This window comes from Arthrobacter sp. BF1 (assembly GCF_056680215.1).
Genome location: NZ_CM155271.1, coordinates 1,703,064 through 1,760,734, shown reverse-complemented (window position 1 = coordinate 1,760,734; position 57,671 = coordinate 1,703,064). Strand labels below are relative to the sequence as shown.

At 65.1% G+C, this 57,671-nt stretch carries 48 protein-coding genes (2 of these 48 cut by a window edge); 19 read left to right on the top strand and 29 right to left on the bottom strand.

The window, feature by feature from the left end:
- The 4 genes in view from AC1MCD_RS08205 to AC1MCD_RS08190 are tightly spaced (at most 22 nt apart) and all read right to left on the bottom strand, a layout consistent with a single transcriptional unit that may run on beyond the window.
- Positions 1-520: the 5' portion of a GNAT family N-acetyltransferase gene (locus AC1MCD_RS08205; RefSeq protein ID WP_498677514.1), read on the bottom strand. 473 nt of this gene lie to the left of the window's left edge; 520 of the gene's 993 nt are visible here — the first part of the coding sequence; the start codon lies at positions 518-520; its stop codon lies beyond the left edge, outside the window.
- Between the two features lie 22 nt (positions 521-542).
- Entirely contained in the window at positions 543-4,127 is a 3,585-nt protein-coding gene (gene cydD / locus AC1MCD_RS08200) for a thiol reductant ABC exporter subunit CydD (protein ID WP_498677513.1), read from the bottom strand.
- A 6-nt stretch (positions 4,128-4,133) separates the two neighbouring features.
- A complete protein-coding gene (gene cydB, locus AC1MCD_RS08195; protein WP_498677511.1) occupies positions 4,134-5,183 on the bottom strand; it encodes a cytochrome d ubiquinol oxidase subunit II in 1,050 nt (349 codons plus the stop codon).
- A 21-nt stretch (positions 5,184-5,204) separates the two neighbouring features.
- The gene (locus AC1MCD_RS08190; RefSeq protein ID WP_498677510.1) at positions 5,205-6,803 is read right to left on the bottom strand and encodes a cytochrome ubiquinol oxidase subunit I; all 1,599 of its coding nucleotides are present in this window, start codon (positions 6,801-6,803) and stop codon (positions 5,205-5,207) included.
- A 260-nt stretch (positions 6,804-7,063) separates the two neighbouring features.
- Between AC1MCD_RS08190 and AC1MCD_RS08185 the strand changes: the two genes are divergently transcribed.
- On the top strand, positions 7,064-7,450 hold the full coding sequence (locus AC1MCD_RS08185; protein WP_498677509.1) for a BlaI/MecI/CopY family transcriptional regulator: 387 nt from the start codon (positions 7,064-7,066) through the stop codon (positions 7,448-7,450).
- A gap of 7 nt (positions 7,451-7,457) precedes the next feature.
- The gene (locus AC1MCD_RS08180) at positions 7,458-8,447 is read left to right on the top strand and encodes a M56 family metallopeptidase (protein WP_498677508.1); all 990 of its coding nucleotides are present in this window, start codon (positions 7,458-7,460) and stop codon (positions 8,445-8,447) included.
- Positions 8,448-8,470: 23 nt separating this feature from the next.
- On the opposite strand, the gene AC1MCD_RS08175 is transcribed toward AC1MCD_RS08180, so the two are convergent.
- The gene (locus AC1MCD_RS08175) at positions 8,471-10,579 is read right to left on the bottom strand and encodes a DNA gyrase/topoisomerase IV subunit B (RefSeq protein ID WP_498677506.1); all 2,109 of its coding nucleotides are present in this window, start codon (positions 10,577-10,579) and stop codon (positions 8,471-8,473) included.
- A gap of 256 nt (positions 10,580-10,835) precedes the next feature.
- Between AC1MCD_RS08175 and AC1MCD_RS08170 the strand changes: the two genes are divergently transcribed.
- Positions 10,836-11,057 (top strand): DUF7455 domain-containing protein, encoded by a 222-nt coding sequence (locus AC1MCD_RS08170; protein ID WP_275213604.1) that lies wholly within the window; start codon positions 10,836-10,838, stop codon positions 11,055-11,057.
- A gap of 137 nt (positions 11,058-11,194) precedes the next feature.
- On the opposite strand, the gene AC1MCD_RS08165 is transcribed toward AC1MCD_RS08170, so the two are convergent.
- The 4 genes from AC1MCD_RS08165 to AC1MCD_RS08150 form a co-directional block, all read right to left on the bottom strand.
- Positions 11,195-12,520 (bottom strand): RNA polymerase sigma factor, encoded by a 1,326-nt coding sequence (locus AC1MCD_RS08165; RefSeq protein WP_498677503.1) that lies wholly within the window; start codon positions 12,518-12,520, stop codon positions 11,195-11,197.
- Between the two features lie 241 nt (positions 12,521-12,761).
- A complete protein-coding gene (locus AC1MCD_RS08160) occupies positions 12,762-13,961 on the bottom strand; it encodes a DUF4192 domain-containing protein (protein ID WP_498677500.1) in 1,200 nt (399 codons plus the stop codon).
- A gap of 99 nt (positions 13,962-14,060) precedes the next feature.
- A complete protein-coding gene (locus AC1MCD_RS08155; protein WP_498677498.1) occupies positions 14,061-15,401 on the bottom strand; it encodes an MFS transporter in 1,341 nt (446 codons plus the stop codon).
- Between the two features lie 83 nt (positions 15,402-15,484).
- Positions 15,485-16,423 (bottom strand): proteasome assembly chaperone family protein, encoded by a 939-nt coding sequence (locus AC1MCD_RS08150; RefSeq protein ID WP_190988893.1) that lies wholly within the window; start codon positions 16,421-16,423, stop codon positions 15,485-15,487.
- Between the two features lie 261 nt (positions 16,424-16,684).
- Here AC1MCD_RS08150 and AC1MCD_RS08145 point away from each other — a divergent pair, with 261 nt between their 5' ends.
- The 5 genes from AC1MCD_RS08145 to AC1MCD_RS08125 all read left to right on the top strand — a co-directional run bounded on the left by AC1MCD_RS08145 (position 16,685) and on the right by AC1MCD_RS08125 (position 22,843).
- On the top strand, positions 16,685-18,208 hold the full coding sequence (locus tag AC1MCD_RS08145; protein WP_498677495.1) for a leucyl aminopeptidase: 1,524 nt from the start codon (positions 16,685-16,687) through the stop codon (positions 18,206-18,208).
- Positions 18,209-18,460: 252 nt separating this feature from the next.
- A complete protein-coding gene (gene lpdA, locus AC1MCD_RS08140) occupies positions 18,461-19,843 on the top strand; it encodes a dihydrolipoyl dehydrogenase (protein ID WP_498677494.1) in 1,383 nt (460 codons plus the stop codon).
- 122 nt (positions 19,844-19,965) lie between these two features.
- Positions 19,966-21,717: a 2-oxoglutarate dehydrogenase, E2 component, dihydrolipoamide succinyltransferase gene (gene sucB, locus AC1MCD_RS08135; RefSeq protein WP_498677492.1), complete on the top strand. Its 1,752-nt coding sequence runs from the start codon at positions 19,966-19,968 to the stop codon at positions 21,715-21,717.
- A 149-nt stretch (positions 21,718-21,866) separates the two neighbouring features.
- Positions 21,867-22,220 (top strand): hypothetical protein, encoded by a 354-nt coding sequence (locus AC1MCD_RS08130; protein ID WP_498677491.1) that lies wholly within the window; start codon positions 21,867-21,869, stop codon positions 22,218-22,220.
- A 194-nt stretch (positions 22,221-22,414) separates the two neighbouring features.
- Entirely contained in the window at positions 22,415-22,843 is a 429-nt protein-coding gene (locus AC1MCD_RS08125) for an OsmC family protein (RefSeq protein ID WP_498677490.1), read from the top strand.
- A gap of 101 nt (positions 22,844-22,944) precedes the next feature.
- Here the strand turns inward: AC1MCD_RS08125 and AC1MCD_RS08120 are convergent, their stop codons facing one another.
- A complete protein-coding gene (locus AC1MCD_RS08120; RefSeq protein WP_498677488.1) occupies positions 22,945-26,454 on the bottom strand; it encodes a S41 family peptidase in 3,510 nt (1,169 codons plus the stop codon).
- Between the two features lie 82 nt (positions 26,455-26,536).
- On the opposite strand from AC1MCD_RS08120, the gene AC1MCD_RS08115 reads away from it, so the two are divergent.
- Positions 26,537-27,427 carry a TIGR01777 family oxidoreductase gene (locus AC1MCD_RS08115; protein WP_498677486.1) on the top strand — a complete coding sequence of 297 codons (891 nt, stop codon included), beginning with the start codon at positions 26,537-26,539 and terminating at the stop codon, positions 27,425-27,427.
- A 3-nt stretch (positions 27,428-27,430) separates the two neighbouring features.
- Here AC1MCD_RS08115 and AC1MCD_RS08110 read toward each other — a convergent pair whose 3' ends face one another.
- Positions 27,431-29,353: a serine/threonine protein kinase gene (locus AC1MCD_RS08110; protein WP_498677484.1), complete on the bottom strand. Its 1,923-nt coding sequence runs from the start codon at positions 29,351-29,353 to the stop codon at positions 27,431-27,433.
- 138 nt (positions 29,354-29,491) lie between these two features.
- Between AC1MCD_RS08110 and lipB the strand changes: the two genes are divergently transcribed.
- The 4 genes from lipB (at position 29,492) to AC1MCD_RS08090 (ending at position 32,463) form a co-directional block, all read left to right on the top strand.
- Positions 29,492-30,160: a lipoyl(octanoyl) transferase LipB gene (lipB, locus tag AC1MCD_RS08105; RefSeq protein WP_498677482.1), complete on the top strand. Its 669-nt coding sequence runs from the start codon at positions 29,492-29,494 to the stop codon at positions 30,158-30,160.
- Complete coding sequence (gene lipA, locus AC1MCD_RS08100; RefSeq protein WP_498677480.1) at positions 30,157-31,164, top strand: lipoyl synthase; 1,008 nt, start codon at positions 30,157-30,159, stop codon at positions 31,162-31,164. Before lipB ends, lipA begins: the two co-directional genes overlap by 4 nt.
- A gap of 88 nt (positions 31,165-31,252) precedes the next feature.
- The gene (locus AC1MCD_RS08095) at positions 31,253-32,005 is read left to right on the top strand and encodes a DUF4191 domain-containing protein (RefSeq protein WP_498677478.1); all 753 of its coding nucleotides are present in this window, start codon (positions 31,253-31,255) and stop codon (positions 32,003-32,005) included.
- 101 nt (positions 32,006-32,106) lie between these two features.
- Positions 32,107-32,463, top strand: a complete 357-nt coding sequence (locus AC1MCD_RS08090; RefSeq protein ID WP_498677477.1) for a DUF3817 domain-containing protein — start codon at positions 32,107-32,109, stop codon at positions 32,461-32,463.
- A gap of 21 nt (positions 32,464-32,484) precedes the next feature.
- On the opposite strand, the gene AC1MCD_RS08085 is transcribed toward AC1MCD_RS08090, so the two are convergent.
- Positions 32,485-32,922 carry an RDD family protein gene (locus AC1MCD_RS08085; protein ID WP_498677475.1) on the bottom strand — a complete coding sequence of 146 codons (438 nt, stop codon included), beginning with the start codon at positions 32,920-32,922 and terminating at the stop codon, positions 32,485-32,487.
- A gap of 261 nt (positions 32,923-33,183) precedes the next feature.
- Here AC1MCD_RS08085 and glnA (AC1MCD_RS08080) point away from each other — a divergent pair, with 261 nt between their 5' ends.
- Positions 33,184-34,608: a type I glutamate--ammonia ligase gene (gene glnA / locus AC1MCD_RS08080; RefSeq protein WP_498677473.1), complete on the top strand. Its 1,425-nt coding sequence runs from the start codon at positions 33,184-33,186 to the stop codon at positions 34,606-34,608.
- Positions 34,609-34,874: 266 nt separating this feature from the next.
- On the opposite strand, the gene AC1MCD_RS08075 is transcribed toward glnA (AC1MCD_RS08080), so the two are convergent.
- The 5 genes from AC1MCD_RS08075 to glnA (AC1MCD_RS08055) all read right to left on the bottom strand — a co-directional run bounded on the left by AC1MCD_RS08075 (position 34,875) and on the right by glnA (AC1MCD_RS08055) (position 42,150).
- Positions 34,875-35,396, bottom strand: a complete 522-nt coding sequence (locus AC1MCD_RS08075; RefSeq protein WP_498677470.1) for a GNAT family N-acetyltransferase — start codon at positions 35,394-35,396, stop codon at positions 34,875-34,877.
- Between the two features lie 7 nt (positions 35,397-35,403).
- Positions 35,404-36,153 carry an amino acid ABC transporter ATP-binding protein gene (locus AC1MCD_RS08070; protein WP_498677468.1) on the bottom strand — a complete coding sequence of 250 codons (750 nt, stop codon included), beginning with the start codon at positions 36,151-36,153 and terminating at the stop codon, positions 35,404-35,406.
- Entirely contained in the window at positions 36,150-37,598 is a 1,449-nt protein-coding gene (locus AC1MCD_RS08065; RefSeq protein ID WP_498678237.1) for an amino acid ABC transporter substrate-binding protein/permease, read from the bottom strand. The genes AC1MCD_RS08070 and AC1MCD_RS08065 overlap by 4 nt, the downstream gene beginning before the upstream one ends.
- A 190-nt stretch (positions 37,599-37,788) precedes the next feature.
- A complete protein-coding gene (locus AC1MCD_RS08060) occupies positions 37,789-40,800 on the bottom strand; it encodes a bifunctional [glutamine synthetase] adenylyltransferase/[glutamine synthetase]-adenylyl-L-tyrosine phosphorylase (RefSeq protein ID WP_498677466.1) in 3,012 nt (1,003 codons plus the stop codon).
- 9 nt (positions 40,801-40,809) lie between these two features.
- Entirely contained in the window at positions 40,810-42,150 is a 1,341-nt protein-coding gene (gene glnA, locus AC1MCD_RS08055) for a type I glutamate--ammonia ligase (protein ID WP_498677464.1), read from the bottom strand.
- 263 nt (positions 42,151-42,413) lie between these two features.
- Here glnA (AC1MCD_RS08055) and panB point away from each other — a divergent pair, with 263 nt between their 5' ends.
- A complete protein-coding gene (gene panB, locus AC1MCD_RS08050; protein WP_498677462.1) occupies positions 42,414-43,319 on the top strand; it encodes a 3-methyl-2-oxobutanoate hydroxymethyltransferase in 906 nt (301 codons plus the stop codon).
- Between the two features lie 24 nt (positions 43,320-43,343).
- Here panB and AC1MCD_RS08045 read toward each other — a convergent pair whose 3' ends face one another.
- Complete coding sequence (locus tag AC1MCD_RS08045; RefSeq protein ID WP_498677460.1) at positions 43,344-43,934, bottom strand: YceI family protein; 591 nt, start codon at positions 43,932-43,934, stop codon at positions 43,344-43,346.
- 23 nt (positions 43,935-43,957) lie between these two features.
- Positions 43,958-44,122, bottom strand: a complete 165-nt coding sequence (locus AC1MCD_RS08040) for an SPOR domain-containing protein (RefSeq protein ID WP_190988912.1) — start codon at positions 44,120-44,122, stop codon at positions 43,958-43,960.
- 120 nt (positions 44,123-44,242) lie between these two features.
- On the opposite strand from AC1MCD_RS08040, the gene map reads away from it, so the two are divergent.
- From map to AC1MCD_RS08025, 3 genes are all read left to right on the top strand, one after another.
- Positions 44,243-45,121 carry a type I methionyl aminopeptidase gene (gene map / locus AC1MCD_RS08035; protein WP_498677458.1) on the top strand — a complete coding sequence of 293 codons (879 nt, stop codon included), beginning with the start codon at positions 44,243-44,245 and terminating at the stop codon, positions 45,119-45,121.
- Positions 45,122-45,180: 59 nt separating this feature from the next.
- Positions 45,181-45,984 carry a polyphosphate--glucose phosphotransferase gene (gene ppgK / locus AC1MCD_RS08030; RefSeq protein WP_498677456.1) on the top strand — a complete coding sequence of 268 codons (804 nt, stop codon included), beginning with the start codon at positions 45,181-45,183 and terminating at the stop codon, positions 45,982-45,984.
- Positions 45,985-46,198: 214 nt separating this feature from the next.
- Positions 46,199-47,191 (top strand): patatin-like phospholipase family protein, encoded by a 993-nt coding sequence (locus AC1MCD_RS08025; RefSeq protein ID WP_498677455.1) that lies wholly within the window; start codon positions 46,199-46,201, stop codon positions 47,189-47,191.
- A 29-nt stretch (positions 47,192-47,220) separates the two neighbouring features.
- Here the strand turns inward: AC1MCD_RS08025 and nrdR are convergent, their stop codons facing one another.
- The 3 genes from nrdR to AC1MCD_RS08010 all read right to left on the bottom strand — a co-directional run bounded on the left by nrdR (position 47,221) and on the right by AC1MCD_RS08010 (position 49,791).
- Complete coding sequence (gene nrdR / locus AC1MCD_RS08020; protein WP_498677454.1) at positions 47,221-47,727, bottom strand: transcriptional regulator NrdR; 507 nt, start codon at positions 47,725-47,727, stop codon at positions 47,221-47,223.
- A gap of 126 nt (positions 47,728-47,853) precedes the next feature.
- Positions 47,854-49,230 carry a histidinol dehydrogenase gene (hisD, locus tag AC1MCD_RS08015; protein ID WP_498677451.1) on the bottom strand — a complete coding sequence of 459 codons (1,377 nt, stop codon included), beginning with the start codon at positions 49,228-49,230 and terminating at the stop codon, positions 47,854-47,856.
- Positions 49,231-49,239: 9 nt separating this feature from the next.
- The gene (locus tag AC1MCD_RS08010; RefSeq protein WP_498677449.1) at positions 49,240-49,791 is read right to left on the bottom strand and encodes a hypothetical protein; all 552 of its coding nucleotides are present in this window, start codon (positions 49,789-49,791) and stop codon (positions 49,240-49,242) included.
- Positions 49,792-49,923: 132 nt separating this feature from the next.
- On the opposite strand from AC1MCD_RS08010, the gene AC1MCD_RS08005 reads away from it, so the two are divergent.
- The gene (locus tag AC1MCD_RS08005; RefSeq protein WP_190988919.1) at positions 49,924-50,421 is read left to right on the top strand and encodes a flavin reductase family protein; all 498 of its coding nucleotides are present in this window, start codon (positions 49,924-49,926) and stop codon (positions 50,419-50,421) included.
- A gap of 10 nt (positions 50,422-50,431) precedes the next feature.
- On the opposite strand, the gene dnaE is transcribed toward AC1MCD_RS08005, so the two are convergent.
- From dnaE to AC1MCD_RS07970, 7 genes are all read right to left on the bottom strand, one after another.
- The gene (dnaE, locus tag AC1MCD_RS08000) at positions 50,432-53,989 is read right to left on the bottom strand and encodes a DNA polymerase III subunit alpha (RefSeq protein ID WP_498677447.1); all 3,558 of its coding nucleotides are present in this window, start codon (positions 53,987-53,989) and stop codon (positions 50,432-50,434) included.
- Positions 53,990-54,039: 50 nt separating this feature from the next.
- Positions 54,040-54,966, bottom strand: coding sequence for an RluA family pseudouridine synthase (locus tag AC1MCD_RS07995; protein WP_498677444.1), 927 nt, complete (start codon positions 54,964-54,966; stop codon positions 54,040-54,042).
- Complete coding sequence (lspA, locus tag AC1MCD_RS07990; RefSeq protein ID WP_498677442.1) at positions 54,959-55,531, bottom strand: signal peptidase II; 573 nt, start codon at positions 55,529-55,531, stop codon at positions 54,959-54,961. The genes AC1MCD_RS07995 and lspA overlap by 8 nt, the downstream gene beginning before the upstream one ends.
- A 91-nt stretch (positions 55,532-55,622) precedes the next feature.
- Positions 55,623-56,318, bottom strand: coding sequence for a DivIVA domain-containing protein (locus tag AC1MCD_RS07985; protein WP_498677440.1), 696 nt, complete (start codon positions 56,316-56,318; stop codon positions 55,623-55,625).
- 178 nt (positions 56,319-56,496) lie between these two features.
- Positions 56,497-56,784: a YggT family protein gene (locus AC1MCD_RS07980; protein WP_190988924.1), complete on the bottom strand. Its 288-nt coding sequence runs from the start codon at positions 56,782-56,784 to the stop codon at positions 56,497-56,499.
- Between the two features lie 120 nt (positions 56,785-56,904).
- A complete protein-coding gene (locus AC1MCD_RS07975) occupies positions 56,905-57,435 on the bottom strand; it encodes a cell division protein SepF (RefSeq protein ID WP_190988925.1) in 531 nt (176 codons plus the stop codon).
- Positions 57,436-57,524: 89 nt separating this feature from the next.
- A protein-coding gene (locus AC1MCD_RS07970; protein ID WP_498677437.1) for a YggS family pyridoxal phosphate-dependent enzyme crosses the window boundary here: on the bottom strand, positions 57,525-57,671 show its end. It continues 594 nt past the right edge of the window; 147 of the gene's 741 nt are visible here — the last part of the coding sequence; its start codon lies off the right edge, out of view; it ends in the stop codon at positions 57,525-57,527.

Below are 57,671 nucleotides of genomic sequence, written 5' to 3'. Positions count from 1 at the left end.
CGTTTGTGGGCAACGGCTGCTCCAGTGACCGGTGCATCTCATTGAAGTAGCGGACCACCGTGTAGCCGGCTGCCTCCAGCATCCTGGCCTGGTGCGCGTGCTGCTGCTCGGTGCCGATCCGAAGGCGTGGCCGGACCGAGGTTTCGGTGCCCTCGGCGTCTGCGGCGAAGCGTTGCCGGGTCCGCTGCTCCAGCCAGCCAAGAAGTGCCGTTCCCACCCCGCGGCGCTGCCACTCCGGGTCGACGCAGCCAAATCCGTGGGCCTTGTCCGCTTCCGGGTTCTTCGAAATCCTGGCATAGGCCCGGATGACGCCGCCACCGTCCAGGCCCAGCACGGTATTGGCGGCCAGCGGGTTCTTCCCGGACGCCACCTGCTGCTCGAGGTCTGCCTCCCGTTCGTACCAGACGGGGTTCTCCGCGGCGGCCGTCCGTGCGATCAACGCGGCCCACGCCGGAATGTCGGAAGCCGCTGCCGGCCGCCAGTGAAGCTGCGGAAAGTAGACTCTTGGTTCCTGGTTCATGGCAACAGGCTATGACATCCGGCTAGCGAAGGCTCCCCTCCGGATACGGCACCCTGTGACTGCCCGCGGCGCCTGTCAGTGATGCCGCGGACAGGTTCAGAACGGTGTCAGCCGGGTGGATATCGGCTGGATTATGGGTCACCATAACCACTGTGCGGTCCTTGAGGCCGGCGCGGAGGTCGGCCAGCATTCCCCGTCCGGATTCAGCGTCCAGATGGGCTGTGGGCTCGTCCAGCAGGATTACCTCGGCGCCCGTCAGGATGGTCCGCGCCACGGCGAGCCGTTGCCGCTCGCCGCCGCTCAGGAACGAGCCGCCCGGGCCGATCCTGGTGTCCAGCCCGTCAGGCAGGCGCGACACCAGGGCATTAAGGCCGACGGCGGCCAGCGCCGCCGCGAGCTCCCGGTCACGGGCGGTGGAAGAGACCGTGCCGTAGCCCGACGAACCGTCGGGCCCGGCTTCGGGCCCGGCTCCGGCTCCGGTTGCGGGTACGGGTGTCGGTGCCGCTGTCGGTGCCGCTGTCGGTGCCGGCAGGCCCAGCAGCAGGTTGCCGCGCAGGGTCGAATCGAACAGGTGTGCCTCCTGCGGGCACCAGGCTGCCGTCCCGGTCACCGCGGCCCTGCCGGCCGCGGCCGGGAGGAAGCCCAGGAGTACCGCGAGGAGGGTGGACTTACCGGCACCGGAAGGCCCTGTGACGGCCAGCCAACTGCCCGGCCCGGCTGTTGCCGACACCCCTGAGAACACTGTGCTGCCGCCTGGCCATGCCGCCGCAAGGTTGGACAGTTCCACCCCGGGGGCGGCACCGGCGCGGGCCGGGACCTCGTGCCGCCCGTCGCCTTCTGCGGCCGTTGCGGTGGCGTCAAGCACACCGGACTCTGCAACCCGCCGCATGACTGAACGCAGGGCAGGGTACTGACGGACCGCCGTCGTCATGGCTGCATACGGTTCCACCAGCGCCAACTGCAGGAGAACTATCACTGCAGCCGTGGCGGGTTCCATGGCGCCGGCAATGACCTGGGGGGCTGTCAGCACGGCGGCGGCCAGTGCGGCTGTTCCGCAGGCAGCCACCGTGATCGCCTGGCCGAGGCCTTCCGCCCAGGCCGAGCGCTGGGATGCTTTGGTTGCCGTGCGGTCCTCGGACCGAAGCGCGTTCAGGACTGCTGCCGCGATGCCGTTGGCGTGCAGTTCAGCCCGTGCGTCCAGGGCCGCGGACGTGCGCCGCAGGACGCCGGCGCGCAGCCGCTGTTCCGCCGTGGCCGACTGCCTGTCACCGCGGACTGCAGCTGCCGGCGCCACAATCAGGCTCAGGGCTGCGGCAATGGCTACTGCGGGCAGCGCGGCCGGGGCCACCAGGGTGGTGGCCAGCAGCGCCGAACCGCCCACCGCAAGAGCGGTCATGGGTGGTAGCACAACGCGCGGCAGCAGGTCCCGGATGGTATCGACGTCGTCAATCACCGTTCCCAGGACGTTGCCGCCCTGCAGGAGCCGCCGCAGGGACAGGGCCTTGCGGCTCAGCGATTCCCAGAGCCGGCCGCGGAGCCGGGTGAGGGCACCGAAGACGGCGTCGTGCAGCAGGAGCCGTTCCCAGTAGCGCAGGACGGCCCGCCCGATTCCGAAGAACCGGACACCCACGATGGCGGTCAGCAGGTAGAGGATGGGCGGCTGCTCGCTCGCCCTGATGATGAGCCAGCCGGACAGTCCGGACAGCGCCACGGCGAAGATCGCGGCAAAGGTCCCCACCACGGCTGCGCCCGAGAACCGGCCGGCCACGGGCGCCAGGAGGCTGCCCAGCAGCCGCGTGGTGGGAGCCGTCTGGCCATTCCCCGCAGCGGGGACGGGCTCTCCCCGCCCGGGGGTTCCGGGAGCCTGCGGATCTTCACTGCCCCCTGTTGCGTTGCTCAGCCCTGCGGGATGCTCCGCTGTGTCCGGCATCGACGTGGTCTCCGACCGTGCCGTGATTCCGCGGACCGAGACGGGCACCAGGTGGTCTGCCAGTTCGCGGGTCTGCTGGTCGTGCGCCACCAGGATGACGGTGACCTGTCCGCGGAGGGCGCGGATGGACTCCTGCACCAGCCCCGCCGAAGCCGCGTCCAGGTGGGCTGTCGGTTCATCAAGCAAGAGCACGGTGGCACCAGCCCGGATGCGGGCCAGGCCGCGGGCCAACGCGACACGCCGCAGTTCCCCCGGGCTCAGCTCGGCCGGATGGTGGCCGGCAAGGTGACCGGCGGCAGCCGCGGCCAGGCACTCGCGGGCCGTCTGGTGCGCCTCGTCCGCAGATCCACTGTTGACGTAGAGCGTGACCTCTTCGAGGACCGAATCCGCCACCATGACCGGGTGCTGTGGAACCCAGGCGATGGCGCTGCGGTCAAAGCCGGACAGGTGCCCGGACACTTCGGTTCCGCCGCCGTCGCCCACCGTCCCGGCCAGCACGCCAAGCACCGTGCTTTTGCCCGCGCCGCTGGGGCCGTCCATGGCAGTGATCTGGCCCGGCGGGGCCGTGAAGGTGAGAGGCCCGACGGCGGCTCCCGCCCTGCCCGCATAGGTGACCGTGAGATCGGTGACCGTCACTCCCCCCGAGTCGGGCGCGGAAAGCCGGGTGCCGCCGTCGTCCGCGGGAAGGACCGGCACTCCGCGGGTGGCGCCGGCGGCGGTGCCCCCGATAGAAAGCGGCCGCGGCTCGGGTGCATCGGTGACCGTCCGGGTCGCGGCGAGCGCTGCCCGGCCATCATCGCTGGCGTGGTGTGCAGTGCCCAGTTCGCGAAGCGGCAGGTAGCAGTCCGGTGCCAGGATGAGCGCCAGGAGGCCTGCTTCGAGGGCCATGTCGCCGTGCACCAGGCGGACGCCGATGAAGACAGCCACCACGGCCACCGAAATGGTGGCTATGAGTTCCAGTGCCAGGGCGGAAAGGAACGCGGTGCGCAGCGTCCCCATCGTCTTCGCACGGTATTCCTCGGAGATCTCCTCCAGGGCCTTGCGCTGCGCGGTGGCACGGCCCAGGCCCACCAGCACGGGCAGCCCCTTGGCCAGCTCCAACATGTGGGCGGATAGCCGGGTGAGGGTTTCCTGCGCCTCGCGGACGTGGTCCTCGGTGTACCGGCCGATCAGCACCATAAACAGCGGGACCAGCGGAACCGTCAGGACAACCACAACAGCGCTGACCCAATCGGCGAAGAGGATGCGTGCGCCCAGCAGCAGCGGGATCGTGGCACAGTTCACCAGTGCGGGCAGGAACTGGGTGTAGTAGCTGTCCAGCGCGTCCAGGCCGCGCGTCGCCAGGACGGCCAGGCCGCCGTCGGCCGGACCGGTGCTGCGTGCGCCGTTCCGGAGGGCGCGGGCCAGCAGTTCCTGCCTTAGCTCCTCCTTGATCCCCAGCGCGGCCCGGCGGGCGGCGATGCCCTGCGCCCACACGGTGATGGACCTCAGGACCACGCCTGTCAGGCCCCAGGGCAGCTGGTCCTGCCAGGAATCATTCCCGGTGGCCAGCCCGGAGAGCATGGCTGCCACGGATTGTCCCATGAGGACCAGCGCGAGCGCTTTCAGCGCTGCCAGCAGGCCGAGCCAGTAGACGGCGGAACGGGTGGCCGGTCCGGCAGGAAAGTCTGGGCGCACGCGGGGTCAGTCCTTAGTGGTAAATGCCCTGACGGCCACTGCCGGCAGGAAACTGTGGGCCGCCGGGATGTGGTCGGCGCTGACCCGGCGGCGGAACACCCAGTAGGTCCACGCCTGGTAGACGATCACCAGGGGCAGGCCCACCGCTGCCACCACGCTCATGAGGCCGAGGGTGTAGTCAGAGGAGGAAGCGTTGGCGATGGTCAGGTCAAACGCCGGGTCGAGGGTTGAGGGCAACACCACCGGGAATACTGCGCCAAAGATCGATGCACTGCCCAGGAGCAGGAAAGCCCCCATCGCCATGAACGCGCGGCCTTCGGCTCCGCGCCGCGCCAGGACCCATGCCGCGACTGCCGCCACTACGGCGAGGAGCACCGCGGCCCAGGTCCACAGCTCGCCCTCCAGGAACTGGAGGGCCAGTGCCCAGCCGGCCATGGGAAGGAGCAGGACCGGCAGCAGCCGGACAAACCAGGCGCGGGCACGGTGCCGCACGTCGCCGTCGGTCTTCAGTGCCAGGAACGCCAGGGCGTGGAGCAGGGAGAACCCCACCACGGCCAGCCCGCCCAGGACGGCGTAGCCGCTGAACCAGGCCATGGCACCGCCTACACGGTCACCGTTCGCGTTCAGCGGCAGGCCGGTGGTGGTCAGCGCCAGGGCAGCGCCCACGCCGAACGCGGCGAAGACGGAGCCCAGGGCAATGGCCCAGTCCCAGCGTGCACGCCAACCGTCGTTATCCACCTTGCCGCGGTACTCGAACGCCACCGCACGGAAGATCAGGGCGACGAGGACCACCAGGAGGGGGAGGTAGAGGGCGGAGAACAGCGAGGCGTACCAGAGCGGGAACGCCGCGAAGGTGGCGGCGCCCGCCGTAATGAGCCAGACCTCGTTGCCGTCCCAGACCGGGCCCACCGTGTTCAGCAGCACCCTGCGCTCGGTGTTGTTCCGCGCGAACAGCTTCATCAGCATTCCGACGCCGAGGTCAAAGCCTTCAAGGAAGAGGTAGCCGGTCCAGAGCACCGCGATGATGATGAACCAGATAGTGGGCAGCAGTTCCATATCGAATATCCTCTGGTCTTCTTAGTAGGCGAATGCCAGGACGTCGTCGGCGGGTTTGGCGGTGCCGGTGCCGGGGCCCGGGGTGGCGTCCTCGTTCTCATCCACCGGGGCATTCGCCAGTTCCGGCATGGCGGAAACCACTCCGCCGCGGATGTACTTGACGAGGAGTTTGACCTCCACCACCAGCAGGGCGCCGTACACAGCGGACAGGACGATGAGTGACGTGAGCAGTTCGCCGGCCGACACTCCGGGCGAAACGGCCGCCGCGGTGAACATAAACACCTGGTCAATGCCGTTCAGGTCCGGGTTGGGCGCCACGACAAACGGCTGCCGGCCCATTTCGGTGAAAATCCAGCCGGCGGCGTTGGCGCCGAACGGGGCCAGGATGCCAAAGACTGCCAATCGCATCAGCCAGGGCGACGCCGGGACGGTGCCCTTCCTGGTCAGCCAGAGGGCAACGAGCGCTGCCAGCGCCGCCACCCCGCCGAAGCCGATCATCATCCGGAAGCCCCAGTACGTGACTTCCATGACGGGGACGTACTGGATTTCCTGGCCGGCCCGCTCGCCGTAGATCGGGTTGTCCGGCAGGTGCGTACCGTAGTCGGCCTTGTACTGGTCCAGGAGGCTGTTAACGCCCTTGACCTCCGTGGTGAAGTCGCCCTTGGCGAGGAAGGACAGGATGCCCGGCACTTCGATCACAGCCGTAATGTCGTCGCAGTTCTTGGAGCCGAGGTTTCCGACGCTGAGGACCGAAAATCCGGTGCCGTCGTGGCAGGCGGCTTCGGCGGCGGCCATCTTCATGGGCTGCTGCTCAAACATCAGCTTGCCCTGCAGGTCGCCGGTGAGTGCGGTGCCGGCGAACGAGATCATCGCGACGACGGCGCCGATCCGCAGGGAGCGGATCCAGACTTTGTAGTCGGTTTTGTCGCGGCCGGGAATGGCTGCTTCCCCGGGAACCACCTTGCCGTCAGGGCCGATGGTGTCGATACCGTCCTTGCGCCTGCGCCAGAGGTGGTACCAGGCGATGCCCAGGAGGAATCCGCCGGCCACAGCCAAGGCTCCCATCAGGGTGTGCGGGAATGCCACGAGTGCGGTGTTGTTGGTGAACACTGCCCAGGCGTCCGTCATGACCGGCCGGCCGTCGATGATTTCCGCGCCGACCGGGTGCTGCATCCAGCTGTTGGCCACAATGATGAAGTAGGCGGAAAAGACCGATCCCACCACGGCAATCCACAGGCAGGCGAGGTGGATGGATGGCTTCAGCTGCTTCCAGCCGAAGATCCATAGCCCCAGGAACGTGGACTCAACGAAGAACGCCAACAACGATTCCAGTGCGAGCGGAGCCCCGAAGACGTCACCCACGAACCGGCTGTATTCGCTCCAGGCCATGCCGAACTGGAACTCCTGAACGATGCCGGTGGCCACGCCCATGATGAAGTTGATCAGGAACAGCTTGCCCCAGAACTTGGTCATCCTGAGGTATTCAACCTTGCCGGTCCGATGCCAGATGGTCTGCATCACGGCCACCACCAGGCCCAGCCCGATGGTCAGGGGCACCATCATGAAGTGGTACACGGTGGTGATGCCGAATTGCCAGCGTGCGATTTCCAGAGCTTCCACAGCAGTCCCTCGGGGTCGGGGTTCAACTTCTACGATTCGTAGAACTGTAACTTCTACAGAGTGTAGAACAATGCGGCGAGCACTGTAAAAACAAGAGTTCCACCTCACCCCGCGCCCCACAAGGCTGCGAAACACGCTGTGTTCTACCGTACGTAGAAACTCAGACAAAAAACAGGTAAATTTGGTCATGTATCTGTAGCGAAGAATGTGCAGGCACCGCGGCGCTCAGCCACGGATGCGGGAACAAGAAGGATGTAGCAATGGCAAGTCTTGGGGAACTGGAACGGGCAGTGATGGATCTGCTCTGGGCGGGCCACGAAGCAGCCACCGCAAATACCCTGCGTGACAAACTGGCAACCAGCACGGAGGCCAAAGGGGATGCGGCCGGCCATGAGGGCAAGGAGCTTGCCGTCACCACCGTCCTGACTGTGCTCTCACGTCTGGAGAAGAAAGGCCTTGTGGAGCGGGAACGTGGCACCAGGCCGCACCGCTACCAGGCTGTTTCCAGCCGGGAAGAACACACAGCCGAACTGATGCACGAAGTGTTGGGCTCCGCCCCTGACCGTGAAGCCGTGCTGGCGCAGTTCATCGGGTCTGTTACCGCAAGCGAAGCCGAAACACTGCGCAAACTGCTCGGCCACGTCTAGCGGGCCCATGTTCTGGACCTCATACCTGCTGGCGGTCCTTGCGATAGTGCTGGCGTGGCCAGTGCCTATCTTTCTTTCCCGCGCCCGGTGGCCGGCCCGGTCGCCCTTCACCGCCATGCTCCTCTGGCAGGCAATCGCGCTGGCCGGCGGGCTCTCGATGATCGGCGCCATGCTGGTTTACGGCCTGGAACCGGTGGGCGACAACCTGATCGCCGGCCTGCGTGCCCTCGCGGGCATGGTCCTCTTTAATGCGCCCACCACAGCACTCGGCTTCTGGCATCTTTTTGCCCTCTCCGCCGCGGCCCTGCTGACCGCACACCTGGTTTTCACCCTGCTGCTCACGTACTACAAGATCGAGCGCCAGCGCCGGCGCCACCGTGAGCTGCTTGCCCTCCTGGCTTCGCCTTCGGCCGAGGGGGCGGGAACCGTGGTTATCAATCACGACTCCCCCGTGGCCTACTGCCTGCCCGGCGGGGCGCGCTCTGTCACTGTGCTCTCCGACGGCCTGATGGCAGCCCTCGAACCGGCCGAGCTGCGGGCAGTCCTGAGCCATGAAAACGCCCACCTCAACCAGCGCCACCACCTGCTCCTGTGGGCCTTCGCAGCGTGGCGCCAGGCGCTCCCCTGGCTTCCCACCACCAGGCTCGCCCAGGAGTCCGTGAACTCGCTGATCGAGATGCTGGCTGACGACGTTGCGCTGAAGACGGAGAGCCGGGCAACCCTCATCAAAGCCATTGCGATCGTGGCCAGCGGGTCGTCCGGCGGCGGCGGGGCTTTCCGGCCGGCCGCCCAGGCCGGCCTTGCCCTCGACGGGCTGGAGGCCGCAGCAGGCGTAACAGGCTCCGACGCCGCCCGCACCACCGCTTCACGGGTCAGCCGGCTGCTCTCACCACAGCCTGAACTCTCTGCCACGGCCCGCGCCACGGTGCAGGTCTGCTGCGTCCTGCTGCTTGCCCTGCCGACGGCCCTGCTGATCGTGCCGGGCCTGCTGGGCTAAGTGCGCCCTGCTGAGCCCGCCGGTCAGGCGTCGATCCGCTCCCGGTCCAGGCTGGATGCGCCCGCGATGATGAAGTCCTTCCGCGGCGCCACATCTGAGCCCATCAGCAGGTCGAAGGTGTCCTCGGCCTGCTTGGCGTTCTCGATGCCCACCTTGCGCAGCGTCCGGTGCCGGGGATCCATGGTGGTCTCCGCCAGCTGTTCGGCGTCCATCTCGCCGAGTCCCTTGTACCGCTGGATCGGCTCCTTGTAGCGCTTGCCTTCCTTCGCCAGCCGGGCGAGCAGCGCGTGGAGTTCCGCTTCAGAGTAGGTGTAGATCATCTCGTTGGCCTTCTGGCCCGCATTGATCACTTCGACGCGGTGCAGCGGCGGGACGGCGGCAAAAACGCGTCCCTCATCAATCATGGGCCGCATGTACCGGAAGAACAGGGTCAGCAGCAGCGTCCGGATGTGGGCGCCGTCCACGTCGGCGTCGGTCATGAGGATGACCTTGCCGTACCGGGCGGCGCTGATATCAAAGCTGCGGCCCGACCCCGCACCAACCACCTGGATCAGGGCAGCACATTCTGCGTTGGAGAGCATGTCCCCCACAGAAGCCTTCTGGACGTTGAGGATTTTGCCGCGGATGGGCAGCAGCGCCTGGAAGTCCGAGGACCGTGCCAGCTTTGCCGTTCCCAGCGCGGAGTCACCTTCGACGATGAACAGTTCGGAACGCACGACGTCGTCCGTCCGGCAGTCAGCGAGTTTGGTGGGCATGGACGACGTTTCCAGCGCGTTCTTGCGCCGCTGCGTCTCCTTGTGGACCCGCGCGGAAATACGGGACTTCATCTCGCTGACAATCTTCTCCAGCAGCAGCGCAGAGTGGGCTTTGTCGTTGCGGTTCGCAGAGTTCAGCCTTGCGGTGATCTCCTGCTCTACGACCTTGGCGACGATGGCGCGCACTGCCGAGGTGCCAAGGATCTCCTTGGTCTGGCCTTCGAACTGCGGCTCAGCCAGCCGGACCGTCAGGACCGCCGTCAGTCCGGCGAAGATGTCATCCTTTTCGATCTTGTCGTTGCCCGCCTTGAGTTTGCGGGCGTTGGCTTCCACTGCCTTCCGGAACGTCTTGACCAGGGCCTGCTCGAAGCCGGACTGGTGGGTTCCGCCCTTGGGCGTGGCGATGATGTTAACAAAGGTGCGGACCGTGCTGTCATAGCCGATCCCCCAGCGCAGCGCCACGTCCACTTCACAGTCACGCTCAACCTCGGCGAGCTGGCTGTGGCCGCGCTCATCGAGGACCGGCACGGTTTCCTTGAACTTGCCCGAGCCGTGGAGCCGCCAAATATCGGTCACGGCGGGGTCCGCCGCGAGGAAGTCGACAAACTCCGAGAGGCCGCCGTCGTGGTGGAAGACCTCCTCGTGGGGACCTGCTTCACCCGGAGTGCCAGCCAGCCTGCGTTCATCGCGGACTGTGAGCTTGAGCCCGGGAACCAGGAATGATGTCTGCCGCGCCCGGGCGGCCAGTTCGTCGTAGGAGAACTTTGCGTCCGGCGTGAAGATCTGGCGGTCAGCCCAGTAGCGGATCCGCGTTCCCGTGACGCCGCGTTTCGCCTTGCCAATAACGTCCAGCACCGAGCCGTCCACAAACGGCGCGAAAGTCGCGGCGGGATCGACTTTGCTGCCCTGGTCCTGGAAGCGTCCGGGTTCACCGCGGCGGAACGACATTTTGTACGTTTTGCTGCCACGGTCGACTTCCACATCCAGGCGGGCGGACAACGCATTCACCACGGAGGCGCCAACGCCGTGCAGGCCGCCGGAGGCGGTGTAGGAACCGCCGCCGAACTTGCCGCCGGCGTGCAGCTTCGTGAACACCACCTCGACGCCGGTGAGTCCCGTCTTGGGTTCGACGTCCACCGGGATGCCACGGCCGTCGTCGTGGATTTCCACCGAGTTGTCCGCATGGAGAATGATTTTGATGTCGTGCCCGAAGCCCGCCAGCGCTTCGTCCACGGAGTTGTCAATGATCTCCCACAGGCAGTGCATCAGGCCGCGCGAGTCAGTGGAGCCGATGTACATGCCGGGGCGTTTGCGGACGGCTTCGAGGCCTTCCAGGACGGAAAGGTGCCTGGCGGTGTAATCAGAACTTGGTGCCACGGGTGGTGAACTCCTTCAGTGACGGAACAGCTGGCGCTGCGGACGCTCGTTCAAGCCTAGTCGGCGCGGGCGCAGAGGGCCTGCTGCCACACTTCGCCCGGGCTGTGGCCGGGGCCACTCGTGATGTCTCCGTGACCCAAATCCGCGGCTTGAGACATTCTTGTGGCTACGCGGTCAGCGAACTTGACCCGTCCTTGCGACGGGATTGATACGAATGCTGGTTATATAGACATACAGATCTACTAAGGAGGCCGATATGACAACAGCAGTGGCAGACCGCACACTCAACGCACTGGACCGGTGCGATCGTTGCGGGGCTCAGGCATATGTCCGCGTTGTACTTGAGACCTCCGGCGGTGAGTTGCTCTTCTGCGGCCACCATGCCCGTGCAGTCGAGGCGACACTCAGGCCCTTGAGCTCTGACTGGCACGATGAAACCGGCAGGCTTCACGAGAAGGCTCCCGTAGCCGTCGACTGACCTGCAAGACATCCGGACAGGACCCCCTCCCATGGGAGGGGGTCCTGTTTTGTCTTAAGAAGAAACGCGGGGTCAGTTGCCGCCCGAAAATCCTTCGACTTCGGGAGGAAACTGACCCCGCGTTGCGTGGGTCTGATTTAGTCCAGGTAGTCCCGGAGCACCTGCGACCGCGAGGGGTGGCGGAGCTTGGACATGGTCTTGGACTCTATCTGGCGGATACGCTCGCGCGTGACGCCGTAGACCTTGCCGATTTCGTCTAAAGTCTTCGGCTGGCCATCGGTGAGGCCGAACCGCATGGCCACCACACCGGCTTCGCGTTCCGACAGCGTGTCCAGCACCGAGTGGAGCTGTTCCTGCAGCAGCGTGAAGCTCACGGCGTCGGCGGGAACCACCGCTTCGGAGTCCTCAATGAGGTCACCGAACTCGGAGTCGCCGTCCTCGCCAAGCGGGGTGTGGAGCGAGATGGGCTCGCGGCCGTACTTCTGGACCTCTACCACCTTCTCCGGCGTCATGTCCAGTTCGAGTGCCAGCTCTTCAGGCGTGGGTTCGCGGCCGAGGTCCTGAAGCATCTGGCGCTGGACGCGGGCCAGCTTGTTGATGACTTCCACCATGTGCACCGGGATGCGGATGGTGCGGGCCTGGTCAGCCATGGCGCGGGTGATGGCCTGGCGGATCCACCACGTGGCGTACGTGGAGAACTTGAAGCCCTTGGTGTAGTCGAACTTCTCCACTGCACGGATCAGGCCCAGGTTGCCTTCCTGGATGAGGTCCAGGAACAGCATGCCGCGGCCGGTGTAACGCTTGGCCAACGAAACCACCAGGCGGAGGTTGGCCTCAAGCAGGTGGTTCTTGGCACGCTTGCCGTCATGGATGACAAACTCAAGCTCACGCTTGAACTTGGCGTCCATGGAACCGTCGTCGGCGTTGATCTTCTCTTCGGCAAAGAGCCCGGCTTCGATCCGGAGCGCCAGGTCGACTTCCTGCTCGGCATTGAGCAGCGCAACCTTACCGATCTGCTTGAGGTAGTCCTTTACGGGGTCGGCCGTGGCACCGGCGGACATTACCTGCTGGACAGGGGCGTCGTCGTCGTCGGCGTCCGAGTAGACAAAGCCCTTGCCGGTGGCTGCCGATGCGGCCTTGGCTGCGTCAATCTCGGTGTCTTCGCCGGCATCGCCGCCCTCAATCGCGGCGTCGTCGAGGTCTTCGACGTCGTCGTCATCGGAATCCGATGCGCCACGTGCGGCTTTTCCGGCTGCTTCGGCAGCAGCTTTGGCACCGGGCTTGGGCCCGCGCTTCTTGGGCTCGGGCTTGCCGTCGACGGCGGTGTCACCGGCGGCGGCATCCTTGACGGCTTTGTTGGCTGCCCGCGTCGCTGCTCGCTTGGCGTTCGTTGCAGCCTGCTTCTCCTCAGGGGACAAGACGTCCTGGGTGGCGGGATCCTTCTTCGCGGAAGACGGGGTCACAGAAAACCTTTCTAGCGGCGGTCTGTGGAATCACCATACGGGCAACACCACTATGACCCTGTCAAGTCCGTGATCAACATCAGGTACAAACCACGGCCGCAGAGTCTACAAGTAGAACTGCCGGGGCGGCTGTAATGTTCCCGTCAGGGGCCAATACATGCACTTGATACACGGACCCAACCGGGTCTCGGCATCCATTGTCTCACGGTTTTCCCGTAGAAGGCTCAAGAAGCAGCAGGAGCTAGGCTGCGTCCGTTTCGAATCGACGCCAGGCAGCCTCCTTCCGAGCAGCCCAGCCGCACAGGGTTCCGCGCCGCACCAGTTCCAGCATGAGCTCGGCGAGCCGGTAGCCCGGTTCTTCGTCAAGGGCCCGGCCGAGATACGCGGCAGCGTACGATCCCCTCCCCCGGCACCATGCAATCCAGCCGCGGCCGGTCAGGGCAGCAGCGCCGGGCTGACCACCGCACGCCGAAAGCTTATCCAGGACGGCATCCAAACTGTTCAAGCAGTCCCAGGCAGGAACCTCGGGCTCCAGACCCAGCAGATCCTCGCCATAGCCTGGCAGACCGCCCCCACCCGCGTAGGCGCTTCCCGAGTCGCCCTTGCCCAGGCCTGCAGGACCAACCGGCGCAAGGTTGCAGCCGTCTTGGAAGATGCCAAACGCTTCGGCACCCGCGAGTGCGGCCGGCATGCCCGCCGCGGCCATAACGAAGACCGCATCACGCCAGGCGGGGACGCGCAGGGAGGCCCGCAGGAACGCGACGTCGTTCGCTGGCAACTCCTGGCCGGCGCCGGTAAGGACGGAGCCCCACTGGGCCAGGAGGCTGTTGAGTTGTTTCCTGCTCCCCCGGCGCGGGTCCAGTTGCGCTGCCCAGGCGTCCTCCGACGCCAGGACTGCGGCACGCTCCTCACCGGACACCGCGGCCGCCGGGAGGGTGCCGTTCTCGGGCGCCGGCCCCACGCTGCTGCCGCGATAGACCATTTCGGCGTTCAGCATGCTGTCCCTGATCACCTGCACGGGCATGCCCGGCAAGGGGCAGCACACCAGGTCAGTGCAGGTAGCGCTCCGCCAGTAGTCGTCTCCCACGTACCACGCGTCGCGTACGGTCATGCCCGCGGCGTCGAGGCGACTTTCCAAGGCGTCCAGGAGACCCCGGTAGGTGCCAGGCGGTTCCATCCAGCCGTGGTTCGTGAAGATAGCCAGCAGCGCGCCGTCGGCATTGCGGTCGGCCGAGAGGTAGTCGCGCACGGTCCGGGCGTAATCCCGCGGGTCTGCGAGCGTTTCCGGGCCGGGCAGGTCAAGCCGCAGGGTCGCTCCGAGCCGTTTTCCCTGCATGGTCATGGCCACCAGGCTGTCTGCGGGCCAGTACCCCAAGGAATGTGGAATGAACCCGAGGATATCTTCAGGGCCTCGGACGGTCAGGTGTTCTGGAGGTTTCATGACTCCAGCCTCGGGCCGGCGCCCCCAGCGTTGAAGCCCCCAGCTCCGCTATGTCAACAACCGCCTCTGGCAGGCCGATGTGGAGGACAAGTGCCAGTCCTATTCCGCACTGTCCTGTCGGCGGCGCTGGGCAAGGCTGGCCCGCCGCTGTGCCATGGCCTGCAGCAGCGGGGCCACCACCACACCTTGCGCCGCCATCTGGCGCCGCACCTTTCGGCGAGTCCGCAGCATCATGACGGCCCCGAACCCAAGCAGCAGGAAGTGCACGCTCAACGCGATCCGGAAGGGTTCAAGGCCGTAGAGTTCGCCGCCGGAATAGCCGCTGGCCAGGAGGACGTCCAGCACGAAGCCGATCAGGAAAATCGCCACCAGGGCCGCGATGAATCCCCCCACGTTGACGATCCCCGTGGCAGTACCGATCCGGTGTGCGGGATTGAACGTCCGGGCGAAATCAAAGCCGATCATGGACCCCGGCCCGCCAATCGCCAGCACCACCACCAGGATGGCGAGCAGCCACAGCGGAGAGCGGCCCGGCGTCAGTAGCACAGCGGCCCACGCTGCTGCCGTAGCGCCCGATATCAGCAGCACCATGGTGGACCGGCGGAGCGGGTGCCGGGCGACAAAGCTGCCGATGAAGGGACCGGCGGCGAGTCCGGCGGCAACGTACAGGGTCATCAGCCCTGCCACCGTTCCCGCTTCCAAACCCTGCCCGGAGATGAGGAACGGGTAGCCCCAGGTCATAGCAAACACGGTGCCGCTGAACTGGATGGTGAAGTGGCTCCACATCCCCAACCTGGTCCCGGGCTGGCGCCACGCACTGGCGAGTGAGACGCCGGTTGCCCGCAGGCCACGCTGGACTTCGGGGGTTACGGTTCCGGGCGGCTGGTCCTGCAGGAGGACCACCACCAGGACCACTGCCAGTCCGGACATCCCGGCGAGCATCAGGAAACCGGGGGTCCAGCCGAAGGAATGCAGCACAAAGGCGAACGGCAGCACGCTGAAAAGCTGTCCCAACTGGCCGGACATGCCCGTCAGCTGGGTGACCAGGGGAACCCGCGCCGGGGCGAACCACAAAGGGATCAGGCGGATCACGGAGATGAAGGTCATGGCGTCGCCGGCGCCCACCAGCACCCGCCCCGCCACGCCGCCGGGAATGCTCTCGGCAAAAGCGAGCTGGAGCTGGCCGAGGCCCATCAGGACGGCCCCGCCGGCGATCATGGCCCGTGAGCCGAACCTGTCCACAAGCACGCCAACCGGGATCTGAAGGCCCGCGTAGACGAGCAGTTGCAGCACCGTAAAGAAGGAGATCGCGGAGGCGCTGGCGTTAAACCGCTCTGTAGCTTCAAGCCCCACCACGCCGAAGGACGTCCGCTGCGAGACCGCCACCAGATACGCGAAGATACCGATGGTCCAGATCAGCCAGGCTCGGGGGGAAGTCACTCCCTCATTATGCCCGGGCCGCGCCGCGCACCATGGCAACCGTCTGCCATGCGGACACGTGCCCGCCCGGGCAGCCGGACAGGCTAGAGGCCGGGGTTCTCGCGGGCAAGGTACGCCTCGACGGCCGCGCCCAGTTCGTCCCCGTTCGGCAGTTCGTCATTCTCATCCGCCAGCAGCGACCGCCGCACGGTGCCGTCGGCCTTCTCGTCGTACCGTTCCTCAAGCCGGGAAACCACTTGCCGGACGTCTTCGGAGGCTTCCACCTGCTCGCCGATCTGGCGGGCCACTTCCCGGCCTGCTTCGCGCAGCCTGTCAGTGGGGAGCATCAGGGACGTGGCCGCACCCAGGAATTCGAGCCCGGCAACTGCGGCGGTGGGGTACTCCGCTTCTGCGAGGTAGTGCGGGACATGGATCACGTACCCTGCAACGTTGCGTCCGGCGTCCACGAGCCGCAGTTCCAAAATGTGGCCCACAGCCGCCGGGACATCCACCGTGGGCTTCCAGACGGAGATGCCCTCAATGAGTTCGGGGCGGTTGCCATGGACAGTGACGCCCACCGGCCGGGTGTGCGGCACCGGCATGGGGATGGAGTGGATCCAGGTCACGAGATTCACGTCGAGCTTCTCCACAATGCCGACAACCGCGCGTGCGAACCGCTCCCACTGCAGGTCGGGTTCGAACCCTGCCAGCAGCAGGAACGCGTTGCCGAGCCCATCCTTTAGTTTGTACAGAGCCAGCTTCGGCGCCTGGTAGTCCTGCAGATGGTCTTCAACGAAGGAGATGTGGGGCCGCCGCGACCGGTAATCGATGAGCTGGTCGGCGTCGAAGACTGCCACCGTTTCAGCATCGAGGGTGTCCAGCAGCTCGGCGTTGATTTGCTTAACCACGTGGCCGGCGTCGGCAAAGCCGGTGAAACCCATCACCAGGTTCAGCCCGCGGAGCGCCGGGCTGTGGAACAGCTCGATGTTGCTCGCGTAGAGCGCATCGGGGTCCAGCAGGGAGCCGGAAATCCGTTCAAGCACAGCGTCTTCCTTTCCAGGATTCGGGTGGATACGTTGTACAACGCTGCCGGGGGTCCCGGCATTCCGTCAGCGGGTGTGGCGCAAGTCTCAGGAGATTCCGCTCCCGCGCCTACCAACGGCTACGATCGACAAGTGGCCTGCCGGACGGGCTAGCCGGCACCCCGGCTACGTCGCGACCGGACGGCCGCAGGACTTCCGTGGCCAGCGCCAGACATCCATTCCTGCGCGAACAGCCTTTTCGAGAATTGAGGACTTTACCCCGTGGTCAAGAATACTGAAATCAACCTTAGTACCCTCGCCAAGGACCTGAAGAGGGCCAGCAGTGACGCCGTTGTCATCGGCGTGGGACAGGGCCCCGACGGCCCCGTGCTGCTTGAGAACCCGCTGACCGCGAAGTCAGCCGAGGCGCTGACTGATTCCCTTAAGGTCCTGGGGATCACGGGGGCCGCCGATCAGGCGGTCAGGCTTCCCGGCCTGCCTGAAACCGGCGCCGGCGTGCTTGTCCTGGCAGGCGTGGGCAAGGTCGCCGCCGGCCAGCCGCTGTCCGAAGAGGCACTCAGGCGCGCTGCCGGTTCCGCCGTCCGCCAGCTGGCTGGCCTGCCCACCGTTGTTCTGGCATTCCCGACGACGGGAGTCGCCGACGTCGCGGCAGTCGCCGAGGGTGCCGCTCTGGGCGCTTACGCCTTCACCGAGCACAGGTCCACCAGCGACGGACTGAAGGATCCGGTCCGCAACGCGGTGATCTATACGGACGTGGCGTCAAGCGACGAACTGAGCGCCGCGCTGAAGCGCGCGGGCCTGATCGGCCAGGCAGTTAATGCCACGCGATCGCTGGTCAACCAGCCGCCCAGCCATCTCTACCCCGAATCATTCGCCGAGGCCGCGAAGGAACTGGCCAAGGGCCTGCCCATCAAAGTGACGGTCTGGGATGAGAAGCGTCTGGAGAAGGAAGGCTTCGGCGGCATCATGGGCGTCGGCAAGGGCTCCACCCGCCAGCCGCGCCTGGTGAAAGTGGAGTACTCCCCCGCCAAGGCGACCAAGAAGATCGCACTCGTCGGGAAGGGAATCACCTTCGACACCGGCGGCATTTCCTTGAAACCGGCCCTCGGCATGGGTGACATGAAGAGCGACATGGCGGGCGCCGCCGTCGTCCTTAACACTGTGCTGGCAATTGCGCGTCTTGGCCTGCCCGTCAAGGCCACCGCCTGGCTGTGCATCGCCGAAAACATGCCCGGCGGCGCGGCATCACGCCCCGCGGACGTCCTCACCATGTTCGGCGGCAAGACCGTTGAGGTGCTGAACACCGACGCCGAAGGCCGCCTGGTCATGGCGGACGGCATCGTCGCAGCCAGCCGCGAATACCCGGATGCCATCATCGACGTCGCCACGCTCACCGGTGCGCAGCTTATTGCCCTCGGCAACCGCACAGCGGGGGTTATGGGCTCGGACAGCGTCACCGCCCCGCTCAAGGCGGCCGCCGACCGCGCCGGCGAACTGGTATGGCCCATGCCCCTGCCCGAGGAGCTGCGCCCCAGCATCGACTCCCAGGTGGCGGACCTGGCTAACATCGGCGAACGGCACGGCGGCATGATGACCGCTGCGGTCTTCCTGCGCGAGTTTGTGGGCAAGGGCAAAGACGGGGAACAGATCCCCTGGGCCCACATCGACATTGCCGGCCCGTCCTTTAACAACGGCAGCCCGTACGGCTACACGCACAAGCAGGCCACCGGCTGCACTGTAAGGACCCTGGTGGCCTACGTGGAGGATGTCCTCGCGGCAGCCTGACCCCGTTCCGTCTGTGACGCGCGGCTTTGTGGAACCGGCGTGATCCGTCGGGCACAAAGCCGCGTGACACTGGACACAAGCGCTCCACAAACGCAGCTGCGAGGTGGAGCATGGATAAGTGGTTCGCTAAGGTAAACCACGGTAGTGACAAATGAAAGAGAACCTGCCTGCTGGCATAATCACGGCAGTACAAGTTCCAAAGACCAGATGATGCGCAAGCTCGCGTCATCGTTCACGCGAGGGAGCGTCTAAGTGGCCGATCAGGCAACTGCGCAAGAATTCGACATCCTGGTACTCGGTGGCGGAAGCGGCGGCTACGCCACCGCCCTGCGGGCCGTTCAGCTTGGCTTCACCGTTGGTCTCGTCGAAAAAGGCAAGCTCGGTGGTACGTGCCTGCACAACGGCTGTATCCCCACCAAGGCCCTGCTGCACTCAGCCGAGCTGGCCGACCACGCCCGCGACTCCGCAAAGTACGGCGTGAATGTCACCCTGGACAGCATCGACATCACGGCTGTCAACGCTTACAAAGACGGCATCATTGCCGGCAAGTTCAAGGGCCTTCAGGGCCTGATCAAGTCCAAGGGCATCACTGTCATCGAAGGCGAAGGCAAGCTGACCGCCCCGGACACCGTCACCGTCAACGGCACGGCCTACAAGGGCAAGAACATTGTGCTCGCCACCGGCTCGTACTCGCGCACCCTGCCGGGCCTGGAAATCGGCGGCAAGGTCATCACCTCCGACGAAGCCCTCACCATGGATTACATCCCGAAGAGCGCCATCATCCTGGGCGGCGGCGTGATCGGCGTCGAGTTCGCCTCGGTGTGGAAGTCCTTTGGCGTCGACGTCACCATCGTGGAGGGCCTGCCCTCGCTGGTCCCGAACGAGGACGCGACAATCGTGAAGAACTTCGAGCGTGCCTTCAAGAAGCGCGGCATCAAGTTCTCCACCGGCGTGTTCTTCCAGGGCGTTGAGCAGAATAACGACGGCGTCAAGGTCACCCTGGTGGACGGCAAGACGTTCGAGGCGGACCTGCTCCTCGTGGCAGTTGGCCGTGGCCCCGTGACGGCCAACCTGGGCTATGAGGAAGCCGGCGTCACCATCGACCGCGGCTTCGTCATCACCAACGAGCGCCTGCACACCGGTGTTGGCAACGTCTATGCCGTGGGCGACATCGTCCCCGGCGTCCAGCTTGCGCACCGCGGCTACCAGCAGGGAATCTTCGTGGCCGAGGAAATCGCAGGCCTGAAGCCCGTCGTCGTCGAGGACGTCAACATCCCCAAGGTCACGTACTCCGAGCCGGAAATCGCCACGGTTGGTTACACCGAGAAGGGCGCAAAGGAGAAGTTCGGCGAGGACCAGGTGGAAACGCAGGAGTACAACCTCGCCGGAAACGGCAAGAGCTCCATCCTGGGCACCAGCGGCATCGTCAAGCTGGTCCGCCAAAAGGACGGCCCCGTTGTGGGCGTCCACATGATCGGTGCCCGCATGGGCGAGCAGATCGGTGAAGCACAGCTGATCGTGAACTGGGAAGCCTACCCGGAGGACGTGGCCGCACTGGTCCACGCCCACCCGACCCAGAACGAGGCCCTGGGCGAGGCCCACCTCGCTCTCGCGGGCAAGGCACTGCACGGCTAACAGCCCCCGTTTCACCGCAAGACATCAGGGTTTGGTGCACCCGGCTCATTCTGCCGGGTGCACTAAGCTCGAACAGGCAGCAATCATCCGCACAAAAGATCAATAAGGAGAACGGGGACGACATGTCTGAATCCGTTAACTTGCCCGCCCTCGGTGAGAGTGTCACCGAAGGAACCGTCACCCGCTGGCTCAAGCAGGTAGGTGACCGGGTAGAGGTGGACGAACCGCTGCTCGAGGTTTCCACCGACAAAGTAGACACTGAAATCCCCTCTCCAGTAGCAGGCATTATCGAGGAAATCCTCGTAGCCGAAGACGAGACCGCCGAAGTGGGCGCTCCCCTGGTCCGCATCGGTGACGGTTCCGGCGGCGGGGCAGCCCCCGCAGCGGAAGAAGCTCCTGCGGCGCAGGCAGAGGAAGCACCGGCAGAGGAAGCTCCCGCCGCACAGGCTGAAGAAGCTCCCGCCGCAGCGCCTAAAGAAGCTCCCGCTGCAGAGTCCCCGGCCGCTTCCGGCGGCGAAAGCCACGACGTCACCCTGCCCGCCCTGGGCGAAAGCGTCACCGAAGGCACTGTCACCCGCTGGCTGAAAGCCGTGGGCGACACCGTAGCTGTGGATGAGCCGCTGCTCGAGGTTTCCACCGACAAGGTTGATACCGAAATCCCCTCCCCCGTGGCCGGCACGCTTCAGGAAATCCGCGTCAACGAGGACGAGACCGCCGAGGTTGGCGCTGTCCTCGCCGTCATCGGCTCCGGCGCGGCAGCCCCCGCGGCCGCTGCCCCGGCTGGCCCCGCAGCACCCAAGGCCGAGCCTGCAGCACCTGCTGCTGCGCCTGCCCCCGCCCCGGCCGCCTCCGTGGCACCGAAGGCAGAAGCAGCTCCGGCGGCTCCGGCTCCCGCAGCTGCCCCCGCTCCCGCCGCCGCACCGGCGCAGTCTGCCGAGTCCGCAGGCGGCGAGTCCGGCTACGTCACTCCGCTGGTCCGCAAGCTGGCCAACCAGCACGGTGTTGACGTCGCCGCACTATCCGGCACCGGCGTCGGTGGCCGTATCCGCAAGCAGGACGTGCTCGCCGCAGCAGAAGCCAAGGCCGCCCCGGCAGCAGCTCCTGCCGCAGCCGCGGCAAGGCCGTCCGCCGCTCCTGTGGTTGCGTCCACGCTTCGCGGAACCACGGAGAAGGCTCCCCGCATCCGCCAGGTCATCGCCCGCCGCATGCGTGAGTCGCTGGACCTTTCCGCCCAGCTGACCCAGGTGCACGAGGTCGACATGACCCGCATCGTCAAGCTCCGGACCGCGGGCAAGGATAACTTCCTTGCCACCAACGGCGTGAAGCTGACCTACCTGCCGTTCATCGCCAAGGCTGTGGCCGAGGCCCTGAAGCAGCACCCGAAGCTGAACGCCGAGTACAACGAGGAAACCCAGCAGATCACCTACCACAACGCCGAGCACCTGGCGATTGCGGTGGACACCGAAAAGGGCCTCCTGGTTCCCGTGATCTCCAACGCCGGCGACCTGAACCTGGGCGGCATTGCCGGGAAGATCGCCGACGTCGCCTCCCGCACGCGCCAGGGCAAAATCGGTCCTGACGAACTGTCCGGCGGCACGTTCTCCATCACCAACATCGGCAGCGTCGGGGCACTCTTCGACACCCCGGTCATCAACCAGCCAAACGTCGCCATCCTCGGCACCGGCGCGATCGTCAAGCGTGCTGTTGTGGTGGCTGATGAAAACGGCGACGACTCCATCGCCATCCGCTCCATGATGTACCTGTCACTGACCTACGATCACCGTCTGGTGGACGGCGCTGACGCAGGCCGCTTCCTCCAGACCCTGAAGGCACGCCTTGAAGAAGGCGCCTTCGAGGCCGAGTTGGGCCTCTAGCTCCACTGGCAAGACAAGCGAAAGGCGGGGCAGGCGCGGGTGGGAGACCACCGGCACCTGCCCCGCGTTTTGGGTCGAAGGCAGTACTTTTCGCGGCCCTGTGCGTGGCTTTGCTACATTGCGTAGAAGCTACTGGATAAGCTGATCCCATGACTATTGTCTTCAGCATCCTGGTGTTTCTGCACATCGTCGGCGCCGCAATGATTGTTGGCTACTGGATCGCCACCCTCAAAGAGCCCACGGTCCACCCCCGCCAGCGGGACGGCGCCTTCGTGCAGCTACTGACAGGCATCGCCATGATGGGCATCATTCCTATGATGCCCGACGCCGACCCCAACTACTTCAAACTCGGTATCAAGTTCGCCATCGGTCTCGCCGTCGCCGTGCTGGCCGTGATCGGCACCCGGAAGGTCAAGAAGGGTGAACCGGTCTCCACCGGCTTAGCGCATGGCGTTGGTGGACTAGCGCTGGTCAACATTGCCATCGCCACGCTCTGGAACTAATCGCCCAAGCACCGCCCACGACGGCGCCGCTCCCCTCTCCGGGGAGCGGCGCCGTCGGCGTCTAAGCCCCTTTCGCGCTCATAATCCACTGAGAGCGGACAGCCCGTGCAAGCGTGCACACGAGTCCCTAGGATGGGAACCGGCGGGCTGCGGCAACTGCCTGGCCCCGGATGGAATCAATGTTGAGGAGCGACATGGCTACAACACGCAACGCGCACACTGTTTGGACCGGCAGCCTGACGGAGGGCTCCGGCAACACTACGCTGGACAGCTCAGGCCTCGGCACGTTCGACGTCACCTGGAAGGCCCGCACCGAGGCCGCCGAGGGCAAGACCAGCCCTGAGGAACTGATCGCTGCGGCGCACTCCGCATGCTTCTCCATGGCGTTCAGCCATGAACTGAGCCAGGCCGGCTTCACCCCGGACGAAGTCAACACCAAGGCCGAGGTTGGGTTCCAGCCGGGCACCGGCATCACTGGCAGCCACCTGACCCTCAATGCGCGCATCCCCGGCATTTCGGAGGAGGACTTCCAGCGCATCGCCGAGTCGGCGAAGAAGGGCTGCCCCGTATCCCAGGCCCTCACAGGCATCGAAATTACCTTGGACGCGACCCTGCAGTCCTGATCCGGCGGCCGGTCCTAAAACGCCGCTAAACCGCACAAAAAGGCCCTGCCCCCACCGGATGACCGGAGGGGGCAGGGCCTTATGTCTGTGCTGCGGCGCGGTCAGCCGCCGTGACGGCGGGCCGGGAGCGGCGCGGGCCGCAGGCGGCGGTAGCCTTCACGGGCCGGGGGACGGTCCGTGGGCAGTTCCTGGATCATTTCCCTCAGCGCGCCGATGCCGTATTCCAGCTGCGGGTCCCGCCCGGACGCGTAAGCGTGCGGCGGATACGTGACTTCGATGTCGGGATCCACGCCGTAGTTTTCCACGGACCATCCCACTCCACCGCCGAACCAGGTTGCGTAGCGTGGCTGGGTGACGCCGGTGCCATCGGCCAGTGAGAACCTGTTATCGATGCCCACCACGCCGCCCCAGGTCCGCGTGCCGATGACGGGCCCGATGCCCCGCAGCTTGGAGACCTGGGTGATGATGTCGCCGTCGGACCCGGCAAACTCATCGGCGAGGATGATCACCGGACCCCGCGGGGCGTGATGCGGGTACGTACGGGGGCGTTCCCCGCGAGGCATGCTCCAGCCGGTGACCTTGCGGCCGATCAGCTCTGCCACCAGTTGCGATGTGTGGCCGCCGCGGTTGCGCCGGACGTCCACAATCAGCCCGTCGAGGGCCGTTTCGGTGTCCAGGTCACGGTGCAGCTGGGCCCAGCCGTTGGCCATCATGTCCGGGATGTGGAGGTACCCGTAGCGTCCGCCCGATGCCTCCCGGACGGTCCGGCGGTTGGCCGCCACCCACTCCTGGTACCGCAGGCGCTCCTCGTCCTTGACCGGGACGACGGCGATGCGCCGCTGCTTCCCTGCCTCGGCTCCGTGGCCGTGGCCGTTGCGCAGGGTCAGTTCCACGGCGCGCCCGGCTGCGCCCACCAGCTGCATGGCCGGTGTCACCGCAACGGACAACGGTACGCCGTCAATGGCGAGCAGCACGTCCCCGGCCATGGCGGCAGCACCCGGCCGGGTCAGCGGCGAGGTGGCCAGCGGATCGGACGATTCCCCCGCAAGGATGCGCGTGATCTCCCAGCCGGCGGGTGTGAAGGCGAGGTCGGCGCCCAGCCGGCCCTGGCCGTTGCTGCCGTTTTCCGTGACCATGGCGGGCCTGACGTAGGCGTGGGACGTGCCCAGTTCCCCGTGCAGTTCCCAGAGCAGGTCCACCAGGTCGTCATGCGAGCCCAGCCGGTCCACCAACGGACGGTACCGCTTGTGGATCGACTCCCAGTCCTGGCCGGCCATATCCTCCGCCCAAAAGAAGTCACGCTGCAGCCGCCAGGCCTCGTCAAAGGCCTGGCCCCAGACGCTGACGGGGTCCATCATCACGCGGATCCTGCCCAGGTCAACCTTGACCAGCTGCCCGGACTCCTCGTCCGCTTTGGCGGCGGAAGGAACAACGCTGACCTGCTTGTCGCTGATCAGCACCACCTTTTGGCCGTCGCGGGAGACCCGGTAGCTGTCCAACGCCTCAACCAGCGTGGCCGGCTTGCGCCGTGCGAGGTCGAAGCGGACCAGACTGGGGCGCGCGTCCTTATCTTCCTGGCTGGCCTTACCGTCGCCCGTGACGCCGGCAAGAGCCCAATCGAGCCAGAGCAGGGCGCCCTCCGTTGCTGTCAGGGCGGTGTAGTTGCCCTGCGGCACCGGGACGCTGATGACGCGGTGGGCGAGCCCCTCCGGATCTACATGGACCGGGGCCACTTCTGTTTCGTCGGCTTCTTTGTCCGGGCTGGCGGCAGGCGTCAGGTCAACAGCCGGACCAAACGGCGACGGCGTGTCCGCCGCAAGTGCCACCAAGTAGGGCTTGATGGGGCTGGGGAAGGAAAGGTCAAACGAGTGTCCGTCGTAGACCGGGTCAAAACTGCGGTTCGACAGGAAGGCCAGGAACTTCCCGTCCGGGGTGAAGCTCGGCGACGCGTCGCAGAAACGTCCGTCGGTGACCTGAACGATTCCCTCGTCCAGCTGCGCCACGTTCGCCAGCCGCAGCCGGCTCCGGGAGCCAAACGACGTGACGGGTTCAGACCAGGCCAGCCAGCGTGAGTCCGGCGACCACGCCAACTCGCCGATGGTTCCCTCACCGATGCTGGTGACCGGTGACAACTCCCCCGTGGCTGTGTTGGCAACGTACACGTCGCCGAAGGAGGTCCCCACGGCAAGCCACTTACCGTCCGGGCTGGCTTCCAGGGCGCTGGCCCGGGACGGCTTCGGAAAGGCAATGCGGGTGGGGGCCGCCGGAGCGGCAGGGGTTTGGCCGGCGGCACCTCCGGCGTCGGCAGTTTTCGCGTCCGAAGCGGGGGCAGCAACTGTGGATGCGGCATCACCGGCAACCACGACGTCGGCAGTCACCACTCCGGCCGGGCCGGCCGCCGGAACGGGGCGGGGAAGCGTGGGCTCCAGTTCGTTCGGTGCGGCTGCATCACGGGTGGTAACCGCAGCGCCAGGAACTGCGCGTGTGTGCACGGACGGGACGGCACCCTGAGGCGCGGCGATGTCGGCAGCGATTTCCTTGATGTAGATGGCCTCCACACCGTCGTGGTCGGCAACGTAGGCGAGCCGGCCGCCGTCGAGCGGCCTGGGCAGCCGCGCCCGGACGCCGGGGGTGGCTTCAACGATGCGGGAAGGCCCGTCCTTGTGCCGGATCCAGTGGACCGTGCCGTGGGCCTCGACGGCACTGGCCGACCCGGACGCGTCCGGGACTACCGCACCCAGGTGTTTAGTGGCCTTAAGCAAGGCCGGGCGCCGAGACTGCGACGCCGAGCCCAGGGTGATGTCCAGGCGTACAGCCTCCGAGGAAAGATCATGGAGGATCCAGAGCTCGCCTGCGGATTCGAAGACGACCCGTTCGCCGTCGCTGGCTGCGTGCCTGACATAGAAGTCTTCGTGGTCGGTGTGACGGCGCAGGTCACCGCCGCCGGGAAGCACCGAGTACAGATTTCCAAACCCCTCATGGTCGGAGAGGAAAGCGATCCGCCCATTCACCCACATGGGGTCGGTGAGGTTTCCGTCCAGTTCGGGAACCAGCCGTTCGAACTCGCCGTTACCGTCGGCATCAATCCAGAGCTTGCCGGCAGTTCCGCCGCGGTAGCGCTTCCACCAGGCCGGCTCACGGGAGAGCACGCTGGCCAGGACAACCGGCCGTTCGTCGCCCACTTCCGGGCCGAAGGCCACGGACTCCACCGGGCCGAAGGGCAGCTCTTCAGCCCAGCCTCCCTCAACGGGCAGGCTGTAGGCGTACGTGTGCCGGCTCTCAGCCTGGCGGAAGGCGCTGGTGACCACTACATCACCGGCCGCGGTAAAGCCCTTGACCTTGGTGGTGCCGTGGCCGAAGTAAGTCAGCTGACGGTAGCCACCGCCGTCCACCTCGGCTGAAACCACTTCCGGGGCTGTTCCCTGGATAACAGTCCAGACCAGCCGTTTGCCGTCCGGTGTGAAGCGCGGGTTGCGTGCGGGCAACTGCAGTGACGAAACACGCCACGCCCGGCCGCCGCTGAGCGGCGCGATCCAGACGTCGTCCTCTGCAACAAACGTGACCAGATCGCCGTGGACGTGCGGAAATCGGAAGTAGCTCGAAGAAGTCATCGTTCGATCATAGTCAACCCACGCTGACGTCCCGGGGACGTACGGCGGTTCCGTCAAAGGTTGGGCCGTGGTGAGATAGATCATGCACATCGTCATAGCCGGAGCCTCCGGGCTGATCGGGACACATTTGTCCGCAACGCTGCGCGGGGCCGGCCATGAGGTGGTTGCCCTGGTCCGCCGCACACCCTCCTCGCCCGCTGAAATCCAGTGGGATCCCGCGGCCCACAGCCTGGACCCGGCGGCGCTGGCCGGAGCGGATGCCGTGATTAACCTGTCCGGCGCCGGGATAGGCGACAGGCCGTGGACCAGTGCCCGGATCAAGGAACTGCTCAGTTCACGGCTCAGGGCAACTCACACCCTGGTTCAGGCCATGGGCAAGCTCGATGACCCACCGCGAGCGTTCATCAGCCAGTCCGGGGCTGATTTTTACGGCAATTCGGGGTCTGCGGAGCTTCGCGAGGACGCCTCGCCGGGTTCCGGCATCCTCGCCCAAATCTGCGTCGAGTGGGAGGCCGCCGCCCGCCAGGCCCCAGCCGGCGTCCGCGTGGTCACCACCCGTTCCGGGATTGTCCTCAGCCGCTCAGGGGGCTCGATGGGACGACTGTTGCCACTACTTCGGCTCGGCGTGGGCGGTCCGCTGGGCAATGGCAGGCAGTATTGGCCCTGGATTACTCTGCCGGATATCAGTGCCGTCTTTGAGTTTCTGGCGGGCTCGGACATTCACGGCCCGGTGAACGTGTGCGCCCCGCAGGAAGCGGACATGAACGCACTGATCGCAGCCCTGGCCTCGGCGCTGCACCGGCCGGCCTTTTTCCGGGTGCCGGCGCCTGCACTCCGGCTGGTCCTGGGCAAGATGGCCGACGAACTCCTGCTGTCCGGCAAGCGGATGGAGCCTGCCGTGCTCAAGGCAGCCGGGTTCCAGTGGCAGCACCCCTCCCTTGACCAGGCCGCTGCCTGGGTTGCCGGACGCTAGTGCTCAGGAGCCTGGAAGGACATCGGTTATCCGCCACTGCCCCTCCAGGGAAACCAGGACGAGCCGAAGATCCTGTTCCGTCCCGGCGGCAGCGGCGGCCACCACCGCGCCGGAGCTGTCCTGTTCCACATAGGACGATGTCGCCGAAGTGACTCCCACTATCGCCTGCCCGGCTGAACCTCCGGGCTGAACCCGGACCTCGGAAACTGTGCTGGTGAAGCCGGCGAGGACATGCCCGGATCCATGGAGTTCGTCCCTCAGCCTTGCATCGGTGGCGGCCGCCGCGGAGCCCGGGGCGTTAACAAGGTCCAGGAGCTCCAGCCGGCCCGAGCTGAGCGCCAACGAGCGGACGGCAGCCAGGCCGTGGACTGCCTCGGCCGGGTCCCTTGAACCCAGCCGCGCCGCGACGGCAGCCGGAATCCCGATGTTGTCCATACCCTCTGCTGCCTGCCGGGACGGGTCCGGATCGGAACCATTCCGCGCTGCCTGGGCTGAGTCGCTGCCGGCGGCCGGCTTGTCGAAGCCGGCCAGGCCTGCCAGCGGTCCGGCCGGCCCGAAGGCACCGGCCGTCCAGATGACACCTGCCACCAAGGCAGCGGCGCCCGCGGCCAGCACAACTGTCCCCCGCCTCTGCGCCGCCTGCGGCACCTCGTCGCCCTGCCTCCGGATACCTGAGCGCTGCCGTTCCGAGCGCTGCGGAGCCGTGGCCGGAACTAAGGGTTCCGGGGGCGTGTCCGGGCTCCGGCGGCCGGTCCCAGGCTGCCGGGCGTGCTTGCCGCGCGGCGTGGACTGTTCCTCTCCTGCGGTCAGGGGCAGCCTGGCAGGGAGGGCCTCGTCTGACCTGCGCGGTTGCGGCTCAGGTGCTCCCGGCTCGGCCGGGAAAGGGAGTGCCTGCCGAACTCCGATAAGTCCGGACCAGCGCGACGTCGAGAGTCTTCTGCGCCAGGCCCGCAGGCCGTTCCGGACAGCACTGTCAGGACGCTCCGGAACGTGACGCCGGGTCAGCAGCTGTGGGATGACCGTGGCATGGACCGAGGACGCGAGGTCTATCGGCAAGGGCGTCGCGCAGCGGTAGATGGCCGTCGCAAGCTCAACGGCCGTGGGCCGCAGCCGACGGTCCTCGTTCAGGCCGGCCTCGAGGGCTGCTGTCAGCTCGGGTGGCACCTCCGGGAGCAGGAGCGATAGTGGCGCGCGGTCTGCACTCCGCCGCGGCGGCTCACCTGTCAGGCAGTACCACCCCAGGGCTGCCACCGAGTAGACGTCACGCTCCGGCTGCAGACCGGCCCGGACCGCATCCACCGGTGCCGGATCCATAAAACCAGCCGTGCCATGGGCCGCCGCTGCCGATGCGTCTCCCACCATCCTGGCAATGCCGACGTCGGCAAGCATCGGTTTGCCGTGCCCCGTGAACAGGACATTTCCGGGCGAGACGTCGCCGTGGGTAAATCCGTTGGCGTGCAGGTAGCCCAGCACCTGGGCGATGGGGGTCAGCACGGTGATGGTCTCTCCGACCGGGAGTTTGCGACGGCTGCCAACCAGGTCTGCCAGCGAGCCGCCGGGCGCATAGTCCAGCAGCAGGCCAATCCCGTTGCTGCTGACCTCCGCGGCACCCGCCTCCCTCGGCTGCTGCGCAAAGCGAACGGCGTCGTGGGCCTTGATCAGATGCTGATGGTCCAGCAGCGAGAGTATCCGGATCTCACGGCGGACGTCTTCCTCGTCGGCGGCTGCGACGGACGGCCCCGACTCAACGGTGCGCGTTCCCCCGCTGCCCTCGACGGCCCCCATACTCCGGATGCCAAGGCATTTCAGCGCAAACTCCCGGCCGGTCCTTTCCTCGGTGACCAGCCACACTGTTGAGCTTCCGCCACGGCCCAACATACGTCCCGCCCGAAACCCCGGAACCACCGGAGCAGTGAAATGATCCATGAGTCATGTCTAGCGGAATCCCGGAATACGCGCAGAAGTTATCCACAGGCAGTCAGCGGTTCGGGCCCGGACCGGGCAGCATGAGAGGTCCGCCACTTATAGCGGACCCCTAAGGGGCCGGGGTCTAAGCTGGATGCCATGACTCTTGAGTTTTCACAGGTGGGTCTCGCCCCGGACTTGGTCGAATACACACGAGGCTGGGACCTGCAACGCGAAATCCACACGAAGGTTGTCGCAGCCGAGGCACCCAGCACGGTCCTGATCCTTGAACACGCCGCCGTCTACACCGCCGGCAAGCTCACGGAAGAGCACGAGCGCCCGCTGGACGGAACCCCCGTGATCCCTGTGGACCGCGGTGGCAAGCTGACCTGGCACGGCCCCGGCCAGTTGATCGCCTACCCCATCATCAAACTCAAGAACCGGTCGGGCATCCGCGACTACGTTGAGCGGCTCGAGGCCGTCATGATCGCTGTCATGGCCGACTATGGCATCAACGCCGAGCGCATCAAGGGACGCGCCGGCGTGTGGATCACCGCGGACAGCAAAGGCCCGGACCGGAAGATTGCCGCCATCGGCATCCGTGTCCTGGATGGGGTCACCATGCACGGGGTGGCCATCAACTGCAACAATGACCTGGCACCCTATGCCCAGATCATTGCCTGTGGCATAACCGACGCCGGCGTCACCACGATGTCCATCGAAGCCGGCAGAACCATCAATCCGAGTGACATAGCCGACCGGTTTATGGACGAGTTCCGCAAACACGAAGAAGCACTCGTTTTAAACCCCGAAGGAGCGCTCCTGTGACATTGGCACCAGAAGGCCGGAAGCTGCTGCGCGTTGAGCAGCGTAACTCCGCTGTACCCGTGGAGCGGAAGCCGGAGTGGATCAAGGCCAAGGTCCAGATGGGTCCTGAGTACGTCCAGCTCAAGAACCTGGTCAAAAAGGAAGGCCTGCACACGGTGTGTGAAGAGGCCGGCTGCCCGAACATTTTCGAGTGCTGGGAAGACAAGGAAGCCACGTTCCTGATCGGCGGCTCCGAATGCACCCGGCGCTGTGATTTCTGCCAGATCGATACCGGCAAGCCCTCCCCGGTGGACATGTTCGAACCCACCAAGGTGGCCCGGAGTGTCCAGGCCATGCAGCTGCGCTACGCCACCGTCACCGGGGTGGCCCGTGATGACCTCGCCGATGAGGGTGTCTGGCTGTACGCCGAGACGGTGCGGAAGATCCACGAGCTGAACCCCGGCACCGGGGTGGAACTGCTGATCCCGGACTTCTCCGGCAAGCCCGAGCACATCGCGGCGATCTGCGATTCCAAGCCCGAGGTCTTCGCGCACAACGTCGAGACGGTGCCTCGGATTTTCAAGCGGATCCGGCCGGCGTTCCGGTACGAGCGGTCCCTGGATGTCATCACGCAGGGCCGGGCCCTGGGCATGGTGACCAAGTCCAACCTGATCCTGGGCATGGGCGAGACCCGCGAGGAGATCTCCGAGGCCCTGCGGGACCTGCACGAGGCCGGCTGTGACCTGATCACCATCACCCAGTACCTGCGCCCGTCCGAGCGGCACCTGCCGGTGGACCGCTGGGTCAAGCCGCAGGAGTTCGTGGACCTGCAGGACGAGGCCGCAGAGCTCGGGTTCCTTGGCGTCATGAGTGGCCCGCTGGTCCGGTCCTCCTACCGTGCCGGCCGGCTCTGGGCCACCGCGATGCGCAAGAAGGGCTGGGAAATCCCCGCCGAACTCGCGCACATCGAATCCTCCGGCAGCACCCGCCAGGAAGCCAGCTCACTGCTCGCCGCCCGATCCTGAGCAGCAAATCTGTTGGGCCCTGAGGGCCGGCACCGGACAACGTCCGGCGTCCGGCCCTCAGTCATAAATCACGTAGAATTGAGGCACTATGGCGAAATCCCCTGATTCCAGTAACACTGCACCGGCGGCCGACGGCGCCCCGAAGCGTGGCCTCTTCTCGCGCAAGCCAAAAGAAGCGAAGGTCAAGAAGCCCAGCCGGCTCAAGCAGATCGGCGAAGTCTTCAACATGACCCGCCGCCACGACCCCATGGTGCCGTGGCTGATGCTGCTGGTATTCCTCGGCGTTGTGGCCATCAGCTTCCTGGTGGGCTTCTGGCTGGAGAACTGGATCACGGGCCTGCTGATCGGCATTCCGCTGGGTCTGCTCGGTGCCACCCTGATCCTGTCCCGCCGGGCCGAGCGCGCGGCGTTCGCGCAGATCGAGAACCAGCCCGGCGCTTCCGGTGCTGCCCTGGGCACCCTCAAGCGAGGCTGGGTCACCGAAGACCAGCCGGTTGCTGTGAACCCGCGCACCCAGGATGCCGTGTTCCGCGCCATCGGCCGTCCCGGCGTCGTCCTTGTCAGCGAAGGCCCCAGCGTCCGCGTCAAGCCGCTGCTGGATGCGGAGCGCAAGCGACTGGCGCGCATCCTCCCGAACGTCACGGTCCACGTGATCGAGAGCGGCCGCGGCGAGGGCCAGGTTCCCATCAGCCAGGTTGCCAAGAAGATGGGCAAACTGAAGAACGAACTGACAAAGCTCGAGGTGAACGCAGTGTCCAAGCGCATCTCGTCTTTGGGCAACCGCCTCCCCATTCCCAAGGGAATCGACCCCTACAAAGCGCGTCCCAACCGCGGACGCTAAGAACTTAGAACCGCTCCGGTTCCGGCTCAGGCTGGGCACCGGGGCGGTCTTTTTTGTGGCGCCAACCGTCGCGCCAACACATCCTGAGATCGGAGAAGCCCATGAAAATGCCGCTGAAGACTGTTGTTATCCGTACCTTCCGGATCCTGGCGGTTGCCGAGGCGTTCAGCTGGGCGGCCCTGCTGATCGGCATGTATTTCAAGTGGATCGCCAAGACCACCGACCTGGGCGTAGAGATCGCCGGACCCGTTCACGGCGCACTGTTCGTTGGCTACGGAGTGGCAGCCCTCGCGTTGTGGCGGCTCCAGCGCTGGCCGTTCGTCGTGGCGCTGTTTGCCGGGGTATCAGCAGTCTTCCCGTTCGCGACCATCGCCTTCGAGCGCTGGGCCGGGAAGCGCGGTCACCTCACCGACACCTCAGCACGAACCTCAGAAGCCAAGGTAACCGCAGGGGTCTAGGCCATACCCGGGCGGAAAAATCTAGCGCCGCACCAGGACCGTGTTCATGGCCTTGTCGTGCAGGCCACGGTGGTCCGGGTCGAAGATCACGGCCGGAATGACCAGGCACAGGAGCAGGGACCGCACCAACCCGGCCAGCGGGCCCGCCGGAGCACCGCCCAGCCGGAGAACGTGGATCCCCACAATCCGGTGGCCGATGCTGTACCCGAGGGTGCCGACGAGCAGCGTCTGTTCAACTGCGAATACGGCCAGGGTGGCCCAGGAGTCACCGCCGAACGCGAAGTTGCTGATCAGCAGGGCCAGTCCCCAATCCAGCACGATGGCCACAATGCGGCGTCCCGCACGGGCGATGGAACCGGGTCCGGATTCGGGCAGCCCCAGCCGCTCCCCCGGATACTTGGAGATGCCGGAAGTGTCCGGTCCGGTGAGCCAGGAGCCAATGTCGTTGCGATCTACCACCGTCCAATCTTACCGACTCGTCACCATTCACAGCGTGGAAACCGCTGGACCGCAGTGTGGTCACCGGATAGCGTTGCGTGAGCGGGGCATTCTGTAACCTGCGCGAAACAATACGGACACTGTCGGGAAATGACATGTCCATAAGGTTGGTAGCAGTTTCAAGCAATAGCCCGAGCAGGGGAACGCTGTTTCCCTGCCCTTCGGATTGCGCTGGACCAGACGGCTTGCAGCCAGATATTTACATATGCGATAGGAGCATAGATGTTCAAGAATGCGGACGAAGTCCTCAAGTTCATCAAGGACGAGGATGTCAAATTCGTCGATATCCGCTTCACCGACCTCCCCGGCGTCCAGCAGCACTTCAACGTGCCGGCCAAGAGCGTTGACGCTGATTTCTTCGTCAACGGCCAGCTCTTCGACGGATCCTCCATTCGCGGTTTCCAGGGCATCGCAGAATCCGACATGCAGCTGATCCCTGACGTCACCACCGCATTCCTGGACACTTTCCGCATGGAAAAGACCCTCGCGCTGAACTTCTCCATCGTGAACCCGCGCACCGGAGACCCTTATCACCGCGACCCCCGCGGCGTGGCCGAAAAGGCTGAGGCGTACCTCGCCTCCACCGGCATCGCCGACACCGCATTCTTTGCTCCCGAGGCCGAATTCTTCGTCTTCGACAACGTGCAGTACCAGTCCTCCCCCGAGGGCAGCTTCTACAAGATCGATTCGGAAGAAGCGCACTGGAACTCCGGCCGCGAAGAAGAAGGCGGAAACCTCGGCTACAAGACCCCCGTCAAGGGCGGCTACTTCCCGGTTTCCCCCACCGACAAGCAGGCCGACCTCCGCGACGCCATGTGTGTTGCCCTGGACGAGGCCGGCCTTGAGGTCGAGCGCAGCCACCACGAGGTAGGCTCCGCCGGCCAGGCTGAAATCAACTACAAGTTCACCACCCTGACCCACGCGGCTGATGACCTGCAGAAGTTCAAATACGTCATCAAGAACACGGCGGACGCGTGGGGCAAGTCAGTGACTTTCATGCCCAAGCCGGTCTTCGGTGACAACGGCTCGGGCATGCACTGCCACCAGTCGCTGTGGACCAACGGCGAACCGCTGTTCTACGACGAAAAGGGCTACGCCGGCCTGTCCGACACCGCCCGCTGGTACATCGGCGGCCTGCTGAAGCACGCCGACGCAGTGCTGGCCTTCACCAACCCGACGGTGAACTCCTACCGCCGCCTGGTCAAGGGCTTCGAAGCCCCGGTCAACATGGTTTACTCGCAGGGCAACCGCTCCGCCGGTATCCGTATCCCGATCACGGGTTCCAATCCGAAGGCCAAGCGCATCGAATTCCGCGCTCCGGACCCGTCCTCCAACCCCTACCTGGCCTTCGCTGCCCAGCTGATGGCCGGCATTGACGGCATCCGCAACCGCATCGAACCGCCCGCCCCCATCGACAAGGACCTCTACGAGCTCCCCGCCGAGGAGGCCAAGGACATCCCGAAGGCTCCGGGCAGCCTGGAAGAGGCCCTTGAGGCACTCCGCGAGGACAACGAGTTCCTGCAGGCCGGTGGCGTGTTCACCCAGGACCTGATCGACACCTGGATCGACTACAAGTACGAGTACGAGATCCGCCCGCTGTCGCTGCGCCCGAACCCGTACGAGTTCGAGCTCTACTACGGCGTCTAGAACACCGCAGGGCTGACCTTTCAGTCCTAAGAAGTCCGCCCGGACGGCTTGAGCCGTCCGGGCGGACTTTTTGTATCTGCTGGCCGTGGCGCAAGGTGGAGGCTGGCTCCAGACGTGCTGAGACCAAGAGCCAGCCCCCTGACGTGTGCTCCCCCGGACGAAGACTTTTCAAGCCTTCCCCCCAACAAGGACTGAAGAACACCGCCACCCACATGATGGGTCAATGTGCGCTCCGAGGCAATGTTGTGGCTGCGTGTCTGGCCGAATTACCCCGTGAAGGCGCGGAACATGATCCGTTGCGGCCCGGAACTCCCGCCCAGGTACTGTCCCTGATCCACGAACCCTGCGTTCCGGTAGGCGGCGAGGCCGGCAGGGTTGCCCTCATTGACTGAGAGTACGACGCCGGCCTGACCGCCGCCGTGCCTCGCTGTCAGTTGCGCGGCTGCCGCCACTGCCGCGGCCGCCGCGAGCCGTCCCAGCCCCCTGCCCTGGTGCCGACGGTCGATCGCGAACCCGCGCAGCAGCCAGGCGGATTCGTTGTCCGGCCAGCCGGCCAGGGTTGCGGCGCCCGTCTGAAGCGTCAGGATACCGACCGCGATCCCGTTGGAGTCAATGGCGAAAGGATGCCGGCTATCCTCTTCCAATCCGACGAGTGCCATGCGCAGGGGTTCATGAACATAGCTCCGCTGGTCCTCGGTGACTTCGAGTTCGGCAATCTCCCCCAACTTCACCGCGAAGGCGTCGTCGTCCACATCCTTCAGCGGCATCAGCCAGACGTTTTCAGGCATCTCCGGATCAAAGAACTTTGGACAGGAAGTCCTGGGTCCGCTGCTGTTGGGGGTTTCCGAACAGCTGCTCCGGCTTCCCCTGCTCGCAGATGACACCGTCGGCCATGAAGAGCACACGGTCGGCGACCTCGCGCGCGAAGCCCATTTCATGCGTCACCAGTACCATGGTCATGCCTTCGGCGGCCAGGTCCTTGATGACCTGCAGCACCTCGCCCACCATCTCGGGGTCGAGCGCCGACGTAGCTTCATCGAAAAGCATGATATCCGGGTTCATGGCCAGCGCCCTGGCTATCGCGACGCGCTGCTTTTGGCCGCCGGACAGCGACGCCGGGCGGGCATCGGCCTTCTCGGCCAGTCCGACGCGTTCCAGCAGCTTCAGGGCGCTTGCCCGGGCCTCATCCTTGCCCTGCTTCTTGGATTCCACCGGTGCCAGCATGATGTTCTCAATCACTGACATATGAGGAAAAAGGTTGAAGTGCTGAAAGACCATACCGATATGGCGCCGAACCTCGTTGATGTCCACTTTGGGGTCCGACACGTCGAAACCATCCACGGTGACGTGACCGGCCGTGATGTCCTCGAGCTTGTTCAGGCAGCGCAGGAAAGTGGATTTGCCTGAGCCGGAGGGACCGATGACGCAAACCACCTCGCCTTCCGCAACTTCCGCGTTGATGCCTTTGAGGACCTCATGCACCCCGAAGGACTTCTTGAGGCCCGTGACCGAGATCTTGCTGGCGGCACTTACTGCTGTGCTCATTTGTTGAACCTCTTATCTGCAACGTTGGCCAGTTTGGTCAGGAGCATGATCACCACGAAGTACAGAACAGCCACAATCAGCAGTGTTTCGGTAATCCGGAAGTTCCCGGCGTAGATCTGCTGGCCTTGGTAGAGGAGTTCGGCGAAGCCGATGGCGAGCAGCAGCGAGCTGTCCTTAAGCATGATGATCAGCTGGTTGATCAGGGAGGGCGTCATGATTTTGAAGGCCTGCGGGACAACGACTTTCTGCATCGACTTGGCGTAGCCGAGGCCCAGGCTGCGGCTGGCTTCGAGCTGGCCCGGGTCCACGGACTGGATGGACCCGCGGACGATTTCCGTGATGTAGGCGCCGGAGTTGAGGCTCAGGGTCAGCACGCCCGCCACCCAGATGTCGATCGGCTGGCCGGTCAGCTGCGGGATGCCGAAGTAGAAGAAGAAGGCCCACACCAGCAACGGGGTCCCGCGGAAGACGCTGACAAAGGTCGTCGCAATGCCACGGAGCAGCACACTGGTGGAGATCTTCAGGAAGCCCATGAACAGACCGATCAGCATGGCGATCGCGAAGGAGATGGCGGTCACCAGCACGGTGTTGCCCAGGCCCTTCATGAGCGCAGGAAAGCTACTGACCAGCAAGTCCCAGAAGCTGGACGGGGTAGCCTGGGCCGGGTCTTTAAGGTACTTGTCCAGGATTTCCTGGTACTTGCCAGTGGACTTCAGCTCCCCCAGGCCGGTGTTGAAGGCCTGAAGCAATTCCGGGTTCTTGCCCTTGTTGACGGCGAAGCCGTACGAGCCGCCTTTCTCCTTCTCCGTCACGGCCTTCAGTCCATTGTTTTGGCTGATGCCGTACGCCAGGACCGGGTAGTCGTCGAAGACGGCGACGGCGTTCCCGGATTTCACGAGCTCGTACATGGTGGCGGACTGGTCCAGGGACTTGACGGTGAAGCCGTACTTGTCCGCGATGGACTTGGCGAAGGTTTCGCCCTCGCTGCCGGTCTTGGCCGTGACCGTCTTGCCTTTGAGGTCCTCGTAACCCTTGATGTCCGAGTTGGTCTTGGCGACGGCCATCTGGACGCCCGACTCGAAGTAGGGGTCGGAGAAATCGTAGATCTGCTTGCGGGGCTCCGTGATGGACATGCCGGCGATCACGCCGTCCACCTGGTTGGAGGAGAGCGCCTGCAGGGCTGCGTTGAAGCCGAGCGACTTGATCTCGACGGCGAATCCCTGCTTCTTCGCGATCTCTTGGATGATGTCCATGTCGATGCCGGTCAGGTCACCGCCGGCGTCGCGGAACTCGAACGGGGCGAACGTGGTGTCCGTCCCGATGACAAAGGTCTTGCCGGAGAGGCTCGACGGCGCGGTGGCCGGATGCGCTGAACCGGCGGTGAGTGCCGGTGCGTCAGTCGGTGCCGCGGAAGCACCGACGGCACCGAAGAGCATGGCGGACATGGCCAGCAACGCTCCGATAAGCGTGGCCCGCCGCGGCCGGACGGACCCGGTCTGCTGGAGTCTGGACAAGTTCTTACAACCCCTAGGTAAGTACGGTTGCCGGTCCTTGGACCGGCAAACTGACCCCTAGAGGCTACCCGCATTTGGCGCCTGTCGTCACCGGCGCGCCCGCCTAAGGACTTGTCCGCCGCTAGTGGCCGTAGAAAACCCTCTCGAAGACCGCCCGGGCCCGCCGGCTCAGGCGCAGGTAATCTTCTTCCAGTGCAGCAGCGTGGCCGGGTTCATAGCCGCACCAGCGCGCCACGGCTTCAAGGTCCCGCCGTGAGGACGGCAGCAGGTCCGAAGCCCTGCCACTCCAGATGACGTTGGCGGAACGGATGCGGCTGGCCAGGCGCCACGAATCCGTCAGGAGCTTCGCGTCAGCCACGGAGAGCAGGCCCAGTGACGCCGTGGCGTCCAGCGCCTCCACAGTGGACGTTGTCCGCAGCTCCGGGTGTTTCCCTGCGTGCTGGAGCTGCAGGAGCTGAACCAGCCACTCGACGTCGCTCAATCCCCCGCGCCCCAGTTTCAAGTGGCGTGCAGGATCCGCCCCGCGAGGCAGCCGCTCCGCCTCCACCCGGGCCTTAACCCTGCGCACCTCGCGGACGTCGTGCTCCGAAATCTTTTCCGGGTACCTGATCGGATCGATGAGAGCCACGAAATCGCTGGCCAGGGAATCGTCCCCGGCCATGGGGCGCGCCCGCAGCAACGCCTGAGCCTCCCAGACCAGGGACCACCGGCGGTAGTACTCGGCGAAGGAATCCAGGGAACGCACCATGGCGCCGTTCTTCCCCTCGGGACGAAGATCCGCGTCCATTTGCAGGACCCGTTCCGCCATGATGGCAGGCTTCAGTGGCTGCGTCAGGAGGCTGGAAACCTTGGAGACGATCCGGGCCGCCTGCTCCTGGGCTTCCTCCTCCGTGAAGCCGGGCAGCGCCCGATGAACGTACATCACGTCGGCATCGGAGCCGTACCCGATCTCGCGTCCGCCCTGCCGTCCCATGGCAACGATCAGCATGGCGGTCTTGAGTGGGCCCTTCGCAGACACAATGCCTTCGGCTACCCGCAGGGCGCCCAGCACTGCTGCCCGGTCAGTGTCCGCGAGGGCCGTGCCAACCTCGTCCTGGTTGAGCAGTCCCGCAGAGTCGGCAATGGCGATCCGCAGGATTTCCCGGCGCCGGATCAGGCGGATCAGGCGCATGGCGCTTTCCGGATCGGAATGGCGGGACATCTTGGCGGTAATTTCCTGCCATTGGGCTTCAAAACCCAGCGGCGCGAGGTCCTTGTTTGTTCCCAGCCAGGCCACCGACTCCGGCGATACCTCCAGTAGGTCCGCGATCAGGCGTGAGTTGGAGAGAACGTGGCACAACCGCTCGGCCGCGGCCGTGGAGTCACGGAGCATTCCCAGATACCAGTGTGTTGTTCCAAGGGCTTCGCTGACCCGCCGGAACGCGAGGAGTCCCGCATCCGGATCAACCCCTTCGGCGAGCCAGTCCAGCAGGATGGGCAACAGCTGGCGTTGCAGGGCGGCGCGTCGGCTGACCCCGGCTGTCAGCGCCTCGATGTGCCGCATGGCTCCCTGGGGGTCAAGGTAACCCAGTGCAGCGAGGCGGCCCTGGGCGGCCTCTGGCGTCAGCCTGGCATCTTCAGTGCTGAGTTTGGCAGCCGTGTTAAGCAGCGGACGGTAGAAGATGCGTTCGTGCAGCTCGCGGACGGATCTCTTGGTCTTCTGCCACTGTGCGAGCAGCGCGTCCGAGTGCGGGCGATCGGTGGAGAACGGCCCGAGCACTGCCTTGGCCAGCGCGCGCAGGGCGGGTTCACTGACTGGCATGAGGTGCGTTCGGCGGAGCTGGAACAGCTGGATCCGGTGTTCCAGGAGCCGGAGGTAGCGGTAGGCCTGGTCGAAGGCCGCGGCGTCGGACCGGCCGATGTAGCCGCCGGATGACAGCGCCGCGATGGCAGCGGTGGTGTCCCTGCGGCGGAGGGACTCGTCGGATTTTCCGTGCACCAGCTGGAGCAGCTGCACCGTGAACTCAACGTCACGGAGACCGCCCCGGCCGAGCTTGATCTGTCGCTGCTCCTCGGCTGCGGGAATGTGTTCGGTAACCCGGCGGCGCATCGCCTGCACCGATTCGACGAAGCCCTCCCGCCCGGCTGAAGTCCAGATGAGCGGCGCCACCGCGTTTTCGTAGCGTTCCCCTAGTTCTCTGTCGCCCGCGATGGTGCGGGCCTTCAGCAGCGCCTGGAACTCCCAGCTCTCGGCCCAGCGGGCGTAGTAGCTCTCGTGGGACGCGAGCGTCCGCACCAGCGGCCCGGACTTCCCCTCCGGCCGAAGGTTGGCGTCCACTTCCCAGAGGCCCGGCTCCCGCGCCACCGAGGAAATGGCCCGGGAGATTCCGGCGGCCAGGGTAGTACCGATCGTGCTGGCGCGGGCATCGTCCAGGTCTCCGGCGTCGATCACGTAGATAACGTCGACGTCGGAAATGTAGTTCAGTTCGCGGGCTCCGCACTTGCCCATGCCGATGACGGCAAGGCCAACGCCGGCCACTTCCACGGCGCTGAACTTCTCTGCCGCCTCCGCCCGGGATACCGCCAGGGCAGCCTCGATGGCAGCCCCTGCAAGATCGGCCAGTTCAGCGCCGACGGCGGGCATAAAGTCGAGCGGGTCCGCGGCGCACAGGTCCTTGATTGCCAGGTCCACTACCCCGCGGCGGTAGGCCGTCCGCAATGCGGCATACGCTTCGGGCCCGGTTATCCCGGCCAGCGGCCTGGCCGACCTGGAGTCTGCCCGGACGGATGAGAGAAGAGTCGCCCGGAGCTGCTCCGGGTCTGCCGGCAGCGGTTCCGGACTGGCGGTGACCTCGAAGGCCACCAGGTGTTCGGGATGCCGGATCAGGAATTCACCCAGCGCCTCCGAGGCGCCCAGGACGCGGTAGAGCGGCTCGCTGGTCTCCGGGTCGGCGGCAGCCAGCTCCCGGAGGGCCGGGTGTTTCTCGATCAGGCGGACCAGGGACTGCAGCGCGACGTCGGGGTTCGCGGCCATCTGCAGGCCCGCGAAGACCCTCTCCGGGTCCAGGCCTTCCAGTTCGGGGGCAGCCAGGAACCGCTCGCCCTTCTCCAGGTCACTGAAGCCGGCCGAGATGAGGCGGCGGGCAAGGCTCACCGCCGCCGCCTAAAGGATGCCGAGGTTGCGCTGCAGTTCGTAAGGAGTCACCTGGAGCCGGTAGTCCTGCCACTCGGCCCGCTTGTTGCGCAGGAAGTGTTCGTAGACCTGTTCGCCCAGAATCTGCGGCATCAGTTCCGATTCCTCCATGGTCCTAATGGCGTCGTGGAGGCTGGCCGGGAGCGGATCATGCCCCATGGCCCGGCGTTCAGCCGAGCTCAACGACCAAACGTCATCCTCCGCCGCTGCCGGGAGTTCGTAACCTTCCTCGATGCCCTTCAGACCCGCGCCCAGCAGGACTGCGTAGGCGAGGTAAGGATTGGCCGCGGAGTCGATGCCGCGGTATTCGATGCGGGCTGACTGGCCCTTGCCCGGCTTGTACAGCGGCACGCGGACCAGCGCGGAGCGGTTGTTGTGACCCCAGCTCAGGTAGCTTGGGGCTTCGCCGCCGCCCCACAGACGCTTGTACGAGTTGACGAACTGATTGGTCACCGCCGTGAACTCCGGGGCATGCTTCAGAACGCCGGCGATAAACTGGCGCGCCGTTTTGGAGAGCTGGTACTCAGCGCCGGCCTCGTAGAACGCGTTCGCGTCGCCTTCAAACAGCGAGAAGTGGGTGTGCATGCCGGAGCCCGGGTGCTCGGTGAAGGGCTTCGGCATGAAGGTGGCATACGTGCCCTGCTGCAGGGCCACCTCTTTGATGACAGTCCGGAACGTCATGATGTTATCCGCCGTCTGCAGCGCATCGGCATAGCGGAGATCGATTTCATTCTGGCCCGGCCCGGCTTCATGGTGGCTGAACTCCACCGAAATGCCAACGGATTCGAGCATGGTCACCGCTGTGCGGCGGAAATCCTGGGCCACACCACCGGGCACGTGGTCGAAGTAGCCCCCTTCATCCACCGGAATGGGCGAGCCGTCGGGGCCGGGTTCCTGGGACTTCAGGAGGTAGAACTCAATTTCGGGGTGCGTGTAGCACGTGAACCCCATGTCTGCAGCCTTCGCCAGCGTGCGTTTGAGGACGTTTCGCGGATCCGCGGCGGACGGTTCACCGTCCGGGGTGAGGATGTCGCAGAACATACGGGACGTCTGTTCGGTCTCACCGCGCCACGGCAGGATCTGGAAGGTGGAAGGATCCGGCTGAGCCAGCATGTCCGATTCAAAGACCCTGGCAAGGCCTTCAATGGATGAGCCGTCGAAGCCGAGGCCCTCTTCGAAGGCACCCTCAACCTCGGCCGGTGCCAGTGCCACCGACTTAAGCGAACCTACGACGTCGGTGAACCACAAACGTACGAACCGTATGTCGCGCTCCTCGATTGTGCGCAGGACAAACTCTTGCTGGCGGTCCATGGGGGCCTCTTCTCCGGTCAACGTTCATGCCCCGGTTCCGCGGGAGCGGCAGCCGGCAGCAGTTCACCATCACTTTACTAAGCAATCCATCCTGATGCGGGAGCCGCCGCCGCACGTAACACAGGGTTAACATCCCAACACGGGGCGATCGGGCAAACCAGCGGCCGAATCGCCCCGTCCGGCATCAGGGTTATGGTGCGTATCACAGCCGGGCGGCTGCAGGCGGGTGGCTAGGACCGTCTGCGCCGCACTACGCTCTTGCCATGGCCACAACCAATAGCTCCCACTCAAGCGCGTCCGCCGAAGTACCCGCACCCTACGGAAACGGGCCCGCACAGGCGCAGGCACCGTCGTCGGGGGCTTCTGCCAAGCCATCATCCAGGGTCCGGCTCCACCATCTGCAGCAGGCCAAGCGTGACGGCACCAAGTTCGCCATGCTGACCGCCTACGAGCAGTACAGTGCCGAGATCTTCGACCAGGCCGGCATCGACGTTCTCCTGGTGGGAGACTCCGCCTCCAACAACGTTTTTGGCAACGAGACCAGCCTGCCGGTGACGGTGGATGAACTCCTCCCGCTGTGCCGCGCAGTAGCCCGGTCAGCAAAACGCGCCCTGGTAGTGGCGGACCTACCCTTCGGCAGTTATGAGGTCTCCGCCCAGCAGGCCGTCGCAACGGGCGTCCGGTTCCTCAAGGAAGGACTGGCACACGCCGTCAAAATCGAAGGCGGCAAGTACTATGCGGAAACCGTCCAAGCCATGGTGCAGGCGGGGGTCCCGGTCATGGCCCACATTGGGTTCACGCCGCAAAGTGAGCACGCGCTGGGCGGCTATCGCGTGCAGGGCCGGGGCGACGACGCCCAGAGACTGATTGACGACGCCGTCGCGCTGGCTGATGCGGGCGCGTTCAGTGTCCTGATGGAGATGGTGCCCGCGGAGACCGCGGCCGCCGTCGACGCAGCAATAGACGTTCCGACGGTGGGCATAGGCGCCGGCAACGCAACCACAGGCCAGGTTCTGGTCTGGCAGGACATGGCCGGCCTCCGGGGCGGGCGGATGGCGAAATTCGTGAAGCAGTACGCCGATCTCCGCAGCACCCTCAGCGACGCGGCGAAGGCCTACGGCGAGGACGTCCGCTCCGGACAGTTCCCGGGCCCTGAACACTCGTTCTAGCGCAGCCGCTTTGGGGCCGGCGCGTTACTCCCCGACTTTTGTGGCGCCGTCTTGGGTGGCACCGCCATCGACTTTGATGGCGGACACCTCGAACTCCAGGGTGATTTTGTCCGACACCAGGACCCCGCCGGAGTCCAGCGTGGTGTTCCACTTCAGCCCGAAATCCTGGCGGTTGATGCGACGGGAACCTTCGAAGCCGGCCCGGAGGTTGCCCATGGGATCCCGTTCGACGCCCATGAAGTCGATCGGAATCGACACCTCCCGCGTAATGCCCCGAATGGTCACGCTTCCGCTGACAATGAAATGGCCCTCGTCTACCTGATCAACGCGGTCGCTCACGAACGTGATCTCCGGGAACTGGGGAGCGTCAAAGAAGTCGTTGGTCCGCAGGTGCTGATCGCGGTCCGCATTACGGGTATCGATGCTTTCGACCTTGATGGTCAGCAGCACACCTGAGCGTTCAGGGGCATCCGGGTCGACGCTGATGGTGCCCTCGACATCATTGAAAGCTCCGCGGACTTTGGTGACCATTGCGTGGCGGGTGGAAAAGCCGATGCGCGTATGCGCCGGGTCGAATCGCCACTGACCTGCGTATTCAGGCCTGATCTCAGCCATGACATGCCTCCTTGCGGTACGGTTCAGTCCTCGTCGCCCTTTTCCCAGGATTCATTGCGGGCACGGACTTTCTCCAGGGCGTGCTCCGCTTCTTCACGCGTCTTGTACGGGCCAATCAGCTGGCTCCAGTCAGAGAGCGCGTCCTCTTCCACTTCGTGGGTATTCACGTTGTACCAGTACTCAGTCATCGATGCTCCTCATTCCGGCTTGCAGGAGTCCCCGCTGTGATCCACGTAACCTAAGAACCGATGCGGACAGGTTGGGGCTTCCATTACTTGGCGTTCTGCGCCGCCTTATATGATCAATGTATGCCTTCCCTCGCCTCAACTGCACCTACCGGAACCCTGACCAGGGGAACCGTCAGCTCGCAGCTCCCCGTTCCGGCGTCCATCCCGCGGCCGGAGTACGTGGGCAAGCCCGGCCCGGCCAAGTTCACCGGCTCGGAAGTTAAGTCGGCTGAGACCGTTGAAAAGATCCGGATTGCCAGCAGGATCGCGGCCCGGGCCATTGTGGAAGTGGGGAAGCATATCCAGCCGGGAGTCACCACGGACCAGCTGGACAGGGTGGGTCACGAGTTCCTGTTGGACAACAAGGCCTACCCGTCCACCCTCGGTTACCGCGGATTTCCGAAGTCTCTGTGCTCATCGCTGAATGAGGTCATCTGCCACGGCATTCCGGACAGCACAGTGGTCCAGGACGGCGACATCATCAACATCGACATCACGGCCTTCATCAACGGCGTGCACGGCGATACCAACTACACGTTCCTGGTAGGCGATGTCGACGAGGAATCACGCCTCCTCGTGGAGCGTACCCAGGAGTCGCTCAACCGGGCCATCAAGGCCGTGGCCCCGGGCCGCGAAATCAACGTGATCGGCCGCGCCATCCAGTCCTACGCCAAGCGCTTTGGCTACGGCGTGGTGCGGGACTTCACCGGCCACGGCGTCGGTGAAGCGTTCCATACCGGCCTGATCATCCCGCACTATGATGCCGCCCCCGCCTACAGCACCGTGATCGAGCCCGGCATGGTCTTCACCATCGAACCCATGCTGACTCTTGGCACCATCGAGTGGGACATGTGGGAAGACGACTGGACTGTTGTCACCCGCGACCACAAGCGGACCGCCCAGTTTGAACACACTCTGCTGGTGACGGACTCCGGCGCCGAAATCCTCACCCTTCCCTAATCATCTCTGGACCCCGGTCAGCCGCCCGGCCTGCCCGCCCTGCCACGAACGGAACGACATTGGCCAACAAGGACGAGAAGTCGCACAAAAAAGCCCCGCTGATCGGCATCGACATCGGCGGTACCGGGATCAAGGGCGGCATCGTCGACTTGAAGAAGGGCAAGCTGCTGGGTGACCGATTCCGCGTTCCCACTCCCCAGCCCGCCACCCCTGAGGCCGTAGCCGAAGTGGTGGCACAGGTCGTGGCCGAGCTTTCCGGCCGCCCTGAGGCTCCGGCCGCCGACTCGCCGGTGGGCGTCACGTTCCCCGGTATCATCCAGCACGGTGTGGTGCATTCCGCGGCGAATGTGGACAAGAGCTGGCTCAACACGGACATCGATGCCCTGCTTACGGCCCGCCTGGGCCGCCCGGTAGAGGTCATCAACGACGCCGACGCCGCCGGGCTGGCTGAGGCGCGGTACGGCGCCGGTGCCGGGATTGATGGCACGGTCCTGGTCATCACCCTGGGCACCGGGATCGGGTCCGCCTTTATCTTCAACGGCCACCTGGTACCGAACGCCGAACTGGGCCACCTGGAGATTGACGGCTTCGACGCCGAGACCAAGGCGTCCGCCGTGGCCCGCGAGCGGGACGGCCTGACCTGGGACCAGTACAGCGTGCTGCTGCAGCGCTACTTCTCGCACGTCGAGTTTCTCTTCTCCCCGGAGCTGTTCATTGTGGGCGGCGGCATCTCCAAGCGTGCGGACGAGTACTTGCCCAACCTGAAGCTCCGCACCCCCATCGTCCCCGCTGAGCTGAAGAACGAGGCCGGAATCGTGGGCGCCGCCGTCGAAATCGCCGTGAAGCACAAGCTCACCAAGTAGCCGTTGACTGATTTGGCTGACCCGCGACCCCCGGGTGCCCATTGCACACCGCTTCGCAGGTGTGCGACCATTCCCGTAATCGTTATCCATCGACAGGAGGTGAGACCCATGCACGCAGTATCCGCAATGGGCGCTCCCCTGCTGTCCGGGATCGCGCGACTGAACTAGTCGCAGCTGGGAGCGCCCGCCAGGCAATTCGTGAAAGGCGACTCCCATGAACACAACACCTTCTTCAGGTTTGCACCTCCCCTCGACAACGGCCTCTCATTGGCCGGGGTCCGATCGGGATCAGCCGCAGGCCGACGCCACACAGCGGGGGCCCGTCGCGGGCGGACGGGCGCTGGTCCTCGGCGGCGGCGGCTCGACAGGCAACGCGTGGCTGATCGGCGTCATCGCCGGCCTGTCCGATGCCGGGCTGGATGTGACCGATGCCGATCTGGTCATCGGCACATCGGCCGGCTCCACGGCCGCGGCCCAGCTGGCCGGGGCGACCCCGGCGGAACTCCTTGCCGCCATCCTTGCCGCGCCTCCCCGGCAACGCACCGGTCCGCTCGGATCCGACGGCGGCCGCGTTCCGGTCAGGCCGACGGCAGACCACCTGGAGCGAACGGGGAAGATCATCGCCGCTGCGGAGGACCTGGCTGACATGCGCCGCAGAATGGGCGCGGCGGCACTCGACATGGCTGCGGCGTCCGACGGTTCCGCGCAAACGCGGTGGCGCGCGACCGTCGCCTCACGGCTGCCCAGTCAGCAATGGCCGCAGCGAGCGGTACTCATCACGGCGGTCGATGCCCCCACCGGTGAACCGGTCGTATTCGACCGCCGGAGCGGAGTGGACCTGGTGGACGCCGTTGCAGCCAGCTGTGCCAGTGGCTTCGCCTACAGGATCGGGGACAACCGATATATCGACGGCGGCTACCGACGCAACGAGAATGCCGACCTGGCAGCCGGATGCGGGCGGGTGCTGGTGCTGTCACCTTTCGGCGGCAGAACGCGGACGCCGTTGGAATGGGGCATGCAGCTTGCGGCACAGGTCGAGGAACTGCGCGCACGCGGCAGCAGAGTCGAGACGATCTTCCCGGAAACCGCCTCCGAGCACATGTTCGGCGCCAATGCGATGGACTTGTCACTGCGTCCGCCGGCAGCCCGGGCTGGTCATAACCAAGGCAGGGCCCTTGCCGGGCAGCTCACCGAATTCTGGCGGTAGCGGGGATTCCCAACCACCGGCACCGATGACTACAGTGGGCTCTTCTCCGAGCTCCTGGTGCTCTTCGGTGCCGGCCCGGCGGTTTCTTCAACCGACTCGTGGCGGAGCAAGGCAATGGCCGTCTCGAAGTCCTCCAAAGATTCGAAGGCCTGGTACACGCTGGCGAAGCGCAGGTAGGCAACTTGGTCAAGCTTCTGCAGCGGGCCAAGGATGACAAGACCCACTTCGTGCGCTTCGATCTCCGCGGCCCCCGAGGCGCGGATCTGCTCCTCCACTTCCTGGGCAAGGAGCGCCAGGTCATCTTCGCTGACCGGGCGGCCCTGGCACGCTTTGCGGACACCGTTGATGACTTTGCTGCGGCTGAAGGGTTCACCGACACCGGAGCGCTTGATAACCGAAAGGCTGGTGGTTTCCACCGTGGTGAACCTGCGGCCACACTCGGGGCACTGACGGCGGCGCCTGATGGCCGAGCCGTCGTCTGTCATGCGGCTGTCTACAACTCGGGAGTCCGGATTGCGGCAGAACGGACAGTACATGGTGTCCCCTCCTCGATCTTCAGCTAGCGGTCTACGAGTGATCTTACGTCATGTGGGAGCCCGTACGCACTACATGTAGTGGTCGGCGCAACTACATGTAGTACTGAGCGCGCCCCGTCGGCGGAATCAGGCAGTCCCGGCGAAACGTGCTGTGACCGCCTGGCCGTGCGCCGGCAGGTCCTCGGCACCGGAAAGGCTGACGATGTGGCCGCTGACCTCCTGCAGGGCGGCCCGGCTGTAATTGACCACCTGGATGGCACGGAGGAACGTGGTCACGTTCAGGCCGGAGGAGAACGCCGCCGTACCGCTGGTGGGCAATACGTGGTTGGAGCCGGCGCAGTAGTCCCCCAGGCTGACGGGGCTGTAGTCCCCCACGAAGATGGCGCCCGCATTCCGAATTCTGGCGGCCACCGCGGAGGCCTCGGCGGTCATGATTTCCAGGTGCTCGGCAGCATACGCGTCGCAGACTGCAACGCCCTGGTCGAGGTCCTCCACGAGGACCACCCCGGACTGGGGCCCGGAGAGTGCCTCGCACACCCTGGCTGAGTGCTTGGTGGCGGCCGCCTGCCGGTCCAGTTCAATGCGGACGGCGGCGGCAAGATCCTCTGAATCGGTGATGAGCACCGAGGCGGCCTTGGGGTCGTGTTCGGCCTGGCTGATGAGATCGGCAGCCACGAGGTCCGGCTGCGCCGAGGAATCAGCCAGAATGGCAATCTCGGTGGTCCCGGCCTCGGAGTCGATGCCCACCACGCCCTTGACGAGCCGCTTCGCCGTCGCCACAAAGATGTTGCCGGGACCGGTGACCACATCAACGGGCTCAAGGGCCGGTCCCGCGGCTGAGGCCTCCACGCCGTACGCGAACGCCGCGATCGCCTGTGCGCCGCCGATGGCGTACACCTCGCTGATACCGAGCAGGGCAGCCGCCGCAAGAATGGTGGGGTGCGGGAGTCCGCCGAAGTCTTTCTGCGGAGGGGATGCAAGTGCGATGGATTCCACACCGGCGGCCAGCGCGGGGACAACGTTCATGATGACCGAGGACGGGTAGACCGCCAGGCCGCCGGGAACGTAGAGCCCCACACGCGAGACTGGTACCCAGTTCTGGCTCACCAGAGCACCGTCGCCGAGTTCGACGTCGACGTTGCGCGGCCGCTGCCCGTCCGCGAACCGCCGGGCACGGCTGATGGATTCCTCCAGCGCGCTGCGAACGGGCGGGTCCAGTTCGGCCAAGGCCTTCGCCAGCGAGCCGGCCGGAACCCGGGGGTGCACCTGGTCCACTCCGTCGAACCGCCGGGCAAGGTCGCCGAGGGCGGCGAACCCCTGCTGGCGGACCGCGTCGATGATCTGAAGGACCTTTTCTTCCGCGTCCGCCACGGTGTTCTGCCTGGCGCGGGGCACGGCGGCGCGCAGGCCAGCCGAGGTCAGTCCCCGTCCCCGCAGGTCGACTGTCCGGAAGTTGACGGTTGCGGTTGCCGGGGCTGCTGGAGATTCAGGAGAAGTGGTCACCCGTTCATTTTACGCGCCAGACGCTGTGCCTTCGGCGACGGGTTCGCGCCCGGCACGGGGTGCGCTCCCGGCCTCAGTTCCCTTCCGGAGCAGGTTGAGCAGGCTCAGGGCAAACACTGACACTGCTGTTGCGGCCGGCCACAGCAGCAGTACGGACAACGAGCGGAGGGAGAAGGCCACACTGGCAATGAACGTCGGATCCACTGGCGGGCCCCACAACCGCCCCGCCAACACCCCTGTTTGCCAGGCAATGAGGGCGCCCGCGAGGCCGCCTGCCAGGCTCAGGAGAAAGGCCGGCTGCGCAGCACGGCCGCCCTTATCGGTCAGGAATACGGCCACCAGGCACCCGGCGAAGACCAGGAGACCGCCGAGGGTCAGGTCCCGCGGCAGCCACACTTCCGGATTGGTCCCGTCACCCAGTGCAGGATTGCGCGTGATCAGGTTCAGTCCGCCCGGTGCGAGCAGCCACCACAGCAACCCCACCGGAACGCCGCCGGCCGCGGCAGCAGCAAACCATGTCCACGGCAGCCGGGCGGAAGGGCGGCGGATGTTTTTTTCCATGAAACAAACCTTAACAAACGTGGATGCATATGGCCGCATGACGTGGGTGGTCAGCCGATTCCGCTGTGCACGGCCAGAGCAATACGCTTAAGGGAGAATTCATATGAGCATGGTTGAGGGAGCAGTTTTACGATGTCAGATGCAGCGCCGTTTGAGGGCACGTTCAAGGAAATGTTCCGTCGCCACGCTGCCGGCGTCGCGATCATTACGGTGAACTACCAGGGTGAGCCGTACGGCTTCACGGCCACGTCCGTGGCATCCCTCTCCGCTCAGCCGCCGCGGTTTACCTTTAACATGGCCCGCAGTTCAAGCTCCTGGCCCGCCGTGGCCAACGCCACCCATCTCGGCGTCCATATGCTGGGCCTGGAAAACCAGGCACTGGCCGACCGCTTCGCCCGGACCAAGGACCGTTTCGGCGGCGATCACTGGGAACTGGGACCCCATGATGTCCCGATCCTCAAGGACGTCGCAGGCTGGCTGATCGGCAAGATCCAGATGCGGCTCTCCTTCGAGAACAACGCCGTGGTGGTTGTCGAAGTGGTGGAGGGTGCTGTGGGCGAGGACGGCTCGCCGCTCCTGTACCACGCAGGCAGCTATGGCCAGCCGGTCCCCCTGGATTACGAAATCTAGCCAGGAAAGCCTAGTAGTCCAGGCAGGTCGGTCCGAGGAGTACCTTCAGGTCCCCGAACAGCGACGGGCTGGGGTTGACCCTGAGGTGCACCGGCAGAGCCATGACTTCGGTTCGGGTATCCCCCTGCAGGTGCAGCCGGACTTCGGAATTCCCCCGATGGTTACGCAGGACATCGCCGAGCTCGGTCACCACTGCCTCGGTGGCCTTGTGGGTGGGCATCGAAATCTGCAGCGGACCGTTCGTTCCCTCGCTAAGGTCCGGGACGCTGAGTTCCATGCAGTTCAGTGCCACGGCGCCGTCATCGCGCCGCTGCAGGCGGCCTTTAACCACTACCACCAGGTCCTCCGCCAGCACCGAGGCGATGGGTCCGTAGACCTGGCCGAAGAACATGACCTCGATGGAGCCGCCAAGGTCTTCGATCTCGGCACGTGCGTAGGCGTTGCCGCTGGCCTTGGCAATCCTGCGGCTGAGCGAGGTGATCATTCCCGAGATGGTGATGATCGAGCCGTCGTGCGGGCCGTCGTCGGCGATGATCGAGGTGATGCTCTGGTCAGCGTGCTGGCTGAGGAGGCCTTCAAGGCCCTGCAGCGGGTGATCCGAGACGTACAAGCCGAGCATGTCCCGCTCGAAGGACAGTTTGTCTTTCTTCTCCCATTCCGGCAAGTCGGGAATCTCGATGCTCAGCGAGGCCTCGGACTCGGCTTCCTCGAAGCCGGCGAAGAGGTCGAACTGGCCGATCGCCTCGTTGCGCTTGAGGGTGATGACCGAATCGATGGCCTCCTCATGGATCATCGCCAGCGCGCGGCGATGGTGGTTAAGGGAGTCGAACGCGCCGGCCTTGATCAGGGACTCAATGGTCCGCTTGTTGCAGACCACTGCGGGGACCTTGACCAGGTAATCCTTGAAGGACGTGTATGCGCCTTCCTTCTCACGGGCGGCCACCATGGCTTCGACGGCGTTGACACCCACGTTGCGGATGGCCCCCATTCCGAAGCGGATGTCGTTGCCCACCGGGGTGAAGTTCAGCGCTGACTCGTTGACGTCCGGCGGCAGCACGGTGATTCCCATGCGCCGGCACTCATTGAGGTAGATCGCCGATTTGTCCTTATCGTCGCCCACGGATGTCAGCAGGGCGGCCATGTACTCGGGCGCATAATGTGCCTTCAGGTAGGCGGTCCAGTACGAAATCACGCCATACGCGGCCGAGTGCGCCTTGTTGAAGGCGTAGTCCGAGAACGGGAGGAGGATGTCCCAGAGGGTCTTGACGGCCGCCATGGAATAGCCGTTGTCCTGCATGCCCTGGGAGAAACCGGCGAACTGTTTGTCCAGCTCCGATTTCTTCTTCTTACCCATGGCACGCCGGAGGATGTCTGCCTGGCCCAGGGAGTAGCCGGCGAGTTTCTGCGCCACGGCCATAACCTGCTCCTGGTACACGATCAGGCCGTACGTCCCGCCAAGGATTTCCGCAAGGGGTTCCTTGAGCTCGGGATGGATCGGAATGACTTCCTGGATCCCGTTCTTTCGCAGGGCGTAGTCCGTGTGCGCGTTGGCACCCATGGGACCCGGCCGGTAGAGCGCCAGGACAGCGGAAATGTCTTCGAAGTTGTCAGGCTTCATCAGCTTCAGGAGCGCACGCATTGGACCGCCGTCGAGCTGGAACACACCCAGGGTGTCGCCGCGGGCCATCAGTTCGTAGGAGGGGACGTCGTCGAGGGCCAGGCTGTCCAGGTCCAGGTCGTGGCCGCGGTTGAGCTTGATGTTCTCCAGGGCGTCCGAGATGATCGTCAGGTTTCGCAGACCGAGGAAGTCCATCTTGATCAGGCCCAGGCCTTCGCAGGTGGGGTAATCGAACTGCGTGATCACCTGGCCGTCCTGGATACGGCGCATGATGGGAATGACGTCGATGATGGGGTCCGAGGACATGATGACGCCCGCGGCGTGGACGCCCCACTGGCGCTTCAGTCCCTCGATGCCGAGGGCGGTTTCGAAGACCTTGGCGGCTTCGGGGTCGGTGCTGATCAGCTGGCGGAAGTCCCCCGCCTCGCCGTACCGCTTGGCGTCCTTGTTCTGGATATCGGCCAGCGGGATGTCTTTGGCCATCACGGCAGGCGGCAGGGCCTTGGTGAGTTGCTCGCCCATGCTGAACGGGTAGCCGAGCACGCGGGAGGAGTCCTTGAGCGCCTGCTTGGTTTTGATGGTGCCGTACGTAACGATCATGGCCACGCGTTCGTCACCGTACTTGCGGGTGACGTAGTCGATCACCTCGGACCGGCGGCGATCATCGAAGTCGACGTCGAAGTCAGGCATCGAAACGCGGTCCGGGTTGAGGAAGCGCTCGAAGATCAGGCCGTGGTGCAGCGGATCGAGGTCGGTGATGCGCATAGCGTAGGCAACCATGGAACCCGCGCCTGAGCCACGGCCGGGACCGACGCGGATGCCGTTGTTTTTCGCCCAGTTGATAAAGTCGGCCACCACCAGGAAGTAGCCCGGGAATCCCATCGAGGTGATGACTTCGAGCTCGTAGTCAGCCTGCGTGCGGACCTTGTCCGGCACGCCGCCCGGGTACCGGAATTCCAGTCCGGTGGCGACTTCCTTGACCAGCCAGGAGGTCTCGTCCTCGCCCGGCGGGCAGGGAAAGCGCGGCATGTAGTTGGCGCCGGTGTTGAACGAGACTTCGCAGCGCTCGGCAATCAGCAGTGTGTTGTCGCACGCGTCCGGGTGGTCCCGGAACAGCTCGCGCATCTCCTGCGGCGACTTGAGGTAGTAGCCGCTGCCGGAGAACGCAAACCGGGAACCGCCATTGTCGTACGTGGGCTCCAGCAGCGTGGAACCCGACTGGATGGCGAGCAGGGCCTCATGGGCCTTGGCATCATGTTCGTGCGTGTAGTGCAGGTCGTTGGTGGCCACCAGTGGCAGGTTCAGGTCCTTGGCGAGCCGCAGCAGATCCCCGGTGACCCGGCGTTCGATGTCCAGGCCGTGGTCCATCAGCTCGCAGAAATAGTTCTCTGCGCCGAAAATGTCTCGAAATTCCGACGCCGCTTCCAGGGCCTCGCGGTACTGGCCGAGCCGGAGCCGGGTCTGGACCTCGCCCGACGGGCAGCCCGTGGTGGCGATGAGGCCTTCCGAATAGGTGTTCAGGAGCTCGCGGTCCAGCCGCGGCCACTTGCCGAAGACTGCGTCGAGGGAGGCGATGGACGAGGCCCGGAAGAGGTTCCGCATGCCGGCGTTGTTGTAGCTCAGCAACGTCATGTGGGTGTACGAACCACCGCCGGAGATGTCGTCTTTGCGCTGGTGTTCCTCACCCCAGCGGACACGGCTCTTATCCGTCCGCGCAGTACCGGGGGTCACATAGGCTTCGACGCCGATAATCGGTTTGATGCCCTGGTCCGTGGCACGCTTCCAGAAGTCAAAGGCGCCGAACAGGTAGCCGTGGTCGGTGGTGGCGAGGGCTGGCATGCCGAGGCGTTCTGTCTCATTGAAAAGCTCTCCCAGACGGGCGGCGCCGTCCAACATGGAGTACTCGGTGTGGTTGTGGAGATGAACGAACGAGGCATTGCTGGAAGTCACCGGACCATTCTAAGCGCTGGCCGGCCCTCCCTGCCGCAGCGACCCAACGCCTAGGCCTCGCCCGACTCCAGAATTTCCAGGGCGTAGGCCAGGTCCTGCGGGTATTCGCTGGTGACTGTCACACGCTCACCAGTGACGGGGTGGTCAAAACCGAGCTGGCGTGCATGGAGCCATTGCCGTGTCAGGCCCAGTGTCGCGGCGAGCCTGGGATCCGCGCCGTAGGTCAGGTCACCGGCGCACGGGTGGCGCAGGGCCGAAAAGTGCACCCGGATCTGGTGCGTGCGGCCTGTTTCCAAGTGCACTTCCACCAGGGTTGCCTTGCCAAACGCTTCGAGCACCTCGTAGTGCGTAATGGACGGTCGGCCGTCCTCGATCACCGCAAAGCGCCAGTCGTGTCCGGGATGGCGACCGATCGGAGCGTCAATGGTGCCCTCCAACGGATCCGGGAGCCCCTGGACCACTGCGTGGTAGACCTTGTCCACGGTGCGTTCCTTGAAGGCACGCTTCAGGGCGGTATACGCGCGCTCGGTCTTGGCAACAACCATCACCCCGGACGTGCCGACGTCGAGCCTGTGGACGATGCCCACCCGCTCGGGGGCACCGGAGGTGGAGATCCGGTAACCGGCTCCGGCGAGGCCGCCCACCACGGTGGGTCCCACCCACCCGGGCGAAGGATGCGCGGCAACCCCCACCGGCTTGTCCACCACAACAAAATCGTCGTCGTCGAGCAGGATTTTCAGGCCTTCCACAACTTCCTCCACCACTTCGAGCGGGTCCCGTCGTTCAGGCACCGTTACTTCCAGGACGTCCCCGGCCACCAGGCGCGCGGACTTTCCGAGTGTTTTACCGCGGCTGAGCACATTGCCTTCGGCAATGAGGGTCGCCGCCATCGAGCGGGAAATCCCCATCAACCCCGCGAGCCCGGCATCCGCCCGGGTTCCGCCGAATTCGTCGGCCACCACCACACGCTCAGGCATTATCGGATTTTTCCTTAGGCGCCGCGACATGCCGGGAGCCATCCAGCGATATTCCCCGCAGCGTCAGGATACAAATGATGGACACCGCAGAGACCACCGCGGAATCAGCGATGTTGAAAATCGCGAAGTTGGGCAGCTGGATGAAATCCACCACGTGCCCCATGGCAAAGGAAGGCTCCCGGAACAGCCGGTCGGTCAGGTTGCCCAGCGCACCACCGAGGAGAAGGCCCAAGGCCAGCGCCCACCAGGCCGAGCCGAGCTTACGCACCTGGAACAGGATGGCAATGGAAACCCCGGCCATGATGATGGAGAACACCCACGTGACGTTCTCGCCGATCGAAAAGGCAGCGCCTGAATTCCGGATGAAGTACCAGTGAAGTAGCGGCGGCAGCACGGGGATACGCTCCCCTTCCACCATGGTGGTGGTCACCCAGATTTTTGTCAGCTGGTCAAAGGCATACGCAAAGACCGCGAAGCCCGCGAAAAGCGAGAGCAGGAGCCTTTTCCCGGGACGGGGTGATGAGGGTGCGGGGTGGGCAGCGTCGGCGGCGAAATCGTCAGTCATGGTGCTTTCATTTGTAAAACCGATGTTAATCACAAAAGCCGGCGGCCGAGGAATCCTCAGCCACCGGCTTTCAGAATACGTGCTTGACTGACTAGTTCGCTTCAACCTCAGGCGCCGCAACGGAACCGCGGGCGTCAAGGTCGCGCAGCTGGCCTTCGATGTAGGCCTTCAGGCGTGAGCGGTAATCGCGTTCGAAGCCGCGGAGCTGTTCAACCTTGCGCTCCAGGACGGAGCGCTGCTGCTCCAGAGCGCCGAGGATCTTGCGGGACTTCTCCTGGGCATCGTTTACCAGGCTACTGGCTTCGATCTGGGCCTCGGCGATGATCTTGTCCTTCTGGGACTGGCCATCGGCCACGTGGCGGTCGTGCATCTGCTGCGCCATGGCGAGCAGACCGGCTGCGGACTCGGCGGAAACGCTGCTTCCCGCGGCGGGTGCAGGAGCGGCGGCCGGGACGGCTGCTACGGCAGCGGCTGGCTCCGCTTCCTTCTTCTTCGGAGCCTCGGCAACCTTCGTCTCGGCTTCGGCCTTCGCCGGGGACTCGACCTTGTCGAGCTTGACGGGCGCAGGGACCTTCTCAACCACGGGAGCGGCTGCAGCGGAGCTGGCCGGCACGGCAGAACCGGATTCGGCAAGCTTCTTCCGGAGTTCGTCGTTCTCCTGGTTCAGGCGCCTGAGTTCCACAACGATTTCGTCCAGGAAGTCGTCAACTTCGTCCTGGTCATAGCCTTCGCGGAACTTGGTCGGCTGAAAGCGCTTGTTGACAACGTCTTCTGGCGTCAAAGCCATCTGGTCACCTCATTGGTCTAGTTAGTCAGTAGGCCTTCCGGCCGTCAAAACTACGGTACCTAAAATCTGTCTCGTTCCTCTAATTCAACACTGGGTGTCAAACCGGAGATTTCTTTCGCTTCACAGGGATGGGTTCCATTCCAGGAACCGCCCCTGAACTGCTAGGTCTTGTCGAAGATTACGCGAAACCCCTGGTCACCGCCATTGCGATACTTACCGCAATGAAGAGAACCAGGAATCCGAGGTCCAAGGTCACCCCGCCGAGCCTCAGCGGGGGGATGACCCGCCGGAGTCCCTTGAGCGGAGGGTCGGTCACCGAGTACACCGTGTGCGCGGCCACGAGGGCCACACCGCGGGGGCGCCATTCCCTGGCAAACATCTGCACCCAGTCAAAGACCAGGCGGATGATCAGGGCTACGAAGAACAGCAGCAGGGCAATATAGAGAAGTCCGAAAACAATTCCCATGACTAACTCATATCTCCATGTCCATTCCGGATACCGCAGTGCCCTGCCAACGTTTCTTGTCTATTTCAGCACAGATGCCAGACAGGTGTCCCTGCCTGGCATCTGCTCTAAGCCTTGTGGCTAGCTTTGGTTGAAAAAGCTGGCCTGGGTCTCGCTGACCTTCTTGTCATCGCCGATGACCTCGATGTACGACGGCGAGAGCAGGAAGACCTTGTTCGTCACCCTCTCGATGCTGCCACGGAGCCCGAACACGAGTCCGGCCGAGAAGTCAACGAGCCGTTTGGCGTCTGCCTCGCCCATGTCGGTGACGTTCATGATGACGGGAATGCCGTCCCGGAAACTCTCACCGATGAGCTTGGCGTCATTGTAGGACCGTGGGTGGATCGTGGTGATCTGCCGAAGTCCGGACGTTTCTTCGCGGCTCGAGGCCGCACGCTTGATGGGGGTCACTGGTGCGCGGTATTCCTCTTCAGGGGCGTGGACCGATTCACGGCTGACTTCGCGGACCGGTGCAGGGGCCCGGCGTTCCTCGCGGTCAGCTTCCATTGAATCGTCCTCGTCCTTACGTGTTGTGGTGTGCTCGGACTCGTAGTGTTCATCGCCATCGGCGAGCCCAAGATAGATCATTGTCTTGCGCAGAGCGCCGGCCATGGTCGACTCCTAATCGTGTCCGTAGGCGGGCCGCCCAATAACTTGACAGCACTGGAATCCCCCGCCACTCACTTCCTATGTGCTCGACGCTACCCCACGGCGGGACGCGATCCGAGAATATCGGAACCGATTCGCAGGTGTGTCGCCCCGAACCGGATTGCCGCTTCCAGGTCCTGGCTCATACCCGCGGAGATGGCTGTTGCAGATGGATGCACGGCCACCAGGGACGCTGAAAT

Excerpts from the sequence above, each read along its gene's own strand:
- cydB (WP_498677511.1), bottom strand. The coding sequence starts at position 5,183 with ATGGAACTGCTGCCCACTATCTGGTTCATCATCATCGCGGTGCTCTGG.
- AC1MCD_RS08185 (WP_498677509.1), top strand. The coding sequence starts at position 7,064 with ATGGCAAGTCTTGGGGAACTGGAACGGGCAGTGATGGATCTGCTCTGG.
- AC1MCD_RS08180 (WP_498677508.1), top strand. The coding sequence starts at position 7,458 with ATGTTCTGGACCTCATACCTGCTGGCGGTCCTTGCGATAGTGCTGGCG.
- AC1MCD_RS08170 (WP_275213604.1), top strand. The coding sequence starts at position 10,836 with ATGACAACAGCAGTGGCAGACCGCACACTCAACGCACTGGACCGGTGC.
- AC1MCD_RS08160 (WP_498677500.1), bottom strand. The coding sequence starts at position 13,961 with ATGAAACCTCCAGAACACCTGACCGTCCGAGGCCCTGAAGATATCCTC.
- sucB (WP_498677492.1), top strand. The coding sequence starts at position 19,966 with ATGTCTGAATCCGTTAACTTGCCCGCCCTCGGTGAGAGTGTCACCGAA.
- AC1MCD_RS08130 (WP_498677491.1), top strand. The coding sequence starts at position 21,867 with ATGACTATTGTCTTCAGCATCCTGGTGTTTCTGCACATCGTCGGCGCC.
- AC1MCD_RS08125 (WP_498677490.1), top strand. The coding sequence starts at position 22,415 with ATGGCTACAACACGCAACGCGCACACTGTTTGGACCGGCAGCCTGACG.
- AC1MCD_RS08120 (WP_498677488.1), bottom strand. The coding sequence starts at position 26,454 with ATGACTTCTTCGAGCTACTTCCGATTTCCGCACGTCCACGGCGATCTG.
- AC1MCD_RS08115 (WP_498677486.1), top strand. The coding sequence starts at position 26,537 with ATGCACATCGTCATAGCCGGAGCCTCCGGGCTGATCGGGACACATTTG.
- AC1MCD_RS08110 (WP_498677484.1), bottom strand. The coding sequence starts at position 29,353 with ATGGATCATTTCACTGCTCCGGTGGTTCCGGGGTTTCGGGCGGGACGT.
- lipB (WP_498677482.1), top strand. The coding sequence starts at position 29,492 with ATGACTCTTGAGTTTTCACAGGTGGGTCTCGCCCCGGACTTGGTCGAA.
- AC1MCD_RS08095 (WP_498677478.1), top strand. The coding sequence starts at position 31,253 with ATGGCGAAATCCCCTGATTCCAGTAACACTGCACCGGCGGCCGACGGC.
- AC1MCD_RS08090 (WP_498677477.1), top strand. The coding sequence starts at position 32,107 with ATGAAAATGCCGCTGAAGACTGTTGTTATCCGTACCTTCCGGATCCTG.
- glnA (WP_498677473.1), top strand. The coding sequence starts at position 33,184 with ATGTTCAAGAATGCGGACGAAGTCCTCAAGTTCATCAAGGACGAGGAT.
- AC1MCD_RS08075 (WP_498677470.1), bottom strand. The coding sequence starts at position 35,396 with ATGCCTGAAAACGTCTGGCTGATGCCGCTGAAGGATGTGGACGACGAC.
- AC1MCD_RS08070 (WP_498677468.1), bottom strand. The coding sequence starts at position 36,153 with ATGAGCACAGCAGTAAGTGCCGCCAGCAAGATCTCGGTCACGGGCCTC.
- AC1MCD_RS08065 (WP_498678237.1), bottom strand. The coding sequence starts at position 37,598 with ATGTCCGCCATGCTCTTCGGTGCCGTCGGTGCTTCCGCGGCACCGACT.
- glnA (WP_498677464.1), bottom strand. The coding sequence starts at position 42,150 with ATGGACCGCCAGCAAGAGTTTGTCCTGCGCACAATCGAGGAGCGCGAC.
- panB (WP_498677462.1), top strand. The coding sequence starts at position 42,414 with ATGGCCACAACCAATAGCTCCCACTCAAGCGCGTCCGCCGAAGTACCC.
- AC1MCD_RS08045 (WP_498677460.1), bottom strand. The coding sequence starts at position 43,934 with ATGGCTGAGATCAGGCCTGAATACGCAGGTCAGTGGCGATTCGACCCG.
- AC1MCD_RS08040 (WP_190988912.1), bottom strand. The coding sequence starts at position 44,122 with ATGACTGAGTACTGGTACAACGTGAATACCCACGAAGTGGAAGAGGAC.
- map (WP_498677458.1), top strand. The coding sequence starts at position 44,243 with ATGCCTTCCCTCGCCTCAACTGCACCTACCGGAACCCTGACCAGGGGA.
- AC1MCD_RS08025 (WP_498677455.1), top strand. The coding sequence starts at position 46,199 with ATGAACACAACACCTTCTTCAGGTTTGCACCTCCCCTCGACAACGGCC.
- nrdR (WP_498677454.1), bottom strand. The coding sequence starts at position 47,727 with ATGTACTGTCCGTTCTGCCGCAATCCGGACTCCCGAGTTGTAGACAGC.
- AC1MCD_RS08010 (WP_498677449.1), bottom strand. The coding sequence starts at position 49,791 with ATGGAAAAAAACATCCGCCGCCCTTCCGCCCGGCTGCCGTGGACATGG.
- AC1MCD_RS08005 (WP_190988919.1), top strand. The coding sequence starts at position 49,924 with ATGTCAGATGCAGCGCCGTTTGAGGGCACGTTCAAGGAAATGTTCCGT.
- AC1MCD_RS07995 (WP_498677444.1), bottom strand. The coding sequence starts at position 54,966 with ATGCCTGAGCGTGTGGTGGTGGCCGACGAATTCGGCGGAACCCGGGCG.
- lspA (WP_498677442.1), bottom strand. The coding sequence starts at position 55,531 with ATGACTGACGATTTCGCCGCCGACGCTGCCCACCCCGCACCCTCATCA.
- AC1MCD_RS07985 (WP_498677440.1), bottom strand. The coding sequence starts at position 56,318 with ATGGCTTTGACGCCAGAAGACGTTGTCAACAAGCGCTTTCAGCCGACC.
- AC1MCD_RS07980 (WP_190988924.1), bottom strand. The coding sequence starts at position 56,784 with ATGGGAATTGTTTTCGGACTTCTCTATATTGCCCTGCTGCTGTTCTTC.
- AC1MCD_RS07975 (WP_190988925.1), bottom strand. The coding sequence starts at position 57,435 with ATGGCCGGCGCTCTGCGCAAGACAATGATCTATCTTGGGCTCGCCGAT.